This is a genomic window from Thiobacillus sp. SCUT-2 (assembly GCF_035621355.1).
Classification (GTDB): domain Bacteria; phylum Pseudomonadota; class Gammaproteobacteria; order Burkholderiales; family Thiobacillaceae; genus Thiobacillus; species Thiobacillus sedimenti.
Map to the genome: position 1 here is coordinate 676,222 of NZ_CP141769.1, position 56,702 is coordinate 732,923.

Below are 56,702 nucleotides of genomic sequence, written 5' to 3' on the forward strand. Positions count from 1 at the left end.
GGTCGCGCGTTTCACGCTTGAAGAATAGCCCTCGTTTGCGAACAGCCTTCCCGGAAGAATGATGTCCCAGATTGTCCGTCGTTCCACCCGCCAAGTGCGGATCGGTTCCGTGCTGGTCGGCGGCGATGCCCCCGTCGTCGTGCAGTCGATGACCAATACCGACACGGTCGACGTCACCGCCACGGTGCGCCAGGTGCAGGCGCTCGCCGAAGCCGGTTCCGAACTGGTGCGGATCACCGTCAATACGCTCGAGGCGGCCGCCGCGGTGCCGCGGATCCGCGAGCGCCTCGATGTCCTTGGCTGCCGGGTGCCGCTGATCGGCGATTTTCATTTCAACGGCCACAAGCTCCTGACGCAGGTGCCGGAATGCGCCCAGGCGCTCGCCAAGCTCAGGATCAACCCCGGCAACATCGGACGCGGCAACAAGCGCGACGAGCAGTTCGCCACGCTCATCGAGGTCGCGTGCAAGTACGACAAGCCGGTGCGCATCGGCGTCAACTGGGGCAGCCTCGACCAGGCGCTCGCCGCGCGCATGATGGACGACAATGCGCGCCTGGCGCAGCCGGAGGATGCCGAAGTGGTGATGCGCCGCGCGATGGTGGCTTCGGCACTGGAATCGGCCAGGAAAGCGGAGGAACTGGGCCTTGCCGGCGACCGCATCATCCTGTCATGCAAGATGAGCCGGGTGCAGGACCTGATCGGTGTCTACCGCGACCTGGCGGCGCAGTGCGACTATCCGCTGCATCTCGGGCTCACCGAGGCGGGCATGGGGTCGAAGGGCATCGTGGCGTCGACGGCGGCCCTGTCGGTGCTGTTGCAGGAAGGCATCGGCGACACCATCCGCATTTCGCTGACGCCCGAGCCGGGCGGCGAGCGCACGCAGGAGGTGCGCGTCGGCCAGGAGATCCTCCAGGCCCTCGGCCTGCGCGCGTTCACGCCGCAGGTTACCGCCTGCCCGGGGTGCGGACGCACGACCTCGACCGTGTTCCAGGAACTCGCGCAGGACATCGAGACCTACCTGCGCAACCAGATGCCGCTGTGGCGCAGCCAGTATCCCGGCGTCGAGTCGATGCAGGTCGCGGTGATGGGCTGCGTCGTCAACGGACCCGGCGAGTCGAAGCACGCCAATATCGGCATCTCGCTGCCGGGCACCGGCGAGGTGCCGGTCGCGCCGGTTTACGTCGACGGCGAAAAGACCGTGACCCTGAAGGGCGAGCGGATCGCCGAAGAATTCCAGGCCATCGTCGAGGACTACGTGCAACGGCGGTACGGGCATTGAACGAGTCTTTATCCGCGAAGGGATGCGAAGGAAGAATCTAACAATCAAGAAGAACCGCGATTGGGTTTTCTGCGCGCTTCTTCGCATTCTTCGCGGATAGATAATTAATTTCGGGAACATGAGCAACAACACCATTCAATCCGTGCGCGGCATGAACGACTGCCTCCCTGATGCCGCAGGCATCTGGCAGGGATTCGAGGCGATCGTGCGCGACTGGCTGCGGCGCTATGGCTACCGCGAGATGCGCACGCCGATCCTTGAGCACACCGGCCTGTTCAAACGCGCCATCGGCGAGGTGACCGACATCGTCGAGAAGGAGATGTACACCTTCGTCGATGAACTCAACGGCGAGTCGCTGACCCTGCGCCCGGAAGGCACGGCCTCATCGGTGCGCGCGGTGATCCAGCACAATCTGCTCTACGACGGCGGCAAGCGCCTGTGGTACACCGGCCCGATGTTCCGCCACGAACGCCCGCAGAAGGGGCGCTATCGCCAGTTCCATCAGGTCGGCGTCGAGGCGCTGGGCTTCGCCGGTCCCGACACCGACGCCGAACTGATCGTGATGTGCGCCGACCTGTGGAAGGAACTCGGCATCGCGCCGACGCTGCAGCTCAACACGCTGGGCGATCACGCGTCGCGGCAGCGCCACCGGCAGAAGCTGATCGCCTACTACGAGGCGCATGCGGATTCGCTGGACGAGGACGCGAAGCGCCGCCTGTACAGCAACCCCCTGCGCATCCTCGACAGCAAGAATCCGGCGATGCAGGCACTCAACGACGCCGCGCCCAAGCTGATGGACGAGCTGGAGGACGAGGCGCTGGCGCACTTCGACGGCGTGCAGGCCCTGCTGCGCGCGAGCGGCATCGCGTTCGAGATCAATCCGCGACTGGTGCGCGGGCTGGACTACTACAACCGTACCGTGTTCGAATGGGTCACCGATCAGCTCGGCGCACAGGGCACGGTGTGCGCCGGCGGGCGCTACGACGGCCTGATCGAGCAGCTGGGCGGGAAGCCGGCGCCGGCAGCCGGCTTTGCGATGGGCATCGAACGCCTGCTGGCCCTGGTCGAGGCGGGCGGGCGGGCGATTCCCGCGCCGGTGGCCGACGCCTACGTCGTGCATGCGGGCGAGGCGGCGCAGCCCTTCGCCTGGCAGGTCGCCGCCGCCCTGCGTTGTGCAGGTCTTTCCGCGGTGCTGCATTGCGGTGGCGGCAGCTTCAAGTCGCAGATGAAGAAGGCCGACGCCAGCGGCGCCCGCTATGCCGTGATCATCGGCGACGACGAGGCGGCCGCGCAGCAGGTCACCCTGAAGCCGCTGCGCGACACGGCCGAGCAGACCCGCGTCGAGGTGGCGCTGGCAATCGATTACCTGAAACGGACATAACTCAATAAGGCACAGCAGATGGCAACGTACGATCTCGACGAACAGGAACGGCTGGACGAGCTCAAGGCCTGGTGGAAGCGCTGGGGCAACCTGGTGATGACCGCCCTCGCGGTGATGATCGCCGCAGGCGCCGGCTGGCGCTACTGGCAGAACCGCGAAGTCACCCAAAGCCTGGAGGCGGCCACCGTTTATGAAAAGCTGACGCAATCGCTTGCCGCGAACGACACCAAGGGCACGCGGGAGGCCGGCGCGATGCTGATCGAGCAGTACAAGGGCACGGCCTATGCGCCGCGCGCTGCCCTGCTGCTCGCCAAGGTGAATGCCGCCGCGAATGACCTGAAGAGCGCGCAAAGCCAGCTGGAATGGGCCGCGGCCCATACGAAGGAGCCGGCCCTCAAGGACCTCGCGCATCTCCGTCTGGCCGGCGTGCAGCTCGACCAGAAGCAATACGATGCGGCGCTGAAGACGCTCGCCGGCACGCACAGCGACGCGTTCGCGTTCCGCTTCGAGGACCTGCGCGGCGATGTCCTCATGGCCCAGGGCAAGCGCGACGAGGCGCGTTCGGCATACCAGGCGGCCTACACGAAGATGGAAGCCGACAACCCGTATCGGAGCATCGTCGAACTGAAGCTCGACGCCCTTGGAGGAGAAGCCAAGTGAAGATGCGCTTGATTGCTCTCGGCCTTGCGCTGGCCGTGTCCGGATGCAGCACGGTGTCGGGATGGTTCGGCCACGGTCCGGCCAAGCCGAAGCCCGCCGAACTGGTCGAATTCAAGCCCACCGCCAGCCTCGCGGAGGCCTGGAAGGCGGAGACGGGTGAATCGGCGGCCGACCGGTTCCGGCCCCAGGCCGAAGGCGGCGATGTCTTTGCCGCCGGCGGCAGCCGCGTGGTGCGCATCGCGCTCGCCAACGGCAGCACCGTCTGGAAAACCGATGCCGGGGCCAAGCTCTCGGCTGGCGCTGCCGCCGCGAACGGACTGGTGCTGGCGGGCAGCGCACGTGGCGAATTGATCGCGCTGGACCGGAACACCGGGCAGGTGCGCTGGAAAGCTGCCCTGTCGAGCGAGGTGACAGGGCCGATCCTCGTCGTCGGCGACATGGTCGTCGTGCGGACCGGCGACGGCCGGGTGCAGGGCCTGGCGGCCGCGGACGGCAGCCGCAAATGGCTGTATACCCGCAATCTGCCGGTGCTGAGCCTGCGCGGGTCGGGCGGCATGGTCGCGCGCGACGACGCGCTCTATATCGGTTTCCCCGGCGGCAAGCTGGTTGCGCTGAATGCCGCCAACGGTGCGCAGCTGTGGGAGGTGACGGTGGCGGTGCCGCGCGGCGCGAGCGAACTGGAACGGGTGGCCGACGTGATGGGCGACCCGGCGGTCGACAATACCCAGGTCTGCGCCGTCACCTACCAGGGGCGGGTGGCGTGCTTCGACCGCCGCAACGGCGCGCTCGTGTGGGCGCGCGACACGTCGAGCAACACCGGTCTTGCGATGGACGAGCGCGACGTCTACGTGACCGACGACAAGGATGCCGTGACCGCCTACGACAAGGATACCGGTCGCGCGATCTGGCGGCAGGACAAGCTGGCGCGCCGCGAGGTGACCGCGCCCATGGCGCTCGGTGCCTGGGTGGTGGTGGCCGACGGCGAAGGCTACGTCCATGTGCTGTCCTCGGCGGATGGCAGCTTCGTCGCGCGCGCCAAGGTCGATAGCGGCGTGCGTGCGGCGCCGGTCGACATCGGGCCTGGCTTCGCCGTGCAGACCGCCAAGGGCAGCGTCGTCGCTTTCAGACTCAAGTAATCGTGCGCCGGCCGCGCCGGCGCACCAGCAAGGATCAACATGCTCCCGACCCTGGTTCTTGTCGGACGTCCCAACGTCGGCAAGTCCACGCTCTTCAACCGGCTGACCGGCACGCGCGACGCGCTGGTGCACGACATGCCCGGCATGACGCGCGACCGCCACTACGGGCGCGGCCGCATCGGCGGCAAGCCGTACCTCGTGGTCGACACCGGCGGGCTCGAGCCCGTCGCCAAGGACGGCATCATGGCCGAGATGGCGCGCCAGACGCTGCAGGCGATCGACGAGGCCGACGCGATCATCTTCATGGTCGACGGCCGCGCCGGCCTCACGCCGCAGGACAAGGTCATCGCCGACCGCCTGCGGCGCGCGCACTGTCCGGTGTTCCTCGCGGTGAACAAGGCGGAGGGCATGAACCGCGCCGTCGTCACCGCCGAATTCCACGAGCTTGCCCTCGGCGAACCGCTCGCGATCTCCGGGGCGCACGGCGACGGCATCGGCGATCTCGTCGCCGAGGCGCTGGCACCGTTTCCCGCCGAGGAAGCCGAGCCCGACGAGCATGGCGTCCCGAAGATCGCGCTGGTGGGGCGCCCCAACGTCGGCAAGTCGACGCTGGTCAACGCGCTGGTCGGCGAGGAGCGCGTGATCGCCTTCGACCAGCCCGGCACGACGCGCGACTCGATCTACGTCGAGTTCGAGCGCGACGGCAAGCCCTACATCCTCATCGACACTGCCGGCGTGCGCCGCAAGGGCAAGGTGTTCGAGACCGTCGAGAAGTTCTCCGTCATCAAGACGCTGCAGGCGATCGAGGACGCCAACGTCGTGGTGCTGGTGCTCGACGCGCGCGAGAACGTCTCCGACCAGGATGCGCACCTCGCCGGCTTCGTGCTCGAGACCGGGCGCGCGCTGGTGGTCGCGGTCAACAAGTGGGATGGGCTCTCGCCGGAGCAACGCGACGACATCAAGCGCGACATCGGCCGCAAGTTGGCGTTTCTCGACTTCGCCCGCTTCAACTACATCTCGGCGCTCAAGGGCAAGGGCCTCGACGCGCTGCTGAAGGATGTCGAGGCGGCGCACGCCGCCGCCTTCATCAAGATGTCGACGCCCAAGCTGACGCGGGTGCTGGAGGCGGCGGTCGAGCAGCATGCGCCGCCGAAGAACGGCCTGTTCCGGCCGAAGCCGCGCTACGCGCACCAGGGCGGCAAGAACCCGCCGGTGATCGTGCTGCATGGCAACGCGCTGGAAGGCCTGCGCGACGATTACAAGCGCTATCTGGAGTCGAGTTTCCGCAAGGCGTTCAAGCTGCAGGGCACGCCGCTGCGGATCCAGGTCAAGGAAGACGAGGGCAAGAACCCGTTCGAGGGCAAGAAGCGCGGCCCGCTCTCGGCGAGCGATGAGACGCGGCGGCGGCGCGAGAAGCGGATCCGGCGCAAGGTCTACGGCTCGACCTGAGCCGGATGGGCGATGGTGTTTGCCGCGAATGGCGGGGCGTGGCTACGCGGGGCGTCCCGCCACGACCGCGCTCAATCGAGCCAGCGCACCAGATAGAACAGCCTGAATCCTTCCGAGGAGCGCGACGGGCCGCTGGCGATCGCCGCGTGGCGGTGCTGCGCGGGATCGGCGTGCGCGAGCGCCTCGGCCTCGGTGGCATGGACCTCGACCACGCCCTCCGGGAAGCGCTTGCGGGTCTTGCCGGACGGCGAATAGATCACCACCGGCGCCGTGCCGACGATCTTGGATTCGACGTCCGTGAAGAGGCTGGTGGCCTGCGGCATGACGGGTTCAGTGCGTCTTCTTCGAGATGCCGCTGATCTTGACGGCGTGGCTGGTCGGCGTCTCGTCGGTGAAGTGGGGGCGTTCGTCGAGGGTGCGGCCGGTCAGCCTGGCGAGTTCGGTTTCGCGCGTCGAGATCACCATCAGGCAGTCCTTGATGTTGAGGATGGTGGCTTCGGACAGCGGGCTGGGGTTGCCGTCGCGCGGCGCGGTGTCGCGCACGATGGAAGTCAGGGTCTTGCGCATCATGCGCATGAGGCGCTGCTCGTCGTGCAGGGCTTTTTCGTCCATGGGGAGGCTCCGGAAAGCGGCAAAGAGTGTCCATTGTCGGCGCCGGATCGGCCTTCGTCAACGCAAGCCCTTGTCTGGCGAGGGGGATAAAAAGCCTGATGGGGTCATAAGCAGAATGAACAGCCTTCGTGCGGCCGCTGCTTTATGCTTCCGGGGCAAAGGAGACCCCCATGTCCGAACAGCCCAAGACCCCCGACGAGGTTCGGGAAATCCGCATCAATCCCGTTGTTCCCGCCGAATCCGTACTGGTCGCCACGGCGCGCAGCATGCGCCCGAAGAAGGCCGAGGAACTGGCACCGCGTGACACCCGCAAGCACGTCGAGACCTGCCCGTTCTGCCGCGGCAACGAAGACAAGACGCCGCCGGCGATCCTGGCCTGGCCGGAGCACGGCGACTGGCAGATCCGCATGGTGGAGAATCTCTATCCGGTGCTGGGCGACGACCGCGCCCAGGCGGGCTTTGCCTTCGGCCTGCAGCAGACGATCGACGGCTACGGCCGGCACGAGGTCATCATCGACCATTTCGAGCACGGCATCGCGATCCACGACATGGCCGAGAGCCATCTGGCGGCGCTGTTCGGCGTCTACCAGACGCGCATGCGGCAGCTGTTCGAATCCGACGAGCGGCTGAAGTACGTGCTGGTGTTCAAGAACTTCGGCCCGGCCGCCGGCGCGTCGATCCCCCACACCCACAGCCAGGTCATCGCGATGCCGGTGGTGCCGGAGAACGTCGACGCCGAGGTGAGGAACAGCGCCGCCTACTACGCCAAGCACCACCACTGCATCTTCTGTGCGCTGATCGACGAGGTGCTGACCTTCGAGGCGACGATCTACGACCGCAATTCCGGTGCAGTGCGGCGCAAGATCAACGTCGGGCAGTACGTCGTCGAGCGGGGCGAAAAGTTCATCGCCATCAAGCCCTTCGCCAGCCGCTACGAGTGGGAGGTGCATATCCTGCCGCTTGCGCACCAGGCCGATTTCCTGGACGTGCGCGGCGACGACCTTGTCGATCTGGCGCGGGTGCTGAAGCGCACCATGGCCCGGCTCGACGCGGTCATCGGCGGGGCGCAATACAATTTCTTCCTCCACTCGGTGCCGCACGGCGGCGCGGAGGCCGCCCACGTCCCCTACGCCGCGAGCTACCACTGGCACCTGGAAATCTGCCCCCGCACGTCCATTCCGACCGGGTTTGAACTGGGCTCCGGGCTGTTCGTCAACACGATCAATCCCGAACAGGCGGCGGAACGCCTGCGCGCGGTCGAATTGTAGAAAATACCGTGCGTTAGAATAGCCGGTCTTCCCAAGCCCTGGCTGCAACGATGGTGCCACCCGACGAATCCGATCCGCATGCCGCGTACGCCGGGCCCGACACGTCTCATGTCGATCGGCTGAACGCGCTGTGGAAGCTGTCGGTCCGGCCCGGGCTGTCCGATCCCGAGCGCATCCGGGCCATGCTGGCGATGGCGGCAGAGGTGCTGGACATGGATCTGGTGGTGCTGGGCGAGTTTGCCGAGCACTACACCGCGCGCTATGTCAGCGACCCGATGGGGATGTTTCCGGAAGGCACGGTGCTGGCAGTGGAAAAAGTGTTGTGCCATGAGGTGCATCTGTCGCGTCAACCAAGCCATATCCCCGATCTGCGCGAGGATCCGCGATACGTCGATCATGTGCTGGTGAACAAATTGGGCCTGCGCACCTACTCCGGCCTTCCGGTCGCGGTCGGCGACAAGGGGGGGTGGGTGCTGGCTTTCTTGCGCCGGTACCGGGAATTGCCTCCCGACGCGGTCGACATCGCCTATATGGATCTCATTGCCGACTGGCTCGGCAATGCCCTGCATCAATCCGCGCAGAAAGACCTGCTGCAGCGCATCGCCCTGACCGATCCGCTCACCGGCCTGCCCAACCGGCGTGCGGCCGAGGAACGCCTGCAGAAGGAGAGGGCACGCACGCTACGTGACGGCCATGGCTTCGCGCTGGCGCTGGTCGATCTCGACCATTTCAAGACCGTCAACGACCGCTACGGCCATGCCGTCGGCGACGAAGTGCTCAAGGCGGTCGCGCGCCGGTTCGAGTCCGGCCTGCGCGAGGGGGACTGGGTCGCGCGCTGGGGGGGCGAGGAATTCCTGTTCGTGCTGCATGGCAGCACGGCGCAGGATGCCGTGGCGACGCTCGAGCGGCTGGCCGCGCTGACGCGTGCCACGCCGGTCCAGACGGCCGTCGGGCCCATTTCCCTGAGCTTTTCCGCCGGGGTGGCGGCGTTCGGTGCGAACGACCGCGACATGCTGCCGATGCTGGAGGAGATCGACACGGCCTTGTACCGGGCCAAGGCAGAAGGGCGCGACCAGGTTCATCTGGCCGCGCCGACGCATGTGCAGTGGAACAGTGCCGTGTTGCGACAGGCCTTGGCCGAAAACCGCGTGCGGCAGGCCTCGCAGGTCATCGTCGACCTCGCCACCGGACAGCCTGTCGCCGACGAGGCGCTGGCGCGCATCGAGACCCCCACCGGCGAAATCGTCGAGGCACGCGACTTCGTCGACCTGGCCGAAGGCCTCGGGTTGATGGCCGAGGTCGACCGGCAGGTGATCCGCAACGTGATGCAGCGCTGCGTGGTCCGCATGGATCAGGGAGGATCGACCGATTTTGCGCATTTCGTGAACGTGTCGCCGCAGTTCCTGGCGCGGCGCGACCTGGTCGAGGAGATGCTGAATAATGCGCTGGGCTATTGCCAGACGTGCAGCGTGATGCTCGGGCCGGTCAAGCCGATCGTGCTGGAATTGACCGAGCGCCAGCGCATCGTCAGCCTCGCCAAGCTGCGTGCCGACCTGCAGCCTTTCATCGACTTCGGCTTCCGGCTGGCATTGGATGATTTCGGCAGCGGCTATTCCTCGTATCTGTATCTCGCGCACCTGCCGGTGAGCTTCCTCAAGATCGAAGGCTGGCTCGTGTCGAACATGCGGCAGGACCGCAAGGTGGCCGGCATCGTCGAAAGCCTGGCGAGCTTCGCCCGCAAGGAAGGCGTGCTGACCGTGGCCGAGCACGTCGAGGATGCGGAAACGGCACGGATGCTCGCCGACATGGGCGTGAACTACGGCCAGGGCTGGTATTTCGGCCGGCCGCAACTGGACGGCATGGACTAGAATGGGAGCCCGAATCGAAGAGGAGTGCCGGGCGCCAAATGCGGACCGAGTTGCCGTCCATGCACGATATTGCCGAAGTGCGCTGCCGAGCTGAAAGCACCGTCATCGTGAAGCGCCCGCCGGGCGTCCGGAGAATGGCGCTTGTTTGATCGGCACAAGGGTGGCGAGCGCGTCATTCTCGTCGCGATCGATTTCGGCGATCCGGACCATGCGGAAAGCGTGGCCGAACTGCGCCTGCTGGCGGCGGGCGCCGGCCTCGACATCCTCGGCGAGGTGCTGGGCAAGCGCAGCCGCCCGGATGCCGCACTGTTCGTCGGGAGCGGCAAGGCCGACGAGATCGCCGCGCTGGTCGCGGCGACCGAGGCGGACGTCGTCATCTTCAACCATGAGCTCTCCCCGGCGCAGGAACGCAACCTGGAGCGCCGCCTGCACTGCCGCGTGATCGATCGCGTCACCCTCATCCTCGACATCTTCGCGCGCCGGGCGCAATCCGCGGAAGGCAAGCTGCAGGTCGAACTGGCCCAGCTTCAGCACCTGTCGACGCGACTGGTGCGCGGCTGGACCCACCTGGAACGCCAGCGCGGGGGCGTCGGCATGCGGGGCCCCGGCGAGAAGCAGCTCGAGACCGACCGCCGCCTGATCGGCGTGCGCGTCAAGGCCCTGCGCGATCGCCTCGCCAGGCTGGAGAAGCAGCGTCGCACCCAGCGGCGTTCGCGTGCGCGCCAGCAGGTGCTGTCGGTCGCCCTGGTCGGCTACACCAACGCCGGCAAGTCGACCCTGTTCAACGCCCTGACGCGGGCGGGGGCGTATGCCGCCGACCAGCTGTTCGCGACGCTCGACACCACCACGCGCAAGATCTACCTGCCGCGCCTCGCCGAAGCGGCAGGCGGCGATCCGGCAAGCGGGGAAGTCGTGATTTCGGACACCGTTGGCTTCATCACCCGCCTGCCGCACGACCTGGTGGCCGCCTTCCGCGCCACCCTGGAAGCCACGGCCGAGGCGGACCTGCTCCTGCACGTGATCGACTCGGCGAGTCCCGCGCGCGAGCGCCAGATGGAGGCGGTCGAGAAGGTCCTGAAGGAAATCGGCGCGGACGCCGTCCCGCAGCTCCGGGTCTACAACAAGCTCGATCTGACAGGCATTGCGCCGGGAGTGGGCCATGACGAATATGGTAAACTGCAGAGCGTGTACGTATCCGCGCGAACGGGCGCGGGGCTTGAACTCTTGCGCGATGCCCTGTCGGAAATCCTGGTGGCCCGGCGCGCCGACCACGACGCCGGAACGACGGACGACGACACTTCCCGACACACAGCTCTTTCTGCATAAGCACACACGCTATGGCCTGGAACGACCCCCAATGGGGCAGCAACGGTAATCGCAACAAGAACAGCGGGCCGCCCGATCTCGACGAGCTCTGGCGTCGCCTCAACCAGCGCCTCAACAGCATGTTCGGCGGCAAGGGCGGAGGCGGCGGAAGCGGCTTCCCGTCCGGCGGCGCAGGGGGCGGCAGCCTCCTCGGCATGGTGATCGGGGCCCTCGTGCTGATCTGGATCGCCAGCGGCTTCTACATCGTCGACACCGGCCAGCGCGGCGTGGTGTTGCGCTTCGGCAAGTACGTCGAGACCACCGAGCCCGGTCCGCGCTGGCATCTGCCGTGGCCGATCGAGTCGCGCGAGGTGGTCAACATCGACCAGGTCCGCACGGTCGAGATCGGCTACCGCAACAACGTCCGGAGCAAGGTGCTGAAGGAGTCGCTGATGCTCACCGACGACGAGAACATCATCGATCTCCAGTTCGCGGTCCAGTACATCATCAAGGATCCCGAGGAATTCCTGTTCGTCAACCGCGCGCCCGAGGACACGGTGCTGCAGGTGGCGGAAACGGCAATGCGCGAAATCGTCGGCAAGAACAAGATGGATTTCGTGCTGTACGAGGGCCGTGCCGACATCGCGGCGCAGGCGAAGGCGCTGATGCAGCAGATTCTCGACCGCTACAAGACCGGCATCAGCATCAGCCAGGTGACCTTGCAGAACATCCAGCCGCCCGAGCAGGTGCAGGCCGCGTTCGACGATGCGGTCAAGGCGGGGCAGGATCGCGAGCGGCTGAAGAACGAGGCGGAAGCGTATGCCAACGACGTGGTGCCTCGCGCGCGCGGCCTGGCGTCGCGCCTGAAGGAAGAGGCCGAGGGCTACAAGATGGCCGTGATCGCGAACGCCGAGGGCGAGGCCAGCCGCTTCGCGCAGATCTCGGCCGAGTACAAGAAGGCGCCGCAGGTGACCCGCGAGCGCATGTATCTCGATACCATGCAGACCGTGATGAACAACACCAGCAAGGTCGTGGTCGACCAGAAGGGGGGCAACAGCCTCCTGTATCTGCCGCTCGACAAGTTGCAGCAGATCGTCAGCCAGCCCTACGCCGGCGCGCCTGAAGTGCTGGCCCAGCCGGCGCCGGCGCCGGCGGCTGCGCCGCAGGCACCGGCGGACCTGCGTTCGCGCGATGCCTTGCGGAGCCGTGACCGGGAGGACCGGCCATGAGGAGGAATATCGGTTCCCTGCTGGTCGCGCTGGCGGTGATTCTCGTGCTGCTTTCCGGCAGCGTCTTCACCGTCGACCAGCGGCAGAACGCGCTGGTGTTCCAGCTGGGCGAGGTGGTCTCGGTGAAAACCAAGCCCGGCCTGTACTTCAAGCTGCCGCTGGTGCAGAACGTGCGCTATTTCGACACGCGCATCCTGACGCTGGATGCGGCCGAGCCGGAGCGCTTCATCACGTCGGAAAAGAAGAACGTGCTCGTCGATTCCTACATCAAGTGGCGCGTGATCGACCCCCGGCAGTTCTATGTCTCGGTCGGCGGCAACGAAACGCGGGCGCAGATTCGCCTCAGCCAGACCGTGAACGACGGGCTGCGCGCCGAGTTCGGCAAGCGCACGATCAACGACGTCGTGTCGGGGCATCGGGACGAGATCATGAATGTCATCCGGACCAAGGCCGACCAGGATGCACGGAAGATCGGCGTGCAGGTGGTCGACGTGCGGATCAAGCGGGTCGATCTGCCGGAAAGCGTGTCCGAGAACGTGTATCGGCGGATGGAGGCCGAGCGCAAGCAGGTCGCCAACGAACTGCGTTCGACCGGCGCCGCCGAGGCGGAAAAGATCAAGGCGGACGCCGACAAGCAGAAGGAAGTGATCGTCGCCAAGGCTTATGGCGATGCCCAGCACGTCAAGGGTGAGGGCGATGCCAAGGCGGCCGCGATCTATGCCGCGGCGTACGGCCGGGATCCCGAGTTCTACGCGTTCTACCGCTCGATGCAGGCCTACCGCGAGAGCTTCAAGAGCAAGAGCGACGTGATGGTGCTCGATCCCAGCGCGGATTTCTTCAAGTACATGAAGAACCCGCGTGCCGCCGGCGGCAAATGACGGGGGTCGACTGGCTGGCCGCTTTCGGCCTGCTGCTGGTGATCGAGGGCATCCTGCCGCTGGCGGCGCCGGCCGCGTGGCGGGAGGCCTTTCGCCACGTGCTCGAACTGCGGGACGGTCAGTTGCGGTTTATCGGAGCCACCTCGATGCTGGGTGGCCTTTTTGTGTTGATGATGCTGAAGTGAGATGACTGCCTGGCTCTTGCCCGAAAACGTCGAGGACGTGCTGCCGCCGCAAGCCTGGCGCATGGAGGACATGCGCCGCGCACTGCTCGACCTGTTCCGCAGCCGTGGCTACCAGCTGGTGATCCCGCCGCTGATGGAATACGTCGAGTCGCTGCTGACCGGCGTCGGCGCCGATCTCGACCTCAAGACGTTCAAGCTGGTCGACCAGATGACCGGGCGGCTGATGGGCGTGCGCGCCGACATCACGCCGCAGGTGGCGCGCATCGACGCGCACCTGCTGGCGGCGAATGCGGTCAATCGCCTGTGCTACGCGGGCAGCGTCCTGCACACCCAGTCGGACGGCTTTCACCGCTCGCGCGAGCCGATCCAGATCGGCGCGGAGCTGTACGGCGAAGCCGGCGCCGACGCCGATCTCGAGATCCTCACGCTGATGCTGCACGGGCTGGCCGCCTGCGGGGTCGAGGCGCTTCAGCTCGACGTCGGGCACGTCGGCGTCTATCGCGCGCTGGCCCAGGAAGCGGGCCTTTCGGGGGAGATCGAACATCAGCTGTTCGGGGCCCTGCAGGCGAAGGACGGCAGCGCCGTGGCCGTGCTGACGGCCGGCCTTCCGGCGGTGCTGCGCGAAGCCTTCGCCGCGCTGCCGCAGCTGTATGGCGACCGCGGCGTGCTCGCCGAGGCGCGTGCCCGCCTGCCGCAGCTCGAGGCGATCGCCGCCGCCCTCGATACGCTGGAGACGCTCGATCGCGGGCTTTCCGGCGTCGAGGCCGCCTACGATCTTGCCGAGTTGCGCGGCTACGGCTACCACAGCGGCGTGGTGTTCGCCGCCTATACCTCGGGGCGCAGCCATGCCATCGCTCAGGGCGGGCGCTACGACGAGGTGGGGCGGGTGTTCGGCCGGGCACGCCCGGCGACCGGTTTCAGTCTGGATTTGCGCGAACTGGCGATCGCCGGCGCGGACAAGCAATAAAGGGAGAGTGCACCATGGCAGCAAAGAACGTCGTCGTCATCGGAACCCAGTGGGGCGATGAGGGCAAGGGCAAGATCGTCGACTGGCTGACCGACCGCGCGCAGGGCGTGGTCCGTTTCCAGGGCGGCCACAACGCGGGCCACACCCTGGTCGTCGGCGGCAAGAAGACCGTGCTGCACCTGATTCCCTCCGGCATCCTGCGCGACAACGTCACCTGCTACGTCGGCAACGGCGTCGTGCTGTCGCCGACCGCGCTGATCGAGGAGATGGACATGCTGCAGGCTGCCGGCGTCGACGTCGCCGGCCGGCTCAAGCTCAGCGAGGCCTGCCCGCTCATCATGCCGCACCACGTCGCGCTCGACCATGCGCGCGAAATCGCCAAGGGTGCCGGGAAGATCGGCACGACCGGACGCGGCATCGGCCCGGCCTACGAGGACAAGGTCGCGCGCCGTGCGCTGCGTCTGCAGGACCTGTTCCACCGCGAGCGCTTCGCCGCCAAGCTGGGCGAGGTGCTCGACCACCACAATTTCATGCTGAAGAACTACTTCAAGGCCGACACCGTCGACTTCAATCAGACGCTCGACCAGATGATGGCGCTGGCCGAGCGCCTCAAGCCGATGGTGGCGGATGTGCCCCGCAGCCTCTACGAGGCCAACAAGGCGGGCGAGAACCTGCTGTTCGAGGGCGCGCAGGGCACGCTGCTCGACATCGACCACGGCACCTACCCGTTCGTGACCTCCTCCAACTGCACCGCAGGCGGTGCCGCGACCGGCGCTGGCGTGGGGCCCAACACGCTGCACTACGTGCTCGGCATCACCAAGGCCTACACGACACGTGTGGGCTCGGGTCCGTTCCCGACCGAGCTGTTCGATGACGTCGGCCAGTATCTCGGCGAGAAGGGTCACGAGTTCGGCGCCACCACCGGGCGCGCCCGCCGCTGCGGCTGGTTCGACGCCGCCGCGCTCAAGCGCTCGATCCAGATCAACGGCGTGACGGGCCTGTGCGTCACCAAGCTCGACGTGCTCGACGGCCTGGAAACGGTGCGCGTCTGCGTCGGCTACAAGATCGACGGTGAGCATTGCGACATCCTGCCGGTCGGCGCCGAGTCGATCACCAACGTCGAGCCGATCTACGAGGACCTGCCGGGCTGGAGCGAGTCGACCGTCGGCGTGCAGGCGTTCGACAAGCTGCCGCAGAAAGCGCAGACCTATCTCAAGCGCATGGAAGCCCTGTGCGAAGTGCCGGTCGATGTCGTGTCGACCGGCCCGGACCGGGTGGAGACGATCGTCCGTCGCCACCCCTACGAGGCGTAATGCCCAAGATCAACAGCACAAAAGTAAAAAGCCGACACAGGGTCGGCTTTTTACTTGCAGCGTTTGGTGCCCAGAAGAGGACTCGAACCTCCACAGTGTTGCCACCGCTAGGACCTGAACCTAGTGCGTCTACCAATTCCGCCATCTGGGCAATGAAGGCGCGCATTTTAGAGAGCCCTAAATAAATTGTCAACGAAGAAATCCCGCAATCGTGCAGGCAAGCACAAAATCCCGGCAATCCGCCTCGCCGACCCGTTCTACGAACGGGAGATCGAACGCTACGAGTCGCCGCTGCCGAGCCGCGAGTACATCCTGCAGCTTCTGACCGAGGCGGGCTGCCCCGTCGATGTCGATGCCTTCGCTGCGCAGCTGCATATCACCGAGGACGAGCGCGACCTGTTCCAGCGCCGTCTCGGCGCGATGCAGCGCGACGGCCAGCTGATGCTCAACCGCAAGCGCCAGCTGTGCCTGCCGGACAAGCTCGACCTGATCAAGGGGCGCGTCGAGGGCCATCCCGACGGCTTCGGTTTCGTGGTGCCGGAAGAGGGCGGCGACGACCTCTTCCTGTCGCCCAAGGAAATGCACCGCGTGCTGCATGGCGACAAGGTGCTGGTGCGGGTGGCCGGCTTCGACAAGCGCGGCCGGCGCGAGGCCAAGATCGTCGAGGTGCTGGAGCACGTCAACAAGTTCGTCGTCGGCCGCTACTACCTGGAAGGCGGGGTCGGCTTTCTGATCGCGGAAAACCGCCGCATCAACCAGGACATCCTGGTGCCGGCCGAGAACGCGGCCGGCGCGAAATCCGGCCAGGTCGTCACGGTGGAGATCGTCACCCAGCCCGGCGCGCACAACGAGGCAGTGGGCCGCGTCAGCGAGATCCTCGGCAGCTTCACCGGCCCCGGCATGGAAATCGAGATCGCGCTGAGGAAGCACGACCTGCCCTACGTGTTCCCGCCGGAGGTCGAGAAGCAGGCCGAAGGCTTGCCGAACAAGGTGCTCAAGAAGGACCTGGCCGGGCGCGAGGACATCCGCCACCTGCCGCTCGTCACCATCGACGGCGAGACCGCGCGCGACTTCGACGACGCCGTGTACTGCGAGCCGCTCGGCCGCAGCGGCTACCGACTGGTGGTGGCGATCGCCGACGTCAGTCATTACGTGCAGCCGAGGGACGCGCTCGACACCGAAGGCTACGCACGCGGCAACTCGGTGTACTTTCCGCGCCGCGTCATCCCCATGCTGCCGGAGGCGTTGTCCAACGGCCTGTGCTCGCTCAACCCCGAGGTCGACCGCCTGGCCATGGTGTGCGACATGCGCATCACCAGCGCCGGCAGCATCAAGGAATACCGCTTCTACCCGGCGGTGATCCATTCGCATGCACGCCTCACCTACAACCAGGTGTGGGACTGGCTCTCCGGCGCCGCCAAGCCAGACAAGAAGCAGGCCGCGCTGATGCCGCACCTGGAAGCGCTCGACAAGCTGTTCCGGGTTCTGCTGAAGGCACGCGCCAAGCGCGGCGCCATCGATTTCGGCTCGACCGAGACGCAGATCATTTTCGACGACAACGGCAAGATCAAGGAGATCGTGCCGGTGGTTCGCAACGACGCCCACCGCATCATCGAGGAATGCATGCTGGCGGCCAACGTCTGCGCCTCCGATTACCTGCACGAGAACAAACAGCCCTCTCTGTTCCGCGTGCATGAAGGCCCGACGCCGGAAAAGCTCACTGCGCTGCGCGGCTTTCTCGCCGAATTCGGCCTCGACCTCGGCGGTGGCGACAAGCCGCACGCCAAGGATTACGCCGCGCTGCTGGAGAAGATCAAGGACCGTCCCGACCACGGCCTGCTGCAGACCGTGATGCTGCGCTCGCTCCGGCAGGCGATCTACAGCCCCGACAACAAGGGCCACTTCGGCCTGGCGTACGAGGCCTATACCCATTTCACCTCGCCGATCCGGCGCTATCCAGACCTGCTGGTGCACCGCGGCATCAAGGCGGTGCTCGCCGGCGAGAAGCTGCCCGCCAAGGGCCTGGCGGAAATCGGCACCCATTGCTCGATGACCGAGCGCCGTGCCGACGACGCCACCCGCGACGTCGATGCCTGGCTGAAGACCTATTTCATGCAGGACCGCATCGGCGACGAATACGACGGCACCGTCAGCGCCGTCACCAGCTTTGGCATCTTCGTCGCGATCGACGACATCTTCATCGAGGGCTTGGTCCACGTCTCCGAACTCGGCCAGGACTACTTCCACTATGACCAGGCCAAGCACATGATGCTCGGCGAACGGACAGGGAAAAAATATCGCCTTGGCGACCGCGTGCGCATCAAGGTGATGCGCGCCGACATCGAAACCAGCAAGATCGATTTCAGCCTGATCGAATGGGTCGACATGACACAGGAAGAACCCGCGGCGAAGCAGAAGTCCACCCAGGGGAAATCCGCCGGCGAGAAGGCGGCGAAGGGCAAGGCAGGCGGCAGGAAGAAATGAGCGAGAAGGCCGCCGAGAAACTCATCTACGGGTTCCACGCCGTGCTGGCCCGGTTGCGCCACGACCCGGCCGGCGTGCTGGAGATCTATCTCGACCTGACCCGCCGCGACGCGCGGGCGCGCGATCTCGTGCATCAGGCCAGGGACAACGGGGTCAAGCTGGCGCAGGTCGAGGCAGACCGTCTGGATCGCCTGGTCGGCAAGGCCGCCAAGCACCAGGGCGTGGTCGCGCGGGTCAGGCCAGTCGCGCTGTCGCATTCGCTCGACGACATCCTCGACAGCGTCGAAGGCCCGCCGCTGCTGGTGCTGCTCGACGGCGTCACCGACCCCCACAACCTCGGCGCGATCCTCCGATCTGCCGACGCCTTCGGCGCGCACGCCGTCATCGCGCCCAAGGACAACGCCGTCGGCATCAACGCCACCGTGGAAAAGGTCGCCTCCGGCGCCGCGGAGACCGTGCCCTATCTCATGGTCACCAACCTCGCGCGCACCATCGAGGACCTCAAGGAACACAACATCTGGGTCATCGCCGCCGACATGGACGGCGAGCAGCCGCTGTCCGGCATCGACTGCAAGACCGGGATCGCCTGGGTGCTCGGCGCCGAGGGCGCCGGCATCCGCCGGCTGGTCAAGCAGAGTTGCGACGAAGTCGCGCGCATTCCCATCGGCGGCACGGTGGAAAGCCTCAACGTGTCGGTGTCGGCTGCGCTGTGCCTGTATGAGACGGTGCGGCAGCGCAGCATCTGAGCCCTTCCGCCGTTTCGCACCGTATTTGACAAATATATAAGTACTTATATTATTCGTTGTAATGAAAGCGCTTAAATTCGTCGGCGGCAGCCTGGACGATCTGACGGATTTTCCGCTGGAGGCTCGGCGCGCTGCGGGGTTCGAGTTGTGGCAAATTCAGCGTGGCCTGCCGCCGCCCGACTTCAAGCCCATGCCTGCCGTTGGCGCGGGCGCTTATGAAATTCGGGTGCATGTCCTGGGCGAGTGGCGCGTCATCTACGTGGCAAAGTTCGAGGATGCCGTGTACGTCCTGCACGCTTTCCGCAAGAAAACGCAGAAGACCCGCAAGGAAGATATCGACCTGGCCGCGCGTCGCTACAAGCTGATAGGAGATTGAATCATGAAAGAAAAAATCACCCGCTCCAGCGGCAATGTATTCACCGACCTGGGTTTCCCACCGGAAGAGGCCGCCATCCTGGCGATGCGTGCGGACTTGATGGCGCAGTTGCGCCTGGCTGTCGAGAAGCGCAGCTGGACGCAAGTTGAAGCCGCCAAAGTGCTGGGCATCAGCCAGTCTCGCGTATCCGACTTGATGCGCGGCAAATGGGACAAGTTTAGCCTGGACATGCTGGTGACTCTCGCCACCCGTGCGGGACTGCATTGCGAGTTGAAGTTGGCGGCCTGAGTAGCGTGGTGAATGTGTCAATGCAAGACTCCCGTGCCCCTGTGCCATATACACACATGAAAAAACATCTAAACGTATTTTTCATTTGCAGTGTGCTGATGGCTGGTGCACTCACTCAGCTAGGTTGCAGCGAGCCAAAAGGCATGAATCGCATTGAGTCCATCGTGTTACGTGATGGCGATACAGCTGCTACGCTCGAGTTGCCTGCTGCCTACATGGCTAAAAAAGTTACTTCTGGATTCGCGCAATTTGACTGTCAATATCCAAATATGCAACCCACCGTGAATAAGGTGGAGGTGTCGGATATGACCGTTAATATTTTGTTGGGTCATAGCTTGAAAAGTCATGCTGAGATGACAATCGAGCAAGCCCATAGCGACCGTTTTGACCCTAATAGACCGGGCGCAGTGTATCGGAATGGGACAAAGGGCGAATATCAGGTTTTTCTAAGTGGGAATCCAGTCAGTGATCCCAAAGGCTTCAGTACCTATTACTTGTTTAAAGCCAAAGATAACCAGTGGGTACAGGTCGAATGGAGCGATTGGAGTGAGATTTATATGGTCGATCGACAAATGAACCCGGACGTTTCCGTTAGATATTGGTTTCGGAAATCAAAGGGTACAGATTTTATTCATGTAGATGAGATTGTTACTAAATTCATCAAAGCCCACCTCAAGTTGCAGCATTAGGCGTTTTAACGTGGGCGGCGCCGAGTCGAGGTCTTCGCGTTACAGGTACCTTCAGCAGGCATCACTCTAGTTCCTGCAAGCGCAACAGTCGCGCCGCCTCTTCCTCCCGCGCGTCATCAATCTCCCGCATCACCCCGTCCAGATCGACCGGCGGCATTTCGCATTCGAACCGCCCCGTGAGTTCGGCTTCGGGATGCAGTCCACCATGTTCATACAGCGCCCAGATTTCCTCGGCGTATTGCGTGTCCAATACCGACGGTGCGAACTGGCCGAAATAGGTCCGCAGGTTGTTCACGTCGCGCGCCAGCATCGCCTGGGCGTGGTTGTTGCCGGCGGCGTCAACCGCCTGCGGCAGGTCGATGATCACCGGGCCGTCCGCGCCGACGAGGATGTTGAACTCGGACAGGTCGCCGTGGACGACGCCGGCGCATAGCATGCGCACGACTTCGCCGATCAGGGTGCGGTGGTGGGCGAGGGCTTCGTCTTCGGTGAACGACCCGTCGTTGAGGCGGGGCGCGGCGTTGCCGTCGGCGTCGGCCACCAGTTGCATCAGCAGGACGCCTTCGTGGAAGTTGTACGGCGTGGGTACGCGCACGCCGGCGGCGGCAAGCCGATACAGCGCGTCGACCTCGGCGCTTTGCCACGCGGCCTCCTGCATCTCGCGGCCGTATTTGCTGCCCTTGGCCATGGCGCGTGCCTGGCGGCTGTTCTTGGTCTTGCGGTTTTCGGTGTAGTCGACGGCTTGGCGGAAGCTGCGCTTGTGGGCTTCCTTGTAGACCTTGGCGCAGCGGATCTCGTCGCCGCGATGCACGACGAAGACCGTGGCTTCCTTGCCGCTCATGAGCTGGCGCACGACGCCGTCGATGAGGCCATCTTCGAGCAGGGGTTCGAGGCGTTTGGGAATTTTCATGACCGGTGGCGTTGGCGAGGCCTGGGGGATGCAGGCCCTTCGACAGGCTCAGGGCGAACGGTGGTGAGGTTCGAGGGGCAACGAACAACTCACCCCCGTACCTTCCGATACGCCTCCAGCAAGCGCCGATGCATCGCGCTGCCCTCGAAGTCGTCGCCAAGCGTCGTCAACCCGAAAAAGCGCTCGTCCTGGTTGAACAGCGCGAATGCCTGTTCCAGCGTGTCGCGCCCATACATCAGCGCCAGCGCGGGCTCGAAGGGGCTGGGGTCGCCGAGCCGGACGAGGTCGGCGATGCAGCGGTAGACCTTGAGGCGCGCTTCGCTGCGCTGGCCATACTGGGCGATCCAGGTGCAGCCTTCGAGAATGGCGTCGTCGTCGCCCAGGGCCAGCGCGAGCAGCAGTTTCAGTTCGCCGACGCGCAGGTCGGTCCAGGGCGAATCGGCGTCGGGCGCAAGGCCGATCAGGACCGATACCAGGCGATCGTCCGCCAGTTCGAGTTCGGTCATCAGATCGAACAGCGCGGCGCATTCGGCGTCGACGAGCTTCGGCAGGCGCGCGAGCGCCGGGCGGATCAGGTTGCCGACGCTGTTGTTCTCGAATTCGAGTTCTTCCACCGGGTAGATCTCGGATACGCCGGGCACCAGGATGCGGCAGGCGTAGACGCCGAGGTGTTCGAAATCGGCGATGTAGATCTCGCGGCCGTCGGCGTGCAGGGCCTCGACCGACCACGCGTAGTCCTCTTCGGTGGTGGTGCCGAAGTTCCAGTCGACGAAGTCGAAGTCGGGGGTGTCGCGCAGGAACTGCCAGGAAATCACGCCGCTGGAATCGACGAAGTGGATCTCCAGGTTCTGCGGGTCGGCGATTTCGGCCTGGTCGAAGCCGGGCGCAGGAAAGCCTGCCAGCGATTCGAGCGCGCGGCCCTGCAGCAGTTCGGTCAAGGCGCGCTCCAGCGCCACCTCGAAGCGCGGATGCGCGCCGAAGCTGGCGAAGCAGCCCTGGTCGTGCGGATGCAGCAGGGTGACGTTCATCACCGGGTACTTGCCGCCGAGCGAGGCGTCCTTCACCAGGATGCCGAAGCCGGCCTCGCGCAGGCCATGGATGCCGGCGGCGATGTGCGGGTAGCGGGCGATCACGTCTTCCGGCACGTCGGGCAGGCACAGGCCTTCCTCGATGATGCGGAACTTGATGTGGCGTTCGAAAATTTCGGACAGCGCCTGGGTGCGTGCTTCCTTCAGCGTGTTGCCGGCCGACATGCCGTTGCTGACGTAGAGGTTGCCGATGAGATTGACCGGGAAATACACGGTCTGGCCGTCGGCGAGGCGCTGGTAGGGGATGGCGCAGATGCCGCGTTCGGCGTTGCCGGAGTTGAGGTCGACCAGCTGGTCGGCACGCACGCCGGCGTCGGGATTGTAGAAGCCGTGCAGGTCGGGGGTGAGCAGGGCTTGCGGCCAGGCGTCGCTGTCCGGAACAAACCAGCGTTCGTCTGGATGATGGACGTAGTTGCGGTTGGCGATGTTCTTGCCCAGATAGAAGTGGGTCCAGAAGTAGTTGGTCGACAGCCGCTCGAAGAATTCGCCCAGCGCGCTCGCCCGCGCCGCCAGTTCCGAGGCGCCCTTGCCGTTGGTGAACAAGAGCGGGCAGTCGCGGTCGCGGATGTGCACCGACCACACACCTTCCACCGGGTTGAGCCAGGAGCGCTCCTCGATGTGGAAGCCGATCGTTTCGAGCTTGGCGTGCAGGGTGGCGATCGACGCTTCGAGCGAGGCGTCCTTGCCAGGGATGAAATGTTCGGTGACTTGCATGGGGAAAACCTGGGGAGGAAAGAGAGCCCGCGCGATGCGTCCAACGGGGCTCGGGGCAGGGGAAATGCCGGCCATTGTGGCACGGACGCGGCCGTTCAGGCCGGGATTTGTTCGAATTCCGCCACCGCCTGCCGCAGCCGGCTGGCCTCCTGCTCCGGGCGCATCAGGCCGCGGCGGGCACGGGCATGGCTGGCCAGCGCCGCATGGAATACGGCGTCGTTCTCGGCCATGGCCAGCAGTTCGGCGAGTTGCCGTTCGTCTCCCACCGGGAAATAGCCCGGATAGTCCTCGCCCAGCATGCCGATATTGCCCGGCATGCGGGAGGCCAGCACCGGCACATCGGCCGCCAGCGCCTCGCAGATCACGTTGGCGCCGCCTTCCATGACTGAGCTGATGACCATGAGGTGCGCGCGCGACAGGTGCTTCAGCACGGTCTTGTGCGGCACCTGGCCGAGCCAGTGCCAGCGCGGCAGCTTGGCCTGCGCCATCTCGGCTGTTTCCGCCATGTCCCCGGACAGGGCGCTGCCGAGGTGGGTGACCTGGATGCGCGAATGCTCGGGCAGGTAGGCGGTAGCGAGTGCGACGCGGAACGGGTCCTTTTCCTCGCGCAGATGACCGATCACCAGCACCTCGAAGGTTTCCGAGGAGGTCGGTCGGCGGGGTATGTCGGGCGACGACTGGTAGATCACCCGTGTCTTGGCGGCCAGGTGCGGGGCCAGTTCGTCGGGGCCGCGATCCTGCAGCACGATGATGCGGTGCGCGAGCTCGAGCGCCTGCCGGGCATCGGCATCCTCGTGGATGTCGCGATAAAGGTCGGTGCCGGTGAGGGTGACGATCAGCGGGCGGCTCGGGAAACGCCCGGCGAACGCACGGATCGAGGCGAAGCTGCGGCGGGCGTGCAGCGCCAGCATGAGGTCCGCCGGGCGCCCGTCCCATTCGACCTGCACCCGCACCGTGTGGCCGGCGTCGCGCAGGAAGCGTGCATAGCGCGCGGCCGTGTGCCAGTTGCCGTTGCGGTGCTCGCGGCCGTAGGGGGTGATGAGGGCGATGCGCATGCTGTGGAGTGTAGCCCGCGCGGCGATTCGCGGATAATCGCGGCATGACCGAGACCGCCATCACCTCGCGCGACAACCCGATCTTCAAGCGGCTGAAGAAGCTGGGCGAGTCGGCGCGCGCGCGCCGCGACGCGCACATGACGCTGCTCGACGGCGAGCACCTCCTTGAGGCCTACCTCGATGCCGGCGGCACGCCGCGTACCGTCGTGCGCGCGGCCTCGCTCGCAGCCGACCGGCTGGCCGCCCACGCGCGGCGTTGCCCGCAGGCGAAATGGCTGGTGCTCCCCGACGCGCTGTTCGCCGAGCTGGCACCCGTCGCGACGCCCACCGGACTGCTGGCCGAGGTGGCGTGGCTCGCGCCGTCCCCCTTTGCGGGGACGCCGCTCGTGATCGTTCTGGAGGACATCCAGGACCCCGGCAATCTCGGCGCCATGCTGCGCACCGGCGCTGCCGCCGGCGCGACCCTGGCGGTGCTGTCGAAGGGCTGCCACGACCCCTGGTCGCCGAAGGCGCTGCGCGGTGGGCAGGGGGCGCAGTTCGTCCTGCCGGTGCAGGCGGGCGTCGACCTGCAGGCCTGGCTCGCCGGCTTTGACGGACAGTGCGTCGCGCTGGCGCTGGGGGAGCGAAGCCGCGATTTCTACACGCTCGACCTGCGGGGCCCGCTTGTCCTCGTCGCCGGCAACGAAGGCGCGGGCCTGTCGGCGGCCATCTGCCGCGCGGCCGGCACCTGCGCGCATATTCCGATGGCGGGGCGGATCGAATCGCTGAACGCGTCCGCGGCGCTGGCGGTGGCCGTGTTCGAGGCGGTGAGGCAGCGCAGAACCCGGTAGACGCGAGCCGCCGGGGTTCAGGCGTCGCTGAACGCTTCCGGCGAGCGGCGCTCCAGCAGCGCCGGAATCTGCTGCGCGGGGACCGGCGGGCTGACCAGATAGCCCTGGGCGATGGGGCAGCCGAGCCGGCGCAGGCACTCGAGCTGCGCCATGTCCTCCACCCCCTCGGCGACCGCCGACAGGCCCAGGCCCTTGCAGAGCGCGAGGATCGAGCCGATGAGCGCCTCGTTGACGGCGGCGTGTGGCAATTCCTTGACGAAGTAGCGGTCGATCTTCAGGACGTCGAGCGGGAAGCGCTTGAGATGGGCGAGCGACGAATAGCCGGTGCCGAAATCGTCGATCGCCACCACGACGCCCAGCGCCTTCAGCGCCTCGATGCGTTCGATCGCGCTGTCGATGTCTTCCATGAAGATGTTCTCGGTCAGTTCGAGGTGCAGCGATCGCGCCGGCAGCCCCGATTGCGCGAGCGCGCCGCGAACCGTCGCGAGGAGCGCGTCGTGCCAGAACTCCTTGCTGGAGAGGTTGATCGCGACGTCCAGGCGGGATCCGGCGGCGTGCCAGCTGGCTGCCTGGCGGCACGCCGTGAGCAGGAGCGCGCGGCCGACGCCGACGATCTCGCCGGTGTCTTCGAGCAGCTCGAGGAACGCGGCAGGGGCGAGCAGGCCGCGGCGCGGATGGTTCCAGCGGATCAGCGCCTCGACGCCTTCGATCCGCCCCGAGGCGAGGTTGAGCTGCGGCTGGTAGTGGAAGGTGAATTCGTTCCGTTCCGCCGCATAGTGCAGTTCGGTCTCGAGCTGAAGCCGTTCCGCAGCCGCCGCGTTCATCCCCGCGTCGTAGAGCTGGAAGCGGCCGCGGCCGGCGCGCTTGGCATGGGCCATCGCCGTATCCGCGTTGCGCAGGAGGCGGGCGGCGTCGCCGCCGTCGTTCGGGTAGACGCTGATGCCGATGGTGCAGCCGGAGAACAGCTCCTGCCCGCCGATCTGATAGGGTGCGTTCAGGGTCGCCAGGATCTTCTCGACGATATGGAGGATCTGGTTGAGCCGGCGGGCATCGACGACGACGGCGAATTCGTCGCCGCCGAGCCGCGCGACGATGTCTTCGGCCCGCATGCTGCCGCGCAGGCGCCGCGCCACTTCGCAGATCAGGGCGTCGCCGCTGCCATGGCCGAGCGTGTCGTTGACGCGCTTGAAGCGGTCCAGGTCGACGACCATCACGCCCACCAGGTCATTGCGGCGCTGCGCGCGTGCCAGCGACTGTTCCAGGCGGTCGGCCAGCAGCATGCGGTTGGGCAGCGCGGTCAGCGTGTCGTGGGTGGCGAGGTGCTCGCGGTCGCGGCTGACCCGCCTGATGTAGTACACGATCACCGCCGCGACCACGGTGCCGAGTAGCAGCGCGAGGCCCGACAGCAGCGACATCCAGAAGCGTGCCTTGTCGTCCGCTTCGCGGGCCTTGAGGCTGGCGGCCAGCGCATGCTGCTGGGTTTCGGCGTCGAGCGCCGCGAGGGTGTCGAGCACGGCGTTCTGCGCCTGGGTGGCGCGGGCGAGCGCCTGCCCGTCGCCAATGCGGTCGAAATCGTTGCGGAGGCGATCGACCACCCGGCTCTGCAGCGGCTTGGCGATGCTCGTCAGGGCGCCCTGGCGGACGAGCAGCTGGCGTTCGCGCAGGTTGAGCGGCATCTCCAGCAGCGCCATGCGCGCATTGGCGAACGCCGTCCCGAACGCGTTGAACTGCAGAAAGAGGTCGTCGCGCTCGAACGGGTCCCGGCTCTCGGCCAGCCGGAACATGCACAGCGTCCGCTCGCGCGCGGCGGTCATCATCGCCTTGGTGAGGCGCAGCTTGCGCATGTGGATGTCGACGACGGTGCCGAGATTGTCGGTCGTCGTCTGCAGTTGCCGCAGGCCGATGGTGGTGACGAACAGGATCAGCAGCACCTGGACGACGAAACCCGCGAGCAGCGCGCGCTGCCAGTTCGCGGTCAGAACCGGATGCTTCGCGGACAGCGCGAGGGGGAGGCGGGCAGGAGACAGCATGCGGGTTTCGATCGACCGGGGTGCGCGCCCGCCGCCGACCGGGCGGAAGACGCGGGGTGGCCTGAGCGGGTGCGGTGCGTCAGGCCGGCAAGGCGGTCGGTCGGCACTCGGGCCCCGCCTGCGGGGCGCCGCGGCGCCGGCGGAAAAAAGACGATCGGGTCACTCCTGACGTATGGGCAAGGGGGCGCGAGGACAGCGGAGTCAGTCGCGCCGAATCGCTTGTTCAATCGGGTGCGGCGCGGAAAACTTGAGGGCTGCTGCCCCGCGCTGCCCGTAGGGTCAGGAATGGCGCAGGTGGGCCGCGATTTCCTCCACCGACATGCGGGTGGTGTCGATGACGGGCAGGCCATGACGGCGGAAGAAGCGTTCGGCGGCGCCGAGTTCCAGCCGGCACTGGTCAAGGCTGGCGTAGCGGCTGTCGGGGTAGCGCGCCTGGCGCAGTGCAGCCAGGCGCTCGGCCGAGAGGGTCAGCCCGCGCAGGCGCGGCAGGTGGGCGGTGAGCAGGGCGGGGAGGTCGCCCTGCTCGAGGTCGTCCGGTGTGAGGGGGTAGTTGGCCGCGCGCATCCCGTATTGGAGCGCGAGATAGAGCGCGGTCGGCGTCTTGCCGACACGCGACACCCCGACCAGGATCAGGTCGGCCTGGTCGAGGCGCTCCGGGTTGAGCCCGTCGTCCAGATTCAAGGCGAAGTTGACCGCGTCGATGCGCGTCTCGTAATCGGGGGCCATGCCGTGGGTATGGCCGCCGCTCGGGGTGGCGATCTGGCCGAGCGCGGCGCCGACGGCGGGGGCGACCAGGTCGAAGATGTCGAAGGTCTGGATGCCGGCGTCGCGCAGGACGGCGCGCAGCTGCGGGTCGGTCAGGCTGGAGAACACGAGCGGCCGGGGCGTGTCGAGAATGCGGCCGACCGCCTGCCGCACTTTGTCCACGCTGTCGACGAAGGGCAGTGTAATCAGGCTACACTCAAGACGAGGAAACTGCGCCATCACGCTCTTGGCGACGGATTCGACCGTCACGCCCGTGTGGTCGGAGACGCAAAACACGCTGTAACCGTTCATGGAGTTCACCTATGTCAGCTGAGTATATTGTGCCGCTGGACGCGCTTTCGATGGCGGATGTGCCGCGGGTGGGCGGCAAGAATGCCTCGCTCGGCGAAATGATCCGCCATTTGTCCGGGGCCGGGGTCAAGGTGCCGGGCGGCTTCGCCACGACTGCCCAGGCGTTCTGGGACTTTCTCGACCACAACGACCTGCGCGCGCGGATCAACGCGCGGCTGGCGGCGCTCGACGTCGCCGACGTGGTGGCGCTTGCGAAGGCGGGTGCCGAGATCCGCGCCTGGGTCGAGGCCGCCGCACTGCCGCCCGCGCTGGAGGCCGGCCTGCGCAGCGCCTACGCGGCGCTCGGCGACAACGTGTCGGTCGCGGTGCGCTCGTCGGCGACCGCCGAGGATCTGCCCGACGCATCGTTCGCCGGCCAGCAGGAGACCTACCTGCACGTGCGGGGCGCGGACGCCGTCGCGCTGAACGTGAGGAAGGTGTTCGCCTCGCTCTACAACGACCGCGCGATCGCCTATCGCGTGCACCACGGCTTCGAGCACGCCGACGTCGCGCTGTCGGCCGGCATCCAGCGCATGGTGCGGTCGGACATCGCCTGCTCCGGCGTGCTGTTCACGCTGGATACCGAATCGGGCTTTCGCGACGTGGTCTTCATCACGGCGGCCTACGGGCTGGGCGAAACCGTGGTGCAGGGCGCGGTCAACCCGGACGAGTTCTACGTGCACAAGCCGATGCTCGCGCAGGGCTTCCCCGCGGTCGTGCGGCGCGGGCTCGGCAGCAAGGCGGTGCGCATGGTGTGGCGCGACGGCCGGACCGTGACCGAGGAGACGCCGGTCGAGCTGCGGCGGCGGTATGCGCTGACCGACGCCGAGGTACTCGAACTCGCCAGGCAGGCGGTGCTGATCGAGCAGCACTACGGGCGGCCGATGGACGTCGAATGGGCGAAGGATGGCGAGACGGGCGAGCTGTTCATCGTGCAGGCGCGCCCCGAGACCGTGAAGGCGCGCGGCGTCGGCGGCGTCGAGCGCTACGTGCTGAAGGAGACCGGCGAGGTGCGCATCACCGGCCGCGCGATCGGCCAGAAGATCAGCAGCGGCACGGTGCGGGTGATCGCCAGCCCGGCTGAGATGAACCATGTCCAGGCGGGCGACATCCTGGTCACCGACATGACCGACCCCGACTGGGAGCCGGTGATGAAGCGCGCCGCGGCCATCGTCACCAATCGCGGCGGGCGGACCTGCCATGCGGCCATCATCGCGCGCGAGCTGGGCATTCCCGCCGTCGTCGGCGCGGGCCAGGCAACCACGGCGCTGAAGGACGGCGAGTTTGTGACGGTGTCGTGCGCCGAAGGCGATACCGGGCGGGTGTACGCCGGCAAGCTCGCCTTCGAGGTGGAGACGCTGGCGGGCGGGGCGCTGGCCGAGCCGCCCGTCAAGCTGATGATGAACGTCGGCAATCCCGAGCGCGCCTTCGAATTCGCCCAGATTCCCAACCACGGCGTCGGGCTCGCGCGGCTGGAGTTCATCATCGCCCGCATGATCGGCGTGCATCCGCTCGCGCTGCTCGACTATGCCGCGCAAGCACCTGACCTGCGCGCCGAGATCGACGCCCGTACCGCCGGTTATGCCGATCCGGTGACGTTCTACGTGGACAAGCTGGCCGAGGGAATCGCTACCCTGGCCGCGGCCTTCTGGCCGCAGCCGGTGATCGTGCGGCTGTCCGATTTCAAGTCGAACGAATATGCGAACCTTCTGGGCGGGGACCGCTACGAGCCGAAGGAGGAAAACCCCATGCTCGGCCTGCGCGGTGCGGCGCGCTACGTGTCGCAGCGGTTCCGGCCGGCGTTCGAGCTCGAGTGCCGCGCGCTGAAGAAGGTGCGCGAGACGCTCGGCTTCACCAACGTCGAGGTGATGATCCCGTTCGTGCGCACCGTCGACGAATGTGCGGCGGTGGTCGGCCTGCTGGCCGGGAACGGCCTCAGGCGCGGCGAACGCGGGCTGCGCGTGGTGATGATGTGCGAGATCCCGTCCAACGTGCTGCTCGCCGACGATTTCCTGGCGCACGTCGACGGCTTCTCGATCGGCAGCAACGACCTGACGCAGCTGACGCTGGGCATCGACCGTGATTCGGGCCTGGTGGCCGAGAGCTTCGACGAGCGCAACCCGGCGGTGAAGAGGCTGCTCGCCGACGCGATCGCCGCCTGCCGGCGGCACGGCAAGTATGTCGGCATCTGCGGCCAGGGGCCGAGCGACCACCCGGACCTCGCCGACTGGCTGGTGGCGCAGGGGATCGGCTCGATCTCGCTCAATCCCGACACCGTGGCCGCCACCTGGCGGCGGCTGGCCGGGCGCTGAGCGGGGCGGCTCATCGAGCCGGCCTGTCATTGAGCCATCACGGGCGATGGAGTAGAATCCGTCATCACCCGCCTCCGCTAAGAACATGACGAAGTACGTGTTTGTCACCGGCGGAGTGGTTTCTTCCCTCGGGAAAGGGATCGCCTCCGCCTCGCTCGCTGCGCTGCTCGAATCGCGCGGTATCCGTGTCACCCTGCTCAAGCTCGACCCCTACATCAACGTCGATCCCGGCACCATGAGTCCGTTCCAGCACGGCGAGGTGTTCGTGACCGAAGACGGCGCCGAGACCGACCTCGACCTGGGCCACTACGAGCGCTTTTCCAGCGCCCGCATGAGCAAGCGCAACAATTTCACCACCGGACAGATCTACAAGTCGGTCATCGACAAGGAGCGCCGCGGCGACTACCTCGGCGGAACCGTGCAGGTCATTCCGCACATCACCGACGAAATCAAGCGCCACATTCGCGATGGCGCGGCTGGCGCCGATGTGGCGTTGGTCGAGATCGGCGGCACCGTGGGCGACATCGAGTCGCTGCCCTTCCTCGAGGCGATCCGCCAGATGGGCTTCGAGGACGGCAAGGAGAACACCTGCTTCATCCATCTCACGCTGCTGCCCTACATCGCGACCGCCGGCGAGCTGAAGACCAAGCCGACCCAGCATTCGGTCAAGGAGCTGCGCGAGATCGGCATCCAGCCCGACATCCTGCTGTGCCGCGCGGACCGCGAGATCCCGGTCGACGAACGCCGCAAGATCGCACTCTTCACCAATGTGCGGCCGGAGGCCGTGATCGAGGTGCGCGACGCCGACTCGATCTACAAGATCCCGGCGATGCTGCACGACCAGATGCTCGACGAGATCGTCTGCCACAAGCTCAACATCCTCGCGCGTGCGGCCGACCTCACGGTGTGGAAGAACCTGGTGCACGCGCTGGAGCATCCGCAGCACACCGTCAATGTCGCCTTCGTCGGCAAATACGTCGACCTGACCGAATCCTACAAGTCGCTCTCCGAGGCGATGACCCACGCCGGCATGCATACGCGCAGCCGGGTGAAGATCCACTACATCGATTCCGAGCAGATCGAGAAGGACGGAACGGCGTGCCTCAAGGGCATGGACGCCATCCTGGTGCCGGGCGGCTTCGGCAAGCGCGGCGTCGAGGGCAAGATCGCCGCGATCCGCCATGCGCGCGAGAACAAGGTGCCGTATCTCGGCATCTGCCTCGGCATGCAGCTCGCCGTCGTCGAATACGCGCGCGATGTCGCGGGCATGAGCGATGCGCATTCCACCGAATTCGAACCGGCCACCACGCACCCGGTGATCGGTCTCATCACCGAGTGGCTCGACCGCACGGGCCAGGTCGAGAAGCGCAGCGAGCAGTCCGATCTCGGCGGCACCATGCGGCTCGGCGGACAGCCGTGCAACCTCAAGGCGGGTACGCTGGCGCGCGACATCTACGGGGCCGACACCATCGTCGAGCGCCATCGCCATCGCTACGAAGTCAACAACACGCTTCTGGCCGAGCTCGAGGCGAAGGGCCTGGTGGTGGCCGGCCGCGCGCCGGGCACCGACCTGTGCGAAATGGTCGAGCTGCCGCGCGAGGTCCATCCCTGGTTCGTCGGCTGCCAGTTCCATCCCGAGTTCACCAGCAATCCGCGCAACGGCCATCCGCTGTTCATCGCCTTCGTCAAGGCCGCGCTGGCGCAGCAGGAGCACGCCAAATGAAGCTCTGTCATTTCGAGGCGGGGCTCGACCAGCCCTTGTTCCTGATTTCCGGACCGTGCGTGATCGAATCCGAGCAGCTGGCGATGGATACCGCGGGCCAGCTCAAGGAACTGTGCGACGCGCTCGGCATACCGTTCATCTACAAGTCCTCGTTCGACAAGGCCAACCGCTCGTCGACCAAGTCCTTCCGGGGCCTCGGCCTCGACGAGGGGCTGCGCATCCTGTCCGAGGTGAAGGCCAAGATCGGCGTCCCGGTGCTCACCGACGTGCACGAGGATACGCCGCTGGAAGAGGTCGCCGCGGTCGTCGACGTGCTGCAGACGCCGGCCTTCCTGTGCCGCCAGACCAACTTCATCCAGAACGTGGCGCGCCAGGGGCGGCCGGTCAACATCAAGAAGGGCCAGTTCCTGGCGCCCTGGGACATGCAGAACGTGGTCGACAAGGCGCGCGAGGTCGGCAACGAGCAGATCATGGTGTGCGAGCGCGGCGTCAGCTTCGGCTACAACACGCTGGTGTCGGACATGCGCGGGCTTGCGATCATGCGTGCGACCGGATGCCCGGTCGTGTTCGACGCCACCCATTCGGTGCAGCAGCCGGGCGGGCAGGGCACGTCGAGCGGCGGCCAGCGCGAATTCGTGCCGGTGCTGGCGCGTGCCGCGGTGGCGACCGGCGTCGCCGGCGTGTTCGCCGAGACGCACCCCAATCCGGAATGCGCGCTGTCGGACGGTCCCAACGCGTGGCCGCTCGGCATGATGAAGGAATTGCTGGAAACGCTGAAGGAAATCGACGCGCTGGTGAAGCAGCGCGGCTTTGTCGAACATAAATTGATGAAAACCTGATCCGCGAAGGACGCGAAGAAAACCCGGGTTCTGCCTTGGCTCGACCGTGCGTCCCTTCGCGTCCTTCGCGGACGAGAACTGAATTCTGAGGAAACAAAGTGAGCGCAATCATTGATGTCATCGCCCGGGAAATCCTCGACTCCCGCGGCAATCCCACCGTCGAAGTCGACGTCCTGCTGGAATCCGGCGTGCTGGGCCGCGCGGCCGTGCCGTCGGGCGCGTCGACCGGCAGCCGCGAGGCGATCGAGCTGCGCGACGGCGACAAGTCGCGCTACCTGGGCAAGGGTGTGCTGCGGGCCGTCGAGCACGTCAACACCGAGATCTGCGAGGCGATCATCGGGCTGGATGTCGAGGACCAGGCCTTCATCGACAAGACCATGATCGAGCTCGACGGCACCGAGAACAAATCGCGCCTTGGCGCCAATGCGCTGCTGGCCGTGTCGATGGCCTGTGCCCGGGCCGCCGCCGAGCAGGCGGGGCTGCCGCTGTACCGCTACCTCGGTGGCGCGGCGCCGATGGCGCTGCCGGTGCCGATGATGAACATCATCAACGGCGGTGCGCACGCGAACAACAACATCGACATGCAGGAGTTCATGATCATCCCGGTCGGCGCGCCGAGCTTCCGCGAGGCACTGCGCTACGGCGCCGAGGTCTTCCATGCGCTGAAGAAGCTGCTGGACGACGCCGGCATGGCGACCACCGTCGGCGACGAAGGCGGCTTCGCACCCAACCTCGAATCGCACGAGGCGGCGCTGAAGCTGATCGTCCAGGCGATCGAGAAGGCCGGCCTGCAGCCCGGCATCGACGTTGCGATCGGCGTCGACTGCGCCAGCTCCGAGTTCTACAAGGACGGCCTCTACCATCTCGACTCCGAGGGCCTCAAGCTGACCGCGGCGCAGTTCGCCGACTACCTTGCCGCCTGGTGCGACAAATACCCCGTCATCAGCATCGAGGACGGCATGGCCGAGGGGGACTGGGACGGGTGGAAGCTCCTGACGGACAAGCTGGGCCGCCGGGTGCAGCTGGTGGGCGACGACCTTTTCGTCACCAACACGAAGATCCTCAGGGAAGGCATCGAGAAGAATATTGCCAACTCGATCCTCATCAAGGTGAACCAGATCGGCACCCTGTCCGAGACCTTCCAGGCCATCGAGATGGCCAAGCAGGCCGGCTACACCGCCGTGATCTCGCACCGCTCGGGCGAGACCGAGGACACCACGATCGCCGACCTCGCGGTCGCGACCAACGCGCGCCAGATCAAGACCGGTTCGCTGTCGCGTTCCGATCGCATGGCCAAGTACAACCAGCTGCTGCGCATCGAGGAAGAACTTGGCGACGCGGCGAGCTACCCCGGACGCGATGCGTTCCGCCAGCGCGGCTGATTCGGGCAGGCTGTTTGCGCGCATCCGTGCCCGGGGGCGGACCTGGGCGCTGGCGATCGCCATTGCGCTGCTGCAATATCCGCTCTGGCTGGGCCAGGGTGGATGGTTGCAGGTGCGCGAGGGCATGCAGAAAATCGAACTCCAGCGGGCACTGAACCAGCGCCTGCAGACCCGCAATGCAAGCTTGCTGGCCGAGCTCAACGACCTCAAGCAGGGGCGCGACGCGATCGAGGAGCGCGCGCGCAATGACCTGGGCATGATGGCGCCGGACGAATGGTTCGTCCGCGTCGTGCGGCCCAATCCGTCCAGTCGGGAAAACAAACAATGAGTGATCTGCAAATCGGCTTGCTGGCCGTGGGTGGGGTGGTCGTCGCCGCGGTGCTGGTATTCAACTGGATTCAGGAGCGGCGCTTCCGCAAGCAGGCGGACGCAGCCTTCCGGACGCCGGCGGGCGACGCGCTGATGCAGGGCGGCGTGCCGGCGCAAGACAGCCGCGAACGCGTCGAGCCTTCGCTGGACGAGCGGGCCTTCGATGCCGACGACGCCGACGTGCATGTGCAGCTGTCGGGGGCCGTGCCGGCCACGCCGGTAGAGGCAGCGCCGTCCGGCCGCGCCGAGCCCGCCCCGGCGGCGGCCCAGCCGTCGCGGACATCCGCCCAGGCCCCGGCCGCGCCGGCGGCGCCCTACGACGAACTGATCGAATACCGCGCCCGCATCGGCGGGGAAGGCGTGGTCGCGAGCGCGCTTGCGGGCGCATACAGCCAGACGCGCGCGCTGGGCAAGGCCGTGCGCTGGGCCGGCCTGCCGGCGGGGATGTCCGCCTGGGAGGAATTCCAGCCCTGGCGCGACGTCCGCTACCAGCAGCTGGTCGTCACCATGCAGCTGGCGGACCGCAATGGCGCCGTGCAGGAAGAACAGCTTGCCGCCCTGTGCGACGTGCTGCAGACCGCGGCACAGGCCAACGGCCTGCGTCTGGCGTGCGACGACATGGTCGATGCGCTCGAGCGCGCCCAGGCGATCGACCGCTTCTGCGTCGACGTCGACGTGCTGATCGGCCTCAACGTCGTCGCGCGCGGCGAGGGCGCGGTGAACCTGGCGCGCATCGTGCACGAAGCCGAGACGAGCGGGATGGCGCTCGGGGCCGATGGTGTGTTCCAGCTGCTCGACAGCCGCGGCGAGCCGCTCTACGCCCTGTGCAACCATGACGCCGAGCCCTTCGTCGCCGGCATGGTGGAAGGGCAGACCTCGCAGGGCGTCACCCTGCAGTTCGACGTGCCGCGCGTGCCGGACGGCCTCAAGGTGTTCGACGGCATGGTGGCATTCGGCCGCCGCCTCGCCAACGAGGTCGGCGGCATCCTGGTCGACGACAATCTGCGCCCGCTGACGGACGCAGGCATCGAGAAGATCCGCAGCCAGCTCCAGCAGATCTACGAGCGCATGGAAGCGCGCGGGGTGCCCTCCGGTTCGCGGCGATCCCTGCGTCTGTTCTCCTGATGAAACCCGATGTTCTGGCGCGCGCTGCCGCGCTGCGCCAGGAGATCGAACGCCACAACTACGCCTACTATGTCCTCGACGCGCCGACGATTCCGGACGCGGAATTCGATCGGCTGTTCCGCGAACTGCAGGAACTCGAGGCGGCCCATCCTGAACTTGCCACGCCCGATTCGCCCACCCAGCGTGTCGGCGGTCGCCCGCTCGATGCCTTTCCCAAGGTCCGCCACGCCGTGCCGATGCTGTCGATCCGCACCGAGACCGACACCGAGGCGAGCGGCGCGCGCGCCTTCGACGCGCGGGTGCGCAAGGAGCTCGGCCTCGCCGACGGTGATCCGCCGGTCGAATACAACGCCGAGCTGAAATTCGACGGCCTGGCGATCAATCTGCGCTACGAGCACGGCGTGCTGGTTCACGCCGTGACGCGCGGCGACGGCGAGACGGGCGAGGACGTCACCCAGAACGTCCGGACCGTCCACGCCATTCCGCTGCGCCTGCGCGCCGACAAGCCGCCGGCCGTGCTCGAGGTGCGCGGCGAGGTGTTCATGCGGCGCGACGCTTTCGAACGCTACAACGCCCGGCAGCGTGCCGCGGGCAGACCCACGCTGGTCAACCCGCGCAATGGCGCCGCAGGCAGCATTCGCCAGCTCGATCCCCGGCTTGCCGCCCAGCGTCCGCTGTCGTTCTTCGCTTACGGCCTCGGCGAGGTGCGGGCGTGGCCGCATGCCCCGGCGACCCACAGCGCGACGCTCGACGCACTGGAAAAGCTGGGCGTGCCGGTGTGCGCCGAGCGTCGCGTCTGCCGCGGCGCGGACGCGCTCGTCGCCTTTCATGCCGAGATCGCGGCGCGGCGCGACCGGCTGCCGTTCGACATCGACGGCGTGGTGTACAAGGTCAACCGGCTCGATCTGCAGCGCGAACTCGGCTTCGTCACGCGCGAGCCGCGCTGGGCGGTGGCGCACAAGTATCCGGCGCAGGAGCAGCTGACCGTGGTCGAGGCCATCGAGGTCCAGGTCGGGCGGACCGGCGCGCTGACGCCGGTCGCGCGCCTCGCGCCGGTGTTCGTCGGCGGCGTGACGGTGACCAATGCCACCCTGCACAACCAGGACGAGATCGACCGCAAGGACGTGCGCGTCGGCGATACGGTCATCGTGCGGCGGGCCGGCGACGTCATTCCCGAGGTCGTGTCCGTGGTGCCGGAGCGCCGTCCTCAGCCGGCGCCACCGCGCTTCGATCTGCTCAAGAGCTTTCCGGTCTGCCCGGAGTGCGGCTCGCACGTGGTGCGCCTCGAAGACGAAGCGGTCGCGCGCTGTACCGGCGGCCTCTATTGTCCGGCGCAGCGCAAGCAGGCCCTGCTCCACTTCGCGTCGCGCCGCGCGATGGACATCGAAGGCCTGGGCGACAAGCTGGTCGACCAGCTCGTCGAGCGCGGCCTGGTGCACACGCCGGCCGATGTTTACCGCCTCGACCTCGCTACGCTCGCAGGCCTTGAGCGCATGGCCGAAAAGTCGGCGGCCAATCTGCTGGTGGCGATCGAAGCCAGCAAGACCACGACGCTGGCGCGTTTCATCTTCGCGCTGGGCATCCGTAATGTCGGGGAAACCACCGCCAAGGACCTGGCCCGCCATTTCGGCTCGCTCGACACGCTGCTTGCCGCGACGGAGGACGAGCTGATTGCGGTGCGCGACGTCGGCCCCATCGTCGCGCAGTCGATCGTGCAGTTCTTCGCCGAGCGGCACAACCTCGACGTGGTCCGCAAGCTGCGTGACGCCGGCGTGCACTGGCCGGAATCGGCCGGGATGCAGCAGTCGGCTGGTATCCTAGCGGGCAAGACGCTGGTGCTGACCGGGACGCTGCCGACGCTGACCCGCGACGCCGCCAAGGAGAAGATCGAGGCCGCAGGCGGCAAGGTGGCAGGGTCGGTGTCGAAGAAGACCGACTATGTCGTCGCGGGCGAGGAGGCCGGCAGCAAGCTGGCCAAGGCGCAGGAACTCGGGGTGACGATCCTCGACGAGGCCGGGCTGCTGGCCCTGCTGGGGCCGGCGCACCGGAAGCCCGGCCAGCAGGGTTTTGATTTCTGAACCAAGAACAAACAGGGAAGAGACATGCAAAAAGTCAAGAAAGCCGTGTTCCCGGTTGCCGGCCTCGGCACCCGGTTTCTGCCGGCGACCAAGGCCAGCCCGAAGGAGATGCTGCCCATCGTCGACAAGCCGCTGATCCAGTATGCGGTCGAGGAGGCGATGGACGCGGGCATCACCGACATCATCTTCATCAGCAGCCGCACCAAGCGCACCGTCGAGGACCATTTCGACAAGGCCTACGAACTGGAGACCGAACTCGCGGCGCGCGGCAAGAATCGCGTGCTCGACCTCGTCCAGTCGATCCGCCCCGCCGGCGTCAATTTCATCTACATCCGCCAGGCCGAGGCACTCGGCCTGGGCCATGCGGTGCTGTGCGCGCAGCCGGTGGTCGGCAACGAGCCGTTCGCCGTCATCCTCGCCGACGACCTCATCGACGGCAACCCGCCGGTCATGAAGCAGATGGTCGACCAGTACGACTACTACCAGTGCTCGGTGCTCGGCGTGCAGCAGGTCGCGCCCGAGGAAACCGCATCCTACGGCATCGTCGACGCGACGCCGATGGCGGAACGCATCTCGCGCGTCAACGCCATCGTCGAGAAACCCAAGCCCGAGGACGCGCCCTCGACCCTGGGCGTGGTGGGACGCTACATCCTGACGCCGCGCATCTTCCATCACATCCAGAACCTGAAGCCGGGCGCGGGCGGCGAACTGCAGCTCACCGACGCCATTGCCGCGCTGCTGAAGGAGCAGCAGGTGCTGGCCTACGCCTACGACGGCATCCGCTACGACTGCGGCAGCAAGCTCGGCTACCTGCAGGCGACCGTCGAATATGCCTTGAAGCACAGCGAAGTCAGCGAAGGCTTCAGCGCCTACCTCAAGTCGCGCGTCTGTTGAGGCACATGCCGCCGGGATTGCCGGGCGGGCCTGTGTCTGCCTGAGCCGAACCGGTTCTGCTCATTCGTCCTGCCAGGCATCGGCCTGGGGCGCCGGGATCATGCGCGGAATCCGTGCCTTGCAATTGGGGTACGCCTGCGCGACCGTCACGACCACGTAGCGCCGCGCCGTCGGCCAGACATCGGCATGCGCGGCAGCCTCCTCGACGATGCGCGCGCGACCGTTCACCCGCATGCGCGTCCGCTGCTGGAAATCGACGAACAGCAGGCCGACATGCGGATTCGCCAGAATATTGCCGAGTGAGTTGTAGAGCCTGTTGCCGGAGAAATCGGGGAATACCAGCGTACGTTCGTCCTGCACCCGCAGCAGGGGATAGGGCTCGCCCGAGGCATTGGGTTCGCGTCCGCGAAAGCTGCAGTCGCATTCCCCGCGTGCATTGGCCGTGGCCAGAAAGAAGAACGGCTGGCTTTCCAGGAAAGTTGCCAGCGCAGGCGTCAGGCGGTCGCGCAGCATGGCCGCCAGCCGCGCCCCGTCCCACGTCGGCCCGCCGTGGAAGCGGCGTTGTGCCTCGATTTCGCCCGGGTGCAGCAGGGGCGGGGTGCCCGTATCGTGCATGGTTTCTTGCCTCCGATGACACCTACAAGCCCAGGTCGCTCAGCCCTGGATGCTCGTCCGGACGACGGCCCAGCGGCCAGAAGAACTTGCGGTCGGCGTCCCTGATCGGCAGGTCGTTGATGCTCGCATGGCGGTGCGTCATGAATCCCTGTTCGTTGAACGCCCAGTTCTCGTTGCCGTAGGAGCGGTACCACTGGCCCGAGTCGTCGTGCCATTCGTAGGCGAAGCGCACTGCGATGCGGTTGCCGCCGCAGGCCCACAGTTCCTTGATCAGACGATAGTCGAGTTCACGCGCCCACTTGCGTTCGAGAAAGCGCTGCACTTCCGCGCGGCCGGCCGGGAATTCGGCGCGGTTGCGCCAGCGCGTGTCTTCCGTGTACACCAGCACCACGCGCGCGGGGTCGCGCGTGTTCCAGGCGTCCTCGGCCATGCGCACCTTCTGTCGGGCACTGTCCTCGGTGAAGGGGGGAAGGGGCGGTTTGGTTTCCATGGGATCTCCCGGGTTGGGGTAGACAGGTCTGTCTACATGGGCCCAGTCTAGTCGGTGTAGACAGATCTGTCTACAATGCCGGCATGACACCCGATCCCCAGGGCTCCGGCACGCCTTCCGCCCGCGACCGCATCCTGCACACCGCGCACGATCTCTTCTACCGCGACGGCATACGCGCCACCGGCATCGACCGCGTCATCGCCGAGTCGGGCGTGGCCAAGCTCACCTTCTACCGGCATTTCCCCAGCAAGAACGACCTGATCCGCGCCTATCTGGACTATCGCCACCAGCGCTGGCTGGCCTGGTTCGCGGGCGCGCTGGCGCGGCACGGCGGCGGGGCGGACGCCATCGTACCGGCGGTGGGGGAGTGGCTGCGCGATCCGGGCTACCGCGGCTGCGCCTTCATCAACAGCGTGAGCGAACTCGCCGGCAGCCTGCCCGAGGTCGTCGACATCACACGCGCGCACAAGGCCGACGTGGCCGCTGCCATCGCCGCCGTGCTGCCGGCCTCGCGCCAGCGCGCCAAGCTGGCGCAGGCGATCGCGCTGGCCATCGACGGCGCCATCGTGCGCGCGCAGTTCGACACCACGCCCGACGTGGCGCTGGATGCACTGAAGCGCATCGTCAAATCGCTGCTGGCGGAATAGAAGGCTCGCTGCCGTGCCGCCAGACGGCGGCTTCGAGTGCGTCGCCCGGCGCCATGCCCTGCGCGAGCAAGGCCACGACGATCCCGGTTAGACGGTCGCCCGAACCTGCCTGGGCGAGATGCGGGCCGCCGGTCGTGTTGATCGCATAGCGGCCCTGCGGGTGCGTGACGACGGTGCCTGCGCCCTTGAGGGCGACGTGGGCGCGGAAACGGCGGGCGAGCATGCTTGCCGCGGCAATCCGGTCGGCCTGCACGTCGTACGTGCCGCATGCGAGCAGACGCGCGGCCTCGCCGGGGTGCGGGGTCAGCAGCGTCGGCGCGGTGCGTCGCGCCGCCATTTCGCTCAGGGCCGGATCGCCCGCCAGCAGGTTGAGGGCATCGGCATCCAGGACCAGCGGACAGGTCGAGGCGAGCGCGGTTTCGAGCAGTACGCGTGCCTGCGCGGCCTGGCCCAGGCCCGGGCCGAGTGCCAGCACGTCGAGCGGCGCGGCGACCAGACGTTCCGGCGGCGCAAACATCAGGCGCGGCTCGCCATAGTCGACCGCTACGCGCGCATCGAGCACGCCCAGCGTGACCGCACCTGCGCCGTACGCCAGCGCCGCACGTCCGGCGATGAGCGCCGCGCCGACCATGCCTTGCGCACCGCCGACCACGCCGGCATGGCCGAAGACGCCCTTGTGGCTGTTGCGCGGCCGCGGCGGCAGGCGATGGCGCGCTTCCAGCCGGGTCAGCGCGCTGCCGGCGACGGCCGGCAGCATGTCCGGTTCGACGCCCAGCGCGTCGAGATGGAGGGTGCCGGCATGGTCCGGTCCGTCGGCGGTCAGCAGCCCCGGCTTCAAGCCGAGAAAGGTCAGCGTGTGGTCGGCACGCACGGCGCAGCCACGGACCTGGCCGGTGTCGCCGTCGAGGCCGCTGGGCACGTCGAGCGCCAGCCGGGGGCAGGCCATGGCGTTGGCGAGCCCGATCCAGCGCGCGTCCTCGCCTTCGATCGCGCGCACCAGACCGACTCCGTAAAGCCCGTCGACCACCAGCCCGAAGGATTGCCCCGCCGGGACGTCCGTGAGCGCGTTTCCTCCCGCGTCGCGCCAGTCGGCCCAGGCGCGCGCGGCATCGGGCGGCAGGCGGGCCGGATCGGCGCGGCTCACGACGACCACGCGAAATCCCTGGGCGGCAAGCAGCCGAGCGGTCACGAGGGCGTCGCCGCCGTTGTTGCCGGGGCCGGCGAGGACCAGGATCGGCTCGCCGGTATCCCGGGCGAGCATGCAAGCCAGATCGGCCGCGGCGGCGCCGGCGCCCGCCATCAGCGGACGGCCGGGATGGGCGGCGGTCCAGCGGTGCTCGATTTCGCGAAGGTCGGCAGCGGCGAACAGCGGCGGCGAGACGAGCGTGAACGGATCGATCGGCATCGGGGGCAAGCTCGAAGTGGGCGTGGGTGCATCTTAATCCGGCGGCCGGGGCGACTTGCAAGCGCGGCGACGGAATCTACACTTCGAAGCATCCGGATGTTTGCAGGACGCTGCCATGGATATTCGTCATCGCAACCCCGGGGGGGCGCCGGTCGTGCAGTGCGCCGACGAAGACACCTGCACGGTGTTCAGCTGCGAAGTCTGTCTGGTGGAAATCCCCCCCGATGCAGTCAAGCTGATGGATGCGCAGGACTACGTCCATCATTTCTGCGGCCTCGATTGCCTCGAAATCTGGCAGCGGCAGGCCGCCCACCCGCAACCGGCCCGTCCGGCGAGGCGCTTCGATCGGCTAAAATAGCGTCTTTGCCCTGTTTGCAAAGACGCACATGTCTTCCATCGTATCGCTCCCCGGCAGCGCCGCGCTGTCCGTCTTCCGACTCGACAAAATTCGCCAGGAGGCGGCCCGGCTCGGGGTGGCGTTGGGCGAGGTGAAGGCGCGCTACTGGCACTTCCTCGAACTCGACGCGGAACTGGATGCGGCGGCGCAGGCGCAGGTCGACCGGACGCTCGCCTACGGCACGCCGACCGACGTGCCGGCGGCCGGCGAGGTGCGGATTCTGGTCACGCCGCGCCCCGGCACGATTTCGCCGTGGTCGTCGAAGGCGACGGACATCCTGCGGAACAGCGGCCTTGCGCAGCTGCGCCGCATCGAGCGCGGCGTGGCCTATTCGCTGCGCGATCCGCAGGGCGCAGCCCTGTCGGACGAAGCGCTCGCCGCGGTGCTGCCGCTGCTGCACGACCGCATGACCGAGGCCGTGCTGCAGTCGCTCGACGCGGCGCGCCAGCTGTTCCAGCACGTGCCGCCGCGCGCGCTGCTGAGCGTCGATGTCCTCGCGGGCGGGCGCGCCGCGCTGGAGGCGGCCAACCGCGAACTGGGGCTCGCGCTGTCCGACGACGAGGTCGCGTATCTGGTCGACAATTTCAGCCGCATGGGGCGCAACCCCACCGACGTCGAGCTGATGATGTTCGCGCAGGCCAACTCCGAGCATTGCCGCCACAAGATCTTCAACGCCGCCTGGGTGATCGACGGCGAGGCGCAGGCGAAGTCGCTGTTCGGCATGATCCGCGACACCCACGCCGCGCACCCCGCGGGGACGGTGGTGGCCTACTCCGACAATTCGTCGGTGATCGAGGGGGCCGAGATCGAGCGCTTCTACCCGCGCGCCGACGGCAGCTATGCCTACAGCAGCGAACTGACCCACGTGCTGATGAAGGTCGAGACGCATAACCACCCGACCGCGATCTCGCCCTTCCCGGGTGCGGCCACCGGCAGCGGCGGCGAGATCCGCGACGAGGGCGCCACCGGCGTCGGCTCCAAGCCCAAGGCCGGCCTCGCCGGCTTCTCGGTGTCGAATCTCAATATTCCCGGCTTCGAGCAGCCCTGGGAGGTCGAGCCCTACGGCAAGCCCGACCGCATCGTCAGCCCGCTGGCGATCATGCTCGAGGGCCCGATCGGCGCCGCCGCCTTCAACAACGAGTTCGGCCGGCCCAACCTCGCCGGCTATTTCCGCACCTTCGAGGAAACCGTCGCCGGCGAGCGGCGCGGCTATCACAAGCCGATCATGCTGGCCGGCGGCGTCGGCATGATCCGCGACGACCATGTGCACAAGAAGCTGCTGCCGACGGGCACCCTGCTGATCCAGCTCGGCGGCCCCGGCATGCTGATCGGGCTGGGCGGCGGCGCGGCCTCGTCGATGGACACCGGCGCCAACGCAGCCGATCTCGATTTCGATTCGGTGCAGCGCGGCAATCCGGAGATGGAGCGGCGTGCGCAGGAGGTCATCGACCGCTGCTGGCAGCTGGGCGAGGCGAACCCGATCCTGTCGATCCACGACGTCGGCGCCGGCGGACTGTCGAATGCGCTGCCCGAGCTGGTGCATGGCGGCGGCCGCGGCGGCCGCTTCGAGCTGCGCGCCGCGCCGTCGGAGGAATCCGGCATGTCGCCGCGCGAGATCTGGTGCAACGAGGCGCAGGAGCGCTACGTGCTGGCGATCCCGCCGGCGCGCCTCGACGAGTTCCGCGCGATCTGCGAGCGCGAGCGCTGCCCGTTCGCCGTGCTGGGCGAGGCCACCGAGGAGAACCACCTCTTGGTCACCGACAGCCACTTCGGCAACGCGCCGGTCGACGTCAGCCTCGACGTCATCCTCGGCAAGCCGCCGAAGATGACGCGCGACGTCGCGCACCGGCCGGCCACGCCGGCGCCGCTCGCACTCGACGGCATCGACCTCAAGGATGCGGCCTACCGCGTGCTGGCGATGCCCGGCGTGGCGTCCAAGATGTTCCTGATTTCCATCGGCGACCGCACCGTCGGCGGCCTCACCGTGCGCGACCAGTGCGTCGGGCCGTGGCAGGTGCCGGTCGCCGACTGCGCGATCACGCTCGCCGGCTACAAGACCGTGCAGGGCGAAGCCTTCTCGATCGGCGAGCGTGCGCCGCTGGCGCTGATCGATGCGCCGGCCTCGGGCCGCATGGCCATCGTCGAGGCGATCACCAACCTCGCCGCGGCGCGCGTCGACGGGCTCGGTCAGGTGAAGCTGTCGGCGAACTGGATGGCGCCGGCCGGCCATCCGGGCGAGGACGCCGCGCTGTTCGACACCGTCGCCGCGGTCTCGCAGTACTGCCAGGCGCTCGGCGTGTCGATCCCGGTCGGCAAGGACTCGATGAGCATGAAGACCGTGTGGCAGGGGGGCGCGGAGAAGAAGACCGTGACCTCGCCGATCTCGCTGGTGATCTCGGCCTTCGCCACCACGCCCGACGCCACCTGCCACCTGACGCCGCAGCTGCGCACCGACGCCGGCGACACCGACCTCGTCCTGATCGACCTCGGCCGCGGCAAGAACCGTCTGGGTGGATCGAGTTTCGCCCAGGCCTACAGGCAGGTCGGTGACCGCGGCCCGGACGCGCCGCTGGCCGAGGCGCTCAAGGCCTTCTTCGATACCGTGCAGGCGCTGAACGCCGACGGCAAGCTGCTCGCCTATCACGACCGCTCCGACGGCGGCCTGTTCGCGGCGCTGTGCGAAATGGCCTTCGCGGGCCATTGCGGGGTCGAGGTCGACGTCGACGAGCTGTGCTCGGAGAAGATCCGTCACGACGCCGAGGACGATGGCGTCCCCGAGCCGGACATGCGCGACCCGCGCGGCTACTCCGAGCGCATTTTCAACGTGCTGTTCAGCGAGGAGGCGGGCGCCGTGCTGCAGGTGCGCCGTTCCGACACCCAGGCGGTGATGGAGTCCTTCTTCGCCGCGGGGCTGCGCGGCGAGTTCTACATCATCGGCCAGCCCAGCGCGGGCGATCGCGTGCGCGTGTCGCGCCGCGAGCGCGTGGTCCTCGACGAGGCGCGCACCGACCTGCAGCGCGCCTGGGCGCGCACCAGCTGCGAGATGGCGAAGCTGCGCGACAACCCGGCCTGCGCCGAGCAGGAATATGCGAGCCACGCCGACGCGGCCGATCCCGGCCTGCGCTGCGCCCCCACCTTCGATGTCGAGGACGACATTGCGGCGCCGTTCGTCGCTACCGGGAAACGGCCGCGCGTGGCCGTGCTGCGCGAGCAGGGCGTCAATGGCCAGGTCGAGATGGCCGCGGCCTTCGACGCCGCCGGTTTCGCGGCGGTCGACGTCCACATGAGCGACATTCTCGCGGGCCGTGCGCGCCTGGCCGATTTTGCCGGCCTCGCCGCCTGCGGCGGCTTCAGCTACGGCGACGTGCTCGGCGCGGGCGGCGGCTGGGCCAAGTCGATCCTGTTCAATCCGCGTGCGCGCGACGAGTTTTCGGCCTTCTTCCAGCGTGGCGACACGTTCGCGCTGGGGGTGTGCAACGGCTGCCAGATGATGAGCCAGCTGCACGACCTGATTCCCGGCGCCGAGGCCTGGCCGCGCTTCGAACGCAACCTGTCGGAGCAATTCGAGGCGCGCTTCGCGCTGGTCGAGGTGCTCGATTCCCCCTCGCTGTTCTTCGCCGGCATGGCGGGCTCGGTGATGCCGATCGCGGTGTCGCACGGCGAAGGCCGGGTGGACTTCCGCGATCCCGCGCATGCCGCGCGGGCGCTTGCGACCCTTCGCTATGTCGACCATCGCGGCGCGCCGACCGAGACCTATCCGATGAACCCGAATGGCTCGGCCGGCGGCCTGACCGGCTTCACGACGCCCGATGGGCGCTTCAGCATCCTGATGCCGCATCCAGAGCGGGTGTTCCGCGCCGCCCAGCTGTCCTGGCGGCCCGACGGCATGACCGGCGACGGCCCGTGGCTGCGGATGTTCCGCAACGCCCGGCGCGCGGTTGGGTGATGCGCGTTGATATGCGAAAATAGCGGGCTTTGCCGAAATAACCCCGCTTTTTGCCCATGAATGCACCCGAAACTCTCCTGACGGATGACCACCTGCGCGCGCAGGTCAAGCTGCTGGGCACGCTGCTCGGCCAGGTGCTGCTGCAGTTCGCCGGCGAAGACGTGTTCGAGGCCGTCGAAACGCTGCGCCGCGGCTTCGCCGAGCTGCATCAGCAGGAAGACCAGCAGCGGCGCAGCGAGCTGATGGCGATGATCGACGCGATGCCCGCCGCCAAGGTCGAGCTGGTGGTGCGCGCCTTCTCCGCCTATTTCAAGCTCGTCAATGTCGCCGAGGAGAGCTTCGCGCACCGCAACCGCCGCCGCATGCTGTCGCACGGGCTGCCGCTGTGGGAAGGCTCGTTCGATCGTACCGTCGAGGAGCTGAAGGCGCAGGGGATTTCGGTCAACACGCTGCAGGGCATGGTCGACCGCCTGCACTATGCGCCGGTGTTCACCGCCCATCCGACCGAGGCGCGCCGCCGCGCGGTGATGGAGGGCATGCGCCGGGTGTTCCTGATCTGCGACCAGCTCTACAGCCCGACGCTCGGCGTGAACGACCAGCGCGAACTGGAAGCGCAGCTCGCCGCCGAGATCCAGGTGATGTGGCGCACCGACGAGCTGCGCTCCGCCAAGCTCGAGGTGCGCGACGAGGTGCGCAACGGTCTCTACTACGTGCGCGAGGCGCTGTTCGAGGCGGTGCCCAAGGCCTATTACTTCTTCGAGAAGGCGCTGCGCAAGCACTACGGCATGAACGCCGACGGCGTCGCGCCGATCGCCGTGCCGAGCTTCATCCGCTTCGGTTCGTGGATCGGCGGCGATCGCGACGGCAACCCCTTCGTGACGGCGGACGTCACCGAGTGGACGGTGCATACCCAGATGCAGGAGGCGCTGCTGGAATACCGTGCCCGTGTCCGCAGCCTGCGGCAGACGCTGACCCACAGCCGCGACTGGTGCACGCCGTCCGCGGCCTTCTCGGAGCGGCTGCGCGAGTACGAGGACGCGTTCGGCGACCAGGTGTTCCGCGGCACCGCGGTGCAGCTCTACAGCCGCGAACCCTACCGCCGCATGGCCGCGATCATGATGGCGCGGCTCGACGCCAACCTGTCCTACGTCCACCAATGCCTGGCCGACGTGCCGAGCTTCACCTCGCATCTCGCCTACGAGAACGCCGCGGCCTTCCTCGAGGACCTTTACCTGGTGCGCGATTCGCTGATCAGCCACGGCGACCGCATCGTCGCGACGCAGGACCTGCAGGCGCTGATCCGCCTGGTCGAGAGCTTCGGCTTCCACCTGCTGCAGCTCGACATCCGCCAGGAATCGACCGTGCATACGCGCACCGTTGCCGCGGTGCTGCAGCAGATCGACCCCGACTTCGACTACCTGGCCGCGAACGAGACCGACCGCCTGCAGCGGCTGTCGGCGTGGATCGGGCACATCGACCCCATCGAGCTCAACGACGTGTCGTTCGACGACGAGGCGCGCGAGGCGCTCGCGGTGTTCCGCCGCATGGCCAAGCTGCAGGCCGAGGTGGGCGACGAGGTGTTCGGCACCTACGTGATCTCGATGACGCACAGCGCCTCGCACGTGATGGAGGTGATGCTGCTCGCGCGCCTGGTCGGCCTGTGCGGCCACACCGGCAGAGACTGGTTCTGCCGCATCCAGGTGGCGCCGCTGTTCGAGACGGTCGACGACCTGCAGCGCAGCCAGGCGATCCTCGACCAGCTGCTGTCGAACAAGATCTACCGCGGACTGGTGGCCGCCAACGGCAATCACCAGGAAGTCATGCTCGGCTACTCGGATTCGTGCAAGGACGGCGGCATCCTGGCGTCGAACTGGAATCTGTACCAGGCGCAGCTGTCGATCATCGCGCTGACGCAGAAGTACGGCGTCGAGTGCCGCCTGTTCCATGGCCGCGGCGGCACCGTCGGGCGCGGCGGCGGCCCGACCCACGACGCGATCCTGTCGCAGCCGCCCGGCACCGTGAACGGCGAGATCAAGTTCACCGAGCAGGGCGAGATGCTCTACTACAAGTACAGCAATCCCGAGACCGCCAACTACGAAATCGGCATGGGCGTGACCGGCCTCCTGAAGGCGAGCGCGACCGCGCTGAAGAAATGCGAGGTGCGCTACCCGCAGGAATACCTCGACTGGATGCGCGACATCGCCGCGGCGGGCGAGACCGCCTACCGCGGGCTGATCGGGATGGAAGGCTTCATCGACTACTTCTACGAGAACACCCCGGTCAGCGAGCTCGGCACGCTCAACATCGGCAGCCGACCCTCGCACCGCAAGAAGGCCGACCGCTCGTTGGGCTCGATCCGCGCGATCCCCTGGGTGTTCGGCTGGGCGCAGTCGCGCCACACGCTGCCGGCATGGTACGGCATCGGCAGCGCGCTGAAGGGCTTCATCGAGGGCCAGCCCGACGGCCTCGCACACCTGCAGGCGATGTGCCGCGAGTGGCCCTTCTTCCGCGCGCTGCTGTCCAACGTGCAGATGGCGCTGACCAAGGCCGACATGGAGATCGCCGAGGAATACGCCGGCCTGTGCGAACATCCGAATGCGACGGCGATTTACCGGGCCGTGGCGGACGAGTTCGATCTGACCGTATCGACGGTGAAGCAGGTCGCGCAGATCGAGAACCTGCTCGAGGACAATCCCTCGCTGGCGCTGTCGATCTCGCGCCGCCGGCCCTACATGGACCCGATCAACCACATCCAGGTCCGGCTGCTGAAGCGCTATCGCTCCGAGAGCCTGTGGGAATCGGAACAGGATTCGTGGCTGACGCCGCTCAAGCGCTCGATCAACGCGATCGCCGCGGGGATGCGCAACACCGGCTGACATGGACGGAGACGAGGGTTCCGCTCCTGATCGTCCGAAGTCCCGCGGACTGGCCGTCTCGATCGGCCTGAACGTCGTGCTGTTCCTGCTGGCGTGCGGCCTGATGCTGTATGCGTTCATGCTCAACGTCGACCTCGGCGACGTCAAGCGCAGCCTCTCCAAGGAAGCCGAGACGCGCCAGCAGACCGAGCAGTACCTGATCGAAACGCGCAATCGCCTCACCGAGAGCCTGCGCGAAATCGAGCAGCTGAAGGCGCAGGTCGCCTACAAGGAGGCCGACGCCGCGCAGGCTGCCGCCGCGGCCAAGCCGGCACTGCCGGTCGTCGTCTCCTTCCGCTCTTCGCTGCTGGGAAAGGGCCTGGTGGCGGAGATCGAGAACACCAGCGAGCGCTACCTCACCGTGATGCTCGCCGTGCGCAATCCGACGCTGGCGACGGCCAAGCGCTTCAAGCTGGATCTCGCACCGCGCGCCACGACCGGTTTCGGCCACCTCGAGGGCTGGCAGTTCGCTTCCGGCGACGAACTCAGCCTGTTCAACGACGACTTCAACGCGCTTAAGATCACCGTGCCCTGAAGGCACGGCGGCGCATCCAGGCCCGCGCGGCAAGCCTCGGGCGCCGCACTGGATTTCCCGCCCCGGCTGTGATAAAAAAGACTTCACTGTCTGAAGTCTGGGTGCCCCGATGACCGCCACCACGCTGGAACTGCTCCAGAAATACAGCGTACCCGGCCCGCGCTACACGTCCTATCCGACCGCGCCGTATTTCAGCAAGGCCTTCGGCGAGGCCGACTGGCTCGACGCATTGAATGCGCCGGCGGCCGACCGGGGGCTCTCCTTGTACGCCCATATCCCGTTCTGCGACTCGCTCTGCTACTACTGCGGCTGCAACATGGTGGCGACGCGGGACTATCGCAAGACCCAGCCCTATCTGGCCGCGCTGGACCGGGAGATGGCGCGCACCGCCGAGCACGTCGACCCGGCGCGCCTGGTGCACCAGCTGCATTGGGGCGGCGGCACGCCGACCTATCTGAACCCCGACGACATCCGCCGGCTGATGGCGATGATGCGCACGCACTTCAAGGTGGCCGACGATGCCGAAATCAGCTGCGAGGCCGATCCACGCGAGCTGACGCGCGCCCATCTGGAGGCCTTGCGCGAATCCGGCTTCAACCGCATCTCGTTCGGCGTGCAGGACATGGATCCGGCGGTGCAGCAGGCGGTCAACCGCATCCAGCCCGAGGCGCTGATCCAGCAGGTGATCGACTGGTCGCGCGAACTCGGGTTCGCCAGCATCAACCTGGACCTGATCGTGGGCCTGCCGAAGCAGACGGTCTCCAGCTTCCGCCGCACGCTCGAACGCGTGACCCAATGGTCGCCGGACCGGCTGGCCGTGTTCTCGTACGCCCATGTGCCGTGGCTGAAGAAGCACCAGAACCTGATCCGCGAGGCCGAGCTGCCGGACGCGGCCACCCGCCTCGACCTGCAGCAGGCGGTCAACGAAATCCTCGGCACGGCAGGCTACGTCAACATCGGTCTCGACCATTTCGCGCGGCCGGAGGACGAACTGGTGCGCGCGCAGCAGAACAAGACCTTGTGGCGGAATTTCCAGGGCTACACGACGCACAAGGACTGCGACATTCTCGCGTTCGGCGTATCCAGCATCAGCCAGACCGCCGACGTGTACATGCAGAACGACAAGAGCCTCAAGCGCTACGAGGACCGCATCGCCCGAGACGGCTTCGCCGTCGAACGCGGCGTGAAGCTCAGCCGCGACGACCAGATCCGCCGCGACGCGATCACCCGCGTGATGTGCGATCTGGAGCTCGACTTTGCAGCCTTCGGCCGGGAGTGGGACATCGTCTTCAGCGACTATTTCGCCGAGCCCCTGGCCGACCTGCGGCCCCTCGCCGACGACGGGCTGGTCGAAATCGAGGCGGAGCGCATTCGCGTCACGCCGCGCGGGCGCCTGTTCCTCCGCAACATCGGCATGTGCTTCGACCGCTACCTCAAGGAAGCCGCCAGCCAGCAGCCGCGTTATTCCCGGACCGCCTGACTCCGTGTCGGACGCGCCACGGCGGCAGGCCGCGTCGTGTTGACAAATCGGCGGTGACTTCGGGATAGTCTGCCGTTAACAAGATGGCGGAGCGCGACACTATGAGGCAAGCGGAACGGGCCCGGCGCGGCGCTCGAAACGCATGACGCCGGGCGACCGATCAGGCGTCGACCCGCGTCCTGCGCAGCTGTCCCGGTATCGCCTGCTTGTTCCGCTGGCCGCGGGCCTGGGGTATTACCTGAGCGCCAGGCTTGGCGTGGCCGCCTCGGCCATGTCGGAGGGCATTTCCATCTTCTGGCTGCCCAACGGCATCCTGCTGGCCGCCCTGCTGATGGCGCCGCGACGCACATGGCCGCTGTACATGCTGGCGGCCGTGCTCGCGGAGATCGCCGCCGACCTGCCTACATTCACGCTTGCCCAGGCGCTCGGCTTCGCCGCCGTCAACGTGTTCGAGTGCACGCTGGCGGCCATGCTGCTGCAGCGGTTCGCCCGCCCCTTCGTGCTCGACCGCTTGCGCCATGTCGTGCTGTTCGGCGTGTTTGCACTGGTCGTGGCGGCCGGGCTGGCCGCCCTGCTGGGGGCGCTCATCTATTCGCAGACCGTCGCCACCGCCACCTCGTTCTGGACCTTCTGGATGATCTGGTGGCTGGGCGACGGCCTGGGGGTGCTGCTCGTCACGCCGCTCCTGCTGAGCTGGCTGCAGGGCAGCGGCGAGCCGACCGAACGCCGCCATCTGGAAGCGATGGCGCTGTTCGTGTCGACCCTGCTGCTGACGATCTGGGTGTTTACCCACGCTCCCGACAGCACTGACATTCCCCGACGCCCCTTCCTGCTGGTGCCGCTGTCGCTCTGGGCGGCGGTCCGCTTCGGCGTGCGGGGAGCGGCCAGCATCGGATTGCTGGTTGCGGCCATCGGCATCGCCGCGAGCCTCCATGGCATGGGTCCGCTGGTGGTGGCGACGCCGGAGCATACGAGCCTGCTGCTGCAGGAGTTCCTGGCGGTGCAGGCGCTGTCGTCCCTTGTGCTGGCCGCCTTGCTGCAGGAGGTGCGCACCACGCACGGGGCACTCAATCGCTTGAACCGCGAACTTGAGGCGCGGGTGGAGGCGCGCACCCGCGAACTGCAGCAGGCCATCCAGCATCTCGAGGAGCTGGCTTCGACCGACCCGCTCACGGGCGCCAGCAACCGCCGTCATTTCCTCGAGGTGGCGCGGACCGAGATCAGCCGTGCCAGGCGTCAGGGCTCTCCCCTGTCGGTGGTCATGTTGGACATCGATTTCTTCAAGGCGATCAACGATCGCTTCGGCCACGAGATCGGCGACAAGGTGCTGGCGGGGCTGGCCGCCACCGTGCATACGTCCCTGCGTGGGGGCGACATCTTTGCCCGTCTGGGCGGCGAGGAGTTCATTCTCATGCTGCCGGGGCAGGGCATCGACGAGGCGTATCAGCTGGCCGAGCGCCTGCGGGTGCGGGTCGCGTCGATGGAGGTGCCCGATTGTCCGGCAGGCATCACCATCAGCGCCGGGGTGGCGGGCCTGCAGGATGCCGGCGACGAGATCGGCACCCTGCTGCGGCGGGCCGACCAGGCGCTCTACGAGGCCAAGCACCGGGGCCGCAACCGGACCTGCATCGCGGAAACGGGTCTGGGGCCGACCGTTGCGGACGCGTAGGCATCAGCAGCAGCCGCTTCCGTCGTCGCGCTTGGGGCAGCCTTCGGGCCGCTTGCGCGGCGGCAGCGGGCAGCGGTTGATCTCGTCCGCGCTACGCTGGAAGTAGCAGGTCAGGGCGCTGGACGCGATGCCCAGCAGCCAGAACACGAAGAAGCCGACGGTGTAGGCGGCGATGCGCTGACCGATCAGGGCTTCGCCGCGGTACATGAGCTGCAGCGGGTCGAACAGCGTCGTGAAAACGATGTCCGCCACCCCCGCGACGAGGAAGGACGGCCACAGGATATGGATGAGGCGCTGCATCATGGCGTGCTTCTCCTCTGCCGGGTGCTCATTCCTCGGGCGTGTTCATCTTCCGCTTGTACCAGACCATCAGCGCGATTGCCATGCCGATGATGAACAGGATGGTGAAGAGGCTCAGCAGGCCGATCGGGCTGCGGAACAGCAAGTCAAGGATGGCGTTCATTCAAGTCTCCCTGGTGTGGTTGAACGACGGGGGCGGATGACAGTGCGACCGCCTTCGCGAACGGCGAATAGACCACGCCCGCGAGGCGCCAGGTCGACGCCGCATCGACCAGCTGCGCATGCCATTTTCCGGCGGGCAGTGGCGGAAGTGCCGCGCGATAGCGGTCGCCGCCGGCCCGATGCAGCACGAGCGTGTGATCCATGCCCTGGTGGGTCGGATGGGCGAGTGTCAGCACCAGTTCGGCGGGGTAGCCCGTCGGATGTCCGGCGAGCGTCAGCAGCAGGACGCCGTCCTCGCTCTCGAGGGTGGCGACGAGGCCCTGCGCGCGCGCGGCGTCGTCGCGCTCCAGCGTCTGGTTGATCGCCAGGCCTTCCTTGTAATAGTCGCCGACGACCAGGCCGTCGGCGGTTCGGGCCGCGATCCACAGCGTGGTCAGGCCGGCGACGACCGCGGTGGCGGGCAGGCTCATCAGGAACCACGGCCAGGGCTCGCGGTACCAGGGTTTGGCGTGCGGAGAGGAACGGGTCATGGCGCCTTCCTTTGCGTACTAGCGGTTGAAGAATTTGGTCGCGGCGTCGGTGCGGATGCCGGGGTCGTCGAGCGCGCGCACCGTGATCGTGACCGGGATGGAGCGCCCCTTCAGCTCCGCCGGATCGGCGATCAGGCTCAGCGGCAGGTCGATGGTCTGCAGGGGGCCGGCGGCAATGTCCCGGGCGCCGGCCGCGACTTGCAGGCCGGCGATTCCGGTGGCCTCGATCGCATAGCGGTGCGGCTGGCCGTCCTTGTTGATGATCTGCAGCCGGTAGACGTTTTCGATCAGGCCCTCGTCGGTTTCCTTCGACAGGGCGGCGCGGTCGCGCACGACGCCGATCGTGAGCGGTACGCGGGTGGCGAGGCTGTAGACGAAGGCGCCGGCGATCAGCGTCAGCAGCACCGTGTAGATGATCGTGCGCGGGCGCAGGACGTGCCGGACGATGCCGGCATCCGGATATTTCCCCTTCACCACGTTTTCCGTCGTGTAGCGGATCAGCCCGCGCGGGTAGCCCATCTTGTCCATGATCTGGTCGCAGCCGTCGATGCAGGCCGCGCAGCCGATGCATTCGTACTGCAGGCCGTTGCGGATGTCGATGCCGGTCGGGCAGACCTGGACGCAGACGCTGCAGTCGACGCAGGTGCCGAGCCCGGCCGCCTTGTAGTCGGTCTTCTTGCTGCGCGGCCCGCGCGGCTCGCCAATGGAGCTGTCGTAGGTGACGGTCAGCGTGTCGGAGTCGAACATCACGCTCTGGAAGCGCGCGTAGGGGCACATGTACTTGCACACCTGCTCGCGCATGAAGCCGGCGTTGCCCCAGGTCGCGAAGGCATAGAACAGGATCCAGAAGGTTTCCCACGGTCCCAGGCTGCCGCTGATCGTCTCCGCCGCCAGCGTCTGGATCGGCGTGAAATAGCCGACGAAGGTGAAGCCGGTCCACAGCGCGATGGCGAACCAGACCGCGTGTTTGAGTCCGCGCTTCCTCAGCTTGGTGGCGTTCCAGGGCGAGGCGTCGAGCTTCCTGCGCGCGACGTGGTCGCCCTCCAGCCAGTTCTCCACCCACATGAAGATCTCGGTGTACACCGTCTGCGGGCACGCGTAGCCGCACCACAGGCGGCCGGCGACGGCGGTGAACAGGAACAGCGACAGCGCCGACAGGATCAGCAGCCCGGTGAGATAGACGAAATCCTGCGGCCAGAACACCAGCCCGAAGATGTAGAACTTGCGCGCGGCGAGGTCGAACAGCACCGCCTGGCGGTGGTCCCACTGCAGCCAGGGCAGGCCGTAGTAGAGCGTCTGCGTGAGCAGCACCAGCGCGATGCGCCAGTTGGCGAATACCCCGTGCACCGCGCGCGGCTGGATCTTCTGCCGGATCGCGTAGAGCTGCTGCTCGGTTGCCGCGTCGGCGGCGGGTTTGTTGTCGTCGGTCACTGCGTTCGTCCGTGAAGGTCTGGGCCGCTGGAGCGCACTGCCGGCAATGCGCTCTAGCGGCCCGCCGGGCGTGCCCGGCGAGATCCGCTTGTTGCCTACCGCCTGCGGCTCACTTCTGCTGCGACAGCCCGTACACGTAGGCCGCCAGCAGGTGGAGCTTGGCCTCCTTGTTGGACGTCGTGCCGAGCGTCTGGGTCATCGCCGGCATGACGCCGTTGCGTCCCTTGCTGATGGTCTCGATGATCGTCGCCTCGCTGCCGCCGTAGAGCCACACCTTGTCGGTGAGGTTGGGCGCGCCCATCGCCTTCATGCCGGTGCCGTCGGGCATGTGGCAGGCAGCGCAGTTCTCGGCGAAGACGGTCTTGCCGGCGGCGGCGAGCGCGGCGTCATGCTTGCGGCCCGACAGCGACAGCACGTAGTTGGCGACCTGCCTGACCTTTTCCGCGCCGAGCGTGTCGCCCCATGCCGGCATCATGGCGGTGCGGCCGTTGGTGATCGTCGCCTTGATGGTCTCGGGATCGCCGCCGTAGAGCCAGTCGTTGTCGGTCAGGTTGGGGAAGCCCTTGGCGCCCTGGGCGTCGGAGCCGTGGCACTGCGAGCAGTAGGTCAGGAAGAGGTGCTTGCCGATGGCGCGGGCGTTCGGGTCGGCGGCCACCGTGGCGATGTCCTCCTGCATGTACTTGGCGTACATCGGCTGGAACTTCGCCTCCGCCGCCTTCACCTCGGCCTGGTATTCGCCCCTGGAGGTCCAGCCCAGCAGGCCGGCGAAGTTGCCGAGGCCCGGCCACAGCGCCAGATAGCCGAGCGCGAAGATCATGGTGCCGTAGAAGAGCCCCAGCCACCAGCGCGGCAGGGGATTGTTGAGGTCCCGCAGATCGCCGTCCCAGGTGTGCTCCATGAGTTCGGCCTTCTCGCCCGGCGCGAACTTCTTGGTCGTCTGCGACTTGAGGAACACCCACGTGCCGATGATGCTGACCAGGGTGATGACGCTGATGTAGATGGGCCAGAAGCCGCTCGTGAAATCGCTCATTGCTTGTCTCCTTTTTGGGCGGGCTTGTCGTCGTCATCCTCGAAGGGGAGTCTGGCGTCTTCCTCGAAGCGCTGCTTGTTGCGCGCGCTGAAGGCCCACCAGACGATGCCGATGAAGACCCCGACGAAGATCGCCGTGACGATGCCGCTGATCGTTCCGCTGTCCATGTGCGCTCAGTTCGCCGGGGCGTGGGTGCCCAGCACCTGCAGGTAGGCGATCAGCGCCTGGAGCTCGGTCTTGTCCTTGAGCTCGGTGGGCGCCTCGGCGATCTCCTGCTGCGTGTAGCCGTGGCCGACGAGGTTGAGCGTGCGCATCTTGGCCTGGATGCCGGTGTCCTGCAGCGGCCGGTCGAGCCAGGGGTAGGCCGGCATGATCGACTCCGGCACGACGTCGCGCGGGTTCATCAGGTGCGCGGCCTGCCAGGCGTCCGAGTAGCGGCCGCCGACGCGCGCGAGGTCGGGGCCGGTGCGCTTGGACCCCCACAGGAAGGGACGGTCGTACACGTATTCGCCGGCGACCGAGTAGTGGCCGTAACGCTCGGTCTCGGCGCGGAACGGGCGGATCATCTGCGAGTGGCAGCCGACGCAGCCCTC

Annotated in this window: 52 protein-coding genes and 1 tRNA gene (2 of these 53 only partly in view); 35 read left to right on the top strand and 18 right to left on the bottom strand. The window is 67.2% G+C overall.

Going from position 1 to position 56,702, the window contains the following annotated elements; genetic code table 11:
* The 6 genes from VA613_RS03295 to der form a co-directional block, all read left to right on the top strand.
* Nucleotides 1-28 carry the end of a RodZ domain-containing protein gene (locus tag VA613_RS03295; RefSeq protein ID WP_324780438.1) on the top strand. The gene continues 806 nt to the left of window position 1, outside the view, so 28 of the gene's 834 nt are visible here — the last part of the coding sequence; its start codon lies off the left edge, out of view; the stop codon is at nt 26-28.
* A gap of 30 nt (nt 29-58) precedes the next feature.
* Nucleotides 59-1,279 carry a flavodoxin-dependent (E)-4-hydroxy-3-methylbut-2-enyl-diphosphate synthase gene (gene ispG / locus VA613_RS03300; RefSeq protein WP_324780439.1) on the top strand — a complete coding sequence of 407 codons (1,221 nt, stop codon included), beginning with the start codon at nt 59-61 and terminating at the stop codon, nt 1,277-1,279.
* Nucleotides 1,280-1,397: 118 nt separating this feature from the next.
* Entirely contained in the window at nt 1,398-2,660 is a 1,263-nt protein-coding gene (hisS, locus tag VA613_RS03305) for a histidine--tRNA ligase (RefSeq protein ID WP_324780440.1), read from the top strand.
* Nucleotides 2,661-2,678: 18 nt separating this feature from the next.
* Entirely contained in the window at nt 2,679-3,320 is a 642-nt protein-coding gene (locus tag VA613_RS03310) for a YfgM family protein (RefSeq protein WP_324780441.1), read from the top strand.
* Nucleotides 3,321-3,322: 2 nt separating this feature from the next.
* Nucleotides 3,323-4,456 (top strand): outer membrane protein assembly factor BamB, encoded by a 1,134-nt coding sequence (bamB, locus tag VA613_RS03315; RefSeq protein WP_324781214.1) that lies wholly within the window; start codon nt 3,323-3,325, stop codon nt 4,454-4,456.
* Nucleotides 4,457-4,495: 39 nt separating this feature from the next.
* Nucleotides 4,496-5,905, top strand: a complete 1,410-nt coding sequence (gene der, locus VA613_RS03320) for a ribosome biogenesis GTPase Der (protein ID WP_324780442.1) — start codon at nt 4,496-4,498, stop codon at nt 5,903-5,905.
* Nucleotides 5,906-5,976: 71 nt separating this feature from the next.
* Here der and VA613_RS03325 read toward each other — a convergent pair whose 3' ends face one another.
* A complete protein-coding gene (locus VA613_RS03325; protein WP_324780443.1) occupies nt 5,977-6,228 on the bottom strand; it encodes a hypothetical protein in 252 nt (83 codons plus the stop codon).
* A gap of 7 nt (nt 6,229-6,235) precedes the next feature.
* Nucleotides 6,236-6,517 carry a hypothetical protein gene (locus VA613_RS03330; RefSeq protein WP_324780444.1) on the bottom strand — a complete coding sequence of 94 codons (282 nt, stop codon included), beginning with the start codon at nt 6,515-6,517 and terminating at the stop codon, nt 6,236-6,238.
* Between the two features lie 170 nt (nt 6,518-6,687).
* Here VA613_RS03330 and VA613_RS03335 point away from each other — a divergent pair, with 170 nt between their 5' ends.
* The 8 genes from VA613_RS03335 (at nt 6,688) to VA613_RS03370 (ending at nt 15,530) form a co-directional block, all read left to right on the top strand.
* Nucleotides 6,688-7,785, top strand: coding sequence for a DUF4931 domain-containing protein (locus tag VA613_RS03335; RefSeq protein ID WP_324780445.1), 1,098 nt, complete (start codon nt 6,688-6,690; stop codon nt 7,783-7,785).
* A gap of 50 nt (nt 7,786-7,835) precedes the next feature.
* Nucleotides 7,836-9,653, top strand: a complete 1,818-nt coding sequence (locus VA613_RS03340; RefSeq protein WP_324780446.1) for a putative bifunctional diguanylate cyclase/phosphodiesterase — start codon at nt 7,836-7,838, stop codon at nt 9,651-9,653.
* Between the two features lie 141 nt (nt 9,654-9,794).
* Nucleotides 9,795-10,979: a GTPase HflX gene (gene hflX, locus VA613_RS03345; RefSeq protein ID WP_324780447.1), complete on the top strand. Its 1,185-nt coding sequence runs from the start codon at nt 9,795-9,797 to the stop codon at nt 10,977-10,979.
* 11 nt (nt 10,980-10,990) lie between these two features.
* Nucleotides 10,991-12,187: an FtsH protease activity modulator HflK gene (gene hflK / locus VA613_RS03350; RefSeq protein ID WP_324780448.1), complete on the top strand. Its 1,197-nt coding sequence runs from the start codon at nt 10,991-10,993 to the stop codon at nt 12,185-12,187.
* Entirely contained in the window at nt 12,184-13,065 is an 882-nt protein-coding gene (hflC, locus tag VA613_RS03355) for a protease modulator HflC (protein ID WP_324780449.1), read from the top strand. Before hflK ends, hflC begins: the two co-directional genes overlap by 4 nt.
* A complete protein-coding gene (locus tag VA613_RS03360; RefSeq protein WP_324780450.1) occupies nt 13,062-13,250 on the top strand; it encodes a DUF2065 domain-containing protein in 189 nt (62 codons plus the stop codon). The genes hflC and VA613_RS03360 overlap by 4 nt, the downstream gene beginning before the upstream one ends.
* A 1-nt stretch (nt 13,251) precedes the next feature.
* A complete protein-coding gene (locus VA613_RS03365) occupies nt 13,252-14,217 on the top strand; it encodes an ATP phosphoribosyltransferase regulatory subunit (protein ID WP_324780451.1) in 966 nt (321 codons plus the stop codon).
* Between the two features lie 14 nt (nt 14,218-14,231).
* The gene (locus VA613_RS03370) at nt 14,232-15,530 is read left to right on the top strand and encodes an adenylosuccinate synthase (RefSeq protein ID WP_324780452.1); all 1,299 of its coding nucleotides are present in this window, start codon (nt 14,232-14,234) and stop codon (nt 15,528-15,530) included.
* Nucleotides 15,531-15,594: 64 nt separating this feature from the next.
* Here the strand turns inward: VA613_RS03370 and VA613_RS03375 are convergent.
* Nucleotides 15,595-15,681 (bottom strand) — tRNA-Leu (locus tag VA613_RS03375).
* A gap of 35 nt (nt 15,682-15,716) precedes the next feature.
* Here VA613_RS03375 and rnr point away from each other — a divergent pair.
* From rnr to VA613_RS03400, 5 genes are all read left to right on the top strand, one after another.
* A complete protein-coding gene (gene rnr / locus VA613_RS03380) occupies nt 15,717-18,014 on the top strand; it encodes a ribonuclease R (protein ID WP_324780453.1) in 2,298 nt (765 codons plus the stop codon).
* On the top strand, nt 18,011-18,760 hold the full coding sequence (gene rlmB / locus VA613_RS03385) for a 23S rRNA (guanosine(2251)-2'-O)-methyltransferase RlmB (RefSeq protein ID WP_324780454.1): 750 nt from the start codon (nt 18,011-18,013) through the stop codon (nt 18,758-18,760). The genes rnr and rlmB overlap by 4 nt, the downstream gene beginning before the upstream one ends.
* Nucleotides 18,761-18,821: 61 nt before the next feature.
* Complete coding sequence (locus VA613_RS03390) at nt 18,822-19,136, top strand: type II toxin-antitoxin system RelE/ParE family toxin (RefSeq protein WP_324780455.1); 315 nt, start codon at nt 18,822-18,824, stop codon at nt 19,134-19,136.
* A 3-nt stretch (nt 19,137-19,139) separates the two neighbouring features.
* Nucleotides 19,140-19,424, top strand: a complete 285-nt coding sequence (locus VA613_RS03395) for a helix-turn-helix domain-containing protein (RefSeq protein ID WP_324780456.1) — start codon at nt 19,140-19,142, stop codon at nt 19,422-19,424.
* Between the two features lie 56 nt (nt 19,425-19,480).
* On the top strand, nt 19,481-20,113 hold the full coding sequence (locus VA613_RS03400) for a hypothetical protein (RefSeq protein WP_324780457.1): 633 nt from the start codon (nt 19,481-19,483) through the stop codon (nt 20,111-20,113).
* Between the two features lie 61 nt (nt 20,114-20,174).
* On the opposite strand, the gene VA613_RS03405 is transcribed toward VA613_RS03400, so the two are convergent.
* The 3 genes from VA613_RS03405 to senB form a co-directional block, all read right to left on the bottom strand.
* Nucleotides 20,175-21,023, bottom strand: coding sequence for a PA4780 family RIO1-like protein kinase (locus tag VA613_RS03405; protein WP_324780458.1), 849 nt, complete (start codon nt 21,021-21,023; stop codon nt 20,175-20,177).
* 89 nt (nt 21,024-21,112) lie between these two features.
* On the bottom strand, nt 21,113-22,825 hold the full coding sequence (ycaO, locus tag VA613_RS03410) for a 30S ribosomal protein S12 methylthiotransferase accessory factor YcaO (protein WP_324780459.1): 1,713 nt from the start codon (nt 22,823-22,825) through the stop codon (nt 21,113-21,115).
* 95 nt (nt 22,826-22,920) lie between these two features.
* A complete protein-coding gene (senB, locus tag VA613_RS03415) occupies nt 22,921-23,880 on the bottom strand; it encodes a selenoneine biosynthesis selenosugar synthase SenB (RefSeq protein ID WP_324780460.1) in 960 nt (319 codons plus the stop codon).
* A 44-nt stretch (nt 23,881-23,924) separates the two neighbouring features.
* On the opposite strand from senB, the gene VA613_RS03420 reads away from it, so the two are divergent.
* Nucleotides 23,925-24,710 carry a TrmH family RNA methyltransferase gene (locus VA613_RS03420; protein WP_324780461.1) on the top strand — a complete coding sequence of 262 codons (786 nt, stop codon included), beginning with the start codon at nt 23,925-23,927 and terminating at the stop codon, nt 24,708-24,710.
* A 17-nt stretch (nt 24,711-24,727) separates the two neighbouring features.
* Here VA613_RS03420 and VA613_RS03425 read toward each other — a convergent pair whose 3' ends face one another.
* Nucleotides 24,728-26,740, bottom strand: a complete 2,013-nt coding sequence (locus VA613_RS03425; RefSeq protein WP_324780462.1) for a putative bifunctional diguanylate cyclase/phosphodiesterase — start codon at nt 26,738-26,740, stop codon at nt 24,728-24,730.
* Between the two features lie 279 nt (nt 26,741-27,019).
* Nucleotides 27,020-27,796, bottom strand: a complete 777-nt coding sequence (locus tag VA613_RS03430) for a pyruvate, water dikinase regulatory protein (protein ID WP_324780463.1) — start codon at nt 27,794-27,796, stop codon at nt 27,020-27,022.
* A gap of 11 nt (nt 27,797-27,807) precedes the next feature.
* On the opposite strand from VA613_RS03430, the gene ppsA reads away from it, so the two are divergent.
* The 8 genes from ppsA to galU all read left to right on the top strand — a co-directional run bounded on the left by ppsA (nt 27,808) and on the right by galU (nt 38,557).
* The gene (gene ppsA / locus VA613_RS03435; protein WP_324780464.1) at nt 27,808-30,147 is read left to right on the top strand and encodes a phosphoenolpyruvate synthase; all 2,340 of its coding nucleotides are present in this window, start codon (nt 27,808-27,810) and stop codon (nt 30,145-30,147) included.
* 85 nt (nt 30,148-30,232) lie between these two features.
* Entirely contained in the window at nt 30,233-31,870 is a 1,638-nt protein-coding gene (locus VA613_RS03440) for a CTP synthase (protein ID WP_324780465.1), read from the top strand.
* A complete protein-coding gene (gene kdsA / locus VA613_RS03445; RefSeq protein ID WP_324780466.1) occupies nt 31,867-32,709 on the top strand; it encodes a 3-deoxy-8-phosphooctulonate synthase in 843 nt (280 codons plus the stop codon). Before VA613_RS03440 ends, kdsA begins: the two co-directional genes overlap by 4 nt.
* 98 nt (nt 32,710-32,807) lie before the next feature.
* Nucleotides 32,808-34,091: a phosphopyruvate hydratase gene (gene eno, locus VA613_RS03450; protein ID WP_324780467.1), complete on the top strand. Its 1,284-nt coding sequence runs from the start codon at nt 32,808-32,810 to the stop codon at nt 34,089-34,091.
* The gene (gene ftsB / locus VA613_RS03455; protein ID WP_324780468.1) at nt 34,069-34,419 is read left to right on the top strand and encodes a cell division protein FtsB; all 351 of its coding nucleotides are present in this window, start codon (nt 34,069-34,071) and stop codon (nt 34,417-34,419) included. The genes eno and ftsB overlap by 23 nt, the downstream gene beginning before the upstream one ends.
* Nucleotides 34,416-35,585: a cell division protein ZipA C-terminal FtsZ-binding domain-containing protein gene (locus tag VA613_RS03460; protein ID WP_324780469.1), complete on the top strand. Its 1,170-nt coding sequence runs from the start codon at nt 34,416-34,418 to the stop codon at nt 35,583-35,585. The genes ftsB and VA613_RS03460 overlap by 4 nt, the downstream gene beginning before the upstream one ends.
* Nucleotides 35,585-37,663 (top strand): NAD-dependent DNA ligase LigA, encoded by a 2,079-nt coding sequence (gene ligA, locus VA613_RS03465; protein ID WP_324780470.1) that lies wholly within the window; start codon nt 35,585-35,587, stop codon nt 37,661-37,663. The genes VA613_RS03460 and ligA overlap by 1 nt, the downstream gene beginning before the upstream one ends.
* Before the next feature lie 24 nt (nt 37,664-37,687).
* On the top strand, nt 37,688-38,557 hold the full coding sequence (gene galU / locus VA613_RS03470; protein ID WP_324780471.1) for a UTP--glucose-1-phosphate uridylyltransferase GalU: 870 nt from the start codon (nt 37,688-37,690) through the stop codon (nt 38,555-38,557).
* Between the two features lie 60 nt (nt 38,558-38,617).
* Here the strand turns inward: galU and VA613_RS03475 are convergent, their stop codons facing one another.
* Both VA613_RS03475 and VA613_RS03480 read right to left on the bottom strand, forming a co-directional pair.
* Nucleotides 38,618-39,172: a pyridoxamine 5'-phosphate oxidase family protein gene (locus tag VA613_RS03475; protein WP_324780472.1), complete on the bottom strand. Its 555-nt coding sequence runs from the start codon at nt 39,170-39,172 to the stop codon at nt 38,618-38,620.
* A gap of 22 nt (nt 39,173-39,194) precedes the next feature.
* The gene (locus tag VA613_RS03480; protein WP_324780473.1) at nt 39,195-39,662 is read right to left on the bottom strand and encodes a nuclear transport factor 2 family protein; all 468 of its coding nucleotides are present in this window, start codon (nt 39,660-39,662) and stop codon (nt 39,195-39,197) included.
* A gap of 83 nt (nt 39,663-39,745) precedes the next feature.
* Here VA613_RS03480 and VA613_RS03485 point away from each other — a divergent pair, with 83 nt between their 5' ends.
* Nucleotides 39,746-40,309 (top strand): TetR/AcrR family transcriptional regulator, encoded by a 564-nt coding sequence (locus tag VA613_RS03485; protein ID WP_324780474.1) that lies wholly within the window; start codon nt 39,746-39,748, stop codon nt 40,307-40,309.
* On the opposite strand, the gene VA613_RS03490 is transcribed toward VA613_RS03485, so the two are convergent.
* On the bottom strand, nt 40,287-41,714 hold the full coding sequence (locus VA613_RS03490) for an NAD(P)H-hydrate dehydratase (protein ID WP_324780475.1): 1,428 nt from the start codon (nt 41,712-41,714) through the stop codon (nt 40,287-40,289). The genes VA613_RS03485 and VA613_RS03490 overlap by 23 nt on opposite strands.
* A gap of 115 nt (nt 41,715-41,829) precedes the next feature.
* Here VA613_RS03490 and VA613_RS03495 point away from each other — a divergent pair, with 115 nt between their 5' ends.
* The 6 genes from VA613_RS03495 (at nt 41,830) to VA613_RS03520 (ending at nt 52,656) form a co-directional block, all read left to right on the top strand.
* Nucleotides 41,830-42,072, top strand: coding sequence for a DUF3330 domain-containing protein (locus VA613_RS03495; protein ID WP_324780476.1), 243 nt, complete (start codon nt 41,830-41,832; stop codon nt 42,070-42,072).
* 28 nt (nt 42,073-42,100) lie between these two features.
* The gene (purL, locus tag VA613_RS03500) at nt 42,101-46,057 is read left to right on the top strand and encodes a phosphoribosylformylglycinamidine synthase (protein ID WP_324780477.1); all 3,957 of its coding nucleotides are present in this window, start codon (nt 42,101-42,103) and stop codon (nt 46,055-46,057) included.
* A 56-nt stretch (nt 46,058-46,113) separates the two neighbouring features.
* Nucleotides 46,114-48,933, top strand: a complete 2,820-nt coding sequence (gene ppc, locus VA613_RS03505) for a phosphoenolpyruvate carboxylase (RefSeq protein ID WP_324780478.1) — start codon at nt 46,114-46,116, stop codon at nt 48,931-48,933.
* A 1-nt stretch (nt 48,934) separates the two neighbouring features.
* Nucleotides 48,935-49,507, top strand: a complete 573-nt coding sequence (locus VA613_RS03510; RefSeq protein ID WP_324780479.1) for a hypothetical protein — start codon at nt 48,935-48,937, stop codon at nt 49,505-49,507.
* 109 nt (nt 49,508-49,616) lie between these two features.
* Nucleotides 49,617-50,987, top strand: a complete 1,371-nt coding sequence (hemN, locus tag VA613_RS03515; RefSeq protein WP_324780480.1) for an oxygen-independent coproporphyrinogen III oxidase — start codon at nt 49,617-49,619, stop codon at nt 50,985-50,987.
* Between the two features lie 142 nt (nt 50,988-51,129).
* Complete coding sequence (locus tag VA613_RS03520) at nt 51,130-52,656, top strand: sensor domain-containing diguanylate cyclase (protein WP_324780481.1); 1,527 nt, start codon at nt 51,130-51,132, stop codon at nt 52,654-52,656.
* Between the two features lie 3 nt (nt 52,657-52,659).
* On the opposite strand, the gene VA613_RS03525 is transcribed toward VA613_RS03520, so the two are convergent.
* From VA613_RS03525 to ccoO, 7 genes are all read right to left on the bottom strand, one after another.
* Entirely contained in the window at nt 52,660-52,959 is a 300-nt protein-coding gene (locus VA613_RS03525) for a hypothetical protein (protein ID WP_324780482.1), read from the bottom strand.
* Between the two features lie 25 nt (nt 52,960-52,984).
* Nucleotides 52,985-53,119, bottom strand: a complete 135-nt coding sequence (locus VA613_RS03530; protein WP_324780483.1) for a DUF3149 domain-containing protein — start codon at nt 53,117-53,119, stop codon at nt 52,985-52,987.
* A complete protein-coding gene (locus tag VA613_RS03535) occupies nt 53,103-53,648 on the bottom strand; it encodes a FixH family protein (protein WP_324780484.1) in 546 nt (181 codons plus the stop codon). Before VA613_RS03535 ends, VA613_RS03530 begins: the two co-directional genes overlap by 17 nt.
* A gap of 18 nt (nt 53,649-53,666) precedes the next feature.
* Complete coding sequence (gene ccoG / locus VA613_RS03540) at nt 53,667-55,079, bottom strand: cytochrome c oxidase accessory protein CcoG (protein WP_324780485.1); 1,413 nt, start codon at nt 55,077-55,079, stop codon at nt 53,667-53,669.
* A gap of 109 nt (nt 55,080-55,188) precedes the next feature.
* Nucleotides 55,189-56,109, bottom strand: coding sequence for a cytochrome-c oxidase, cbb3-type subunit III (gene ccoP, locus VA613_RS03545; protein WP_324780486.1), 921 nt, complete (start codon nt 56,107-56,109; stop codon nt 55,189-55,191).
* Complete coding sequence (locus VA613_RS03550) at nt 56,106-56,276, bottom strand: cbb3-type cytochrome oxidase subunit 3 (protein ID WP_324780487.1); 171 nt, start codon at nt 56,274-56,276, stop codon at nt 56,106-56,108. Before VA613_RS03550 ends, ccoP begins: the two co-directional genes overlap by 4 nt.
* A 6-nt stretch (nt 56,277-56,282) precedes the next feature.
* Nucleotides 56,283-56,702, bottom strand: partial view of a cytochrome-c oxidase, cbb3-type subunit II gene (gene ccoO, locus VA613_RS03555; RefSeq protein WP_324780488.1) — the 3' portion only. It continues 186 nt past the right edge of the window; 420 of the gene's 606 nt are visible here — the last part of the coding sequence; its start codon lies beyond the right edge, outside the window — the gene reads right to left on this strand; its stop codon occupies nt 56,283-56,285.

Bases quoted from the DNA above. Each gene is read 5' to 3' on its own strand.
- VA613_RS03425 (WP_324780462.1), bottom strand. From the start codon at position 26,740: ATGCTGTCTCCTGCCCGCCTCCCCCTCGCGCTGTCCGCGAAGCATCCG.
- galU (WP_324780471.1), top strand. From the start codon at position 37,688: ATGCAAAAAGTCAAGAAAGCCGTGTTCCCGGTTGCCGGCCTCGGCACC.
- purL (WP_324780477.1), top strand. From the start codon at position 42,101: ATGTCTTCCATCGTATCGCTCCCCGGCAGCGCCGCGCTGTCCGTCTTC.
- VA613_RS03400 (WP_324780457.1), top strand. From the start codon at position 19,481: ATGAAAAAACATCTAAACGTATTTTTCATTTGCAGTGTGCTGATGGCT.
- VA613_RS03360 (WP_324780450.1), top strand. From the start codon at position 13,062: ATGACGGGGGTCGACTGGCTGGCCGCTTTCGGCCTGCTGCTGGTGATC.
- VA613_RS03430 (WP_324780463.1), bottom strand. From the start codon at position 27,796: ATGAACGGTTACAGCGTGTTTTGCGTCTCCGACCACACGGGCGTGACG.
- senB (WP_324780460.1), bottom strand. From the start codon at position 23,880: ATGCGCATCGCCCTCATCACCCCCTACGGCCGCGAGCACCGCAACGGC.
- hemN (WP_324780480.1), top strand. From the start codon at position 49,617: ATGACCGCCACCACGCTGGAACTGCTCCAGAAATACAGCGTACCCGGC.
- VA613_RS03535 (WP_324780484.1), bottom strand. From the start codon at position 53,648: ATGACCCGTTCCTCTCCGCACGCCAAACCCTGGTACCGCGAGCCCTGG.
- VA613_RS03340 (WP_324780446.1), top strand. From the start codon at position 7,836: ATGGTGCCACCCGACGAATCCGATCCGCATGCCGCGTACGCCGGGCCC.
- ppc (WP_324780478.1), top strand. From the start codon at position 46,114: ATGAATGCACCCGAAACTCTCCTGACGGATGACCACCTGCGCGCGCAG.
- VA613_RS03525 (WP_324780482.1), bottom strand. From the start codon at position 52,959: ATGATGCAGCGCCTCATCCATATCCTGTGGCCGTCCTTCCTCGTCGCG.
- bamB (WP_324781214.1), top strand. From the start codon at position 3,323: ATGCGCTTGATTGCTCTCGGCCTTGCGCTGGCCGTGTCCGGATGCAGC.
- VA613_RS03365 (WP_324780451.1), top strand. From the start codon at position 13,252: ATGACTGCCTGGCTCTTGCCCGAAAACGTCGAGGACGTGCTGCCGCCG.
- VA613_RS03405 (WP_324780458.1), bottom strand. From the start codon at position 21,023: ATGAAAATTCCCAAACGCCTCGAACCCCTGCTCGAAGATGGCCTCATC.
- ppsA (WP_324780464.1), top strand. From the start codon at position 27,808: ATGTCAGCTGAGTATATTGTGCCGCTGGACGCGCTTTCGATGGCGGAT.
- VA613_RS03325 (WP_324780443.1), bottom strand. From the start codon at position 6,228: ATGCCGCAGGCCACCAGCCTCTTCACGGACGTCGAATCCAAGATCGTC.
- VA613_RS03485 (WP_324780474.1), top strand. From the start codon at position 39,746: ATGACACCCGATCCCCAGGGCTCCGGCACGCCTTCCGCCCGCGACCGC.
- hflC (WP_324780449.1), top strand. From the start codon at position 12,184: ATGAGGAGGAATATCGGTTCCCTGCTGGTCGCGCTGGCGGTGATTCTC.
- ligA (WP_324780470.1), top strand. From the start codon at position 35,585: ATGAAACCCGATGTTCTGGCGCGCGCTGCCGCGCTGCGCCAGGAGATC.
- VA613_RS03440 (WP_324780465.1), top strand. From the start codon at position 30,233: ATGACGAAGTACGTGTTTGTCACCGGCGGAGTGGTTTCTTCCCTCGGG.
- VA613_RS03310 (WP_324780441.1), top strand. From the start codon at position 2,679: ATGGCAACGTACGATCTCGACGAACAGGAACGGCTGGACGAGCTCAAG.
- rlmB (WP_324780454.1), top strand. From the start codon at position 18,011: ATGAGCGAGAAGGCCGCCGAGAAACTCATCTACGGGTTCCACGCCGTG.
- VA613_RS03395 (WP_324780456.1), top strand. From the start codon at position 19,140: ATGAAAGAAAAAATCACCCGCTCCAGCGGCAATGTATTCACCGACCTG.
- VA613_RS03370 (WP_324780452.1), top strand. From the start codon at position 14,232: ATGGCAGCAAAGAACGTCGTCGTCATCGGAACCCAGTGGGGCGATGAG.
- kdsA (WP_324780466.1), top strand. From the start codon at position 31,867: ATGAAGCTCTGTCATTTCGAGGCGGGGCTCGACCAGCCCTTGTTCCTG.
- der (WP_324780442.1), top strand. From the start codon at position 4,496: ATGCTCCCGACCCTGGTTCTTGTCGGACGTCCCAACGTCGGCAAGTCC.
- VA613_RS03510 (WP_324780479.1), top strand. From the start codon at position 48,935: ATGGACGGAGACGAGGGTTCCGCTCCTGATCGTCCGAAGTCCCGCGGA.
- VA613_RS03490 (WP_324780475.1), bottom strand. From the start codon at position 41,714: ATGCCGATCGATCCGTTCACGCTCGTCTCGCCGCCGCTGTTCGCCGCT.
- hisS (WP_324780440.1), top strand. From the start codon at position 1,398: ATGAGCAACAACACCATTCAATCCGTGCGCGGCATGAACGACTGCCTC.
- VA613_RS03480 (WP_324780473.1), bottom strand. From the start codon at position 39,662: ATGGAAACCAAACCGCCCCTTCCCCCCTTCACCGAGGACAGTGCCCGA.
- VA613_RS03460 (WP_324780469.1), top strand. From the start codon at position 34,416: ATGAGTGATCTGCAAATCGGCTTGCTGGCCGTGGGTGGGGTGGTCGTC.
- VA613_RS03550 (WP_324780487.1), bottom strand. From the start codon at position 56,276: ATGGACAGCGGAACGATCAGCGGCATCGTCACGGCGATCTTCGTCGGG.
- VA613_RS03520 (WP_324780481.1), top strand. From the start codon at position 51,130: ATGACGCCGGGCGACCGATCAGGCGTCGACCCGCGTCCTGCGCAGCTG.
- VA613_RS03330 (WP_324780444.1), bottom strand. From the start codon at position 6,517: ATGGACGAAAAAGCCCTGCACGACGAGCAGCGCCTCATGCGCATGATG.
- ftsB (WP_324780468.1), top strand. From the start codon at position 34,069: ATGCGTTCCGCCAGCGCGGCTGATTCGGGCAGGCTGTTTGCGCGCATC.
- VA613_RS03495 (WP_324780476.1), top strand. From the start codon at position 41,830: ATGGATATTCGTCATCGCAACCCCGGGGGGGCGCCGGTCGTGCAGTGC.
- hflK (WP_324780448.1), top strand. From the start codon at position 10,991: ATGGCCTGGAACGACCCCCAATGGGGCAGCAACGGTAATCGCAACAAG.
- ycaO (WP_324780459.1), bottom strand. From the start codon at position 22,825: ATGCAAGTCACCGAACATTTCATCCCTGGCAAGGACGCCTCGCTCGAA.
- ispG (WP_324780439.1), top strand. From the start codon at position 59: ATGATGTCCCAGATTGTCCGTCGTTCCACCCGCCAAGTGCGGATCGGT.
- VA613_RS03335 (WP_324780445.1), top strand. From the start codon at position 6,688: ATGTCCGAACAGCCCAAGACCCCCGACGAGGTTCGGGAAATCCGCATC.
- VA613_RS03420 (WP_324780461.1), top strand. From the start codon at position 23,925: ATGACCGAGACCGCCATCACCTCGCGCGACAACCCGATCTTCAAGCGG.
- VA613_RS03530 (WP_324780483.1), bottom strand. From the start codon at position 53,119: ATGAACGCCATCCTTGACTTGCTGTTCCGCAGCCCGATCGGCCTGCTG.
- VA613_RS03390 (WP_324780455.1), top strand. From the start codon at position 18,822: ATGAAAGCGCTTAAATTCGTCGGCGGCAGCCTGGACGATCTGACGGAT.
- VA613_RS03475 (WP_324780472.1), bottom strand. From the start codon at position 39,172: ATGCACGATACGGGCACCCCGCCCCTGCTGCACCCGGGCGAAATCGAG.
- ccoP (WP_324780486.1), bottom strand. From the start codon at position 56,109: ATGAGCGATTTCACGAGCGGCTTCTGGCCCATCTACATCAGCGTCATC.